Genomic DNA, 54622 nt, shown 5'->3' on the forward strand with positions numbered 1-54622 from the left:
GCTCCCGGCGTCGGTCCGAATATGGAATCCCGCATGTCCCACGCTGGTGACCTGCACTGATTTACCTCCTACGAGCTTTCACTTGCAAAGCTCCATCGTATGCGCCGTTTCCGGCGGCTCTAACCCAGCGCGCAGTTGACGAGGTCACACTCGGGGGTCAGCGTGACCCCGAACTTCTCCTGCACACCGTCTCGGACGTGCGCGGCAAGAGCCATGATGTCCGACGCGGTGGCCCCGCCCCGGTTGGTGATGGCCAGCACGTGTTTCGTCGACAGCGCGGCCGTACCCCGGCCGAAGTCGGTGCCGTACCCGCGGGGAAAGCCCGAGTTCTGGATCAGCCAGGCCGCCGGAATCTTGGTACCTGCGGGGTCGGGGAAGTTCGGCGCGTGGGCAGCCTGCTCGGGCACCTCCGGCAATACCGGGTTGAGGAAGAACGATCCGACGCTCCACGTGTCGTGGTCTGCTGCGTCGAGCACCATGCCGCGTTCGCCGCGCAGAGCCAGCACGGCCGCGCGCACGTCCGGCACCGGTACGACATCTCCGATCTGCACGTCGAGCCGCTCCGACAACGCCGCGTACCGCACCGGCAGCGACTCGGTCGTCTTCTTCAGTGCGAACGTCACATCCAGAATCACGTAGCGCGACGATCGCTTGAACACCGACGTCCGATGCGTTCCGAATCCGCACTGCTCCGGCGTCCACACCGACGTCTCCTGCGTCTGCCGGTCGTAGACGGTGAGGCTGTGCAACAGTTCGGACGTCGACGCACCGTAGGCCCCGACGTTCTGAATCGGCGTCGCGCCGGTCGTTCCAGGAATCCCCGAAAGTGCCTCCATCCCGGACAGACCCGCATCGATCGTCGCCTGCACGACGGCGTCCCACTCGACACCGGCGTCGACGGTCACCCGTTCGCCGTCGATCTCCAACCGCGAGCCGGTCACCCGAACCACCCGGCCGTCGAACCCGTCGTCGCCCACGACCAGGTTCGATCCCCCGCCGACGACCAGCACGTCTGTTCCCGCCTGGTCCGCGTCGCGCACGAGTGACACCAGTTCGTCAGCGTTCGTCGCGACAGTGAATTCACGGGCTGGTCCGCCCACCCGGATGGTGGTGAGTTCGGAAATTGCAGTAGGCACGAACTCTCACGCTACCGGTCGCGCACGAACGTCCTCGGTCACCCGGTAACCTGCGGGGATGCCTCGCCCTATTGAGCACAGTTCGACTGTGCCCGCCTCCGCCGACAAGGTCCACGCAGCGCTGACGTCCGAGCAGTACTGGAAGGACCGCATCGAGCAGATCGGCGGCCCCGGTGCCAGCTTGAAGAGCGTCACCGTCGGCGACGGCACCATCGACGTCGTCATGACCCAGTCGGTCCCCGAAGAGGAGTTGCCGTCCGCGGTGACCGCCTTCAAGAAGGGCGACCTCATCATCGAACGCACCGAGAGCTGGGGACGGTTCGACGGCACCCACGCCGCGGGCACCTTCGGAGCCACCGTCGAAGGAGCACCCGCGCGCATCACCGGCACCACCACCCTCGACGGTAAGGGCGAGACGACCACCGTCGCTCTGGCCGGCACCACCGAGGTCAAGGTCCCCATCTTCGGCGGGAAGATCGAAGCGATGATCAGCGAGCAGGTCCTCGCCCTCATCGACAACGAGCAGGACTTCACCGGTAACTGGATCGCCGCGAACACGAACAGCTAACCGGGTCGCTCCGCAGGCTCCGCTCCTGCGGACCCAACCTGGTCGTTCCGCAGGCTCCACTCCTGGGTAACCTGGCGCACTATGGCTCGCCGAATGAACTACTCTGCCCGGTTCACCCACTCGACGCAGCAGGTCTATGCAGCGCTGTCCAGTCGCGATCACTGGGACGCGCGCATCGAGGAGATGCGTAAGTATTCGGAGAACGAGCTGAAGAGCTTCGAGGTGTCCGACGCCGGAATCGACATCGTGATGCACCACGTCATCCCCCGTACCGAACTGCCCGACATCGCACAGACTGTGATGAAGAAAGACATGGTCATCACCCGCAACGTGCATTTCGACGCGTACGGGGAAACCACTGCGGGGCACTACGACGCGTCGATTCCGGCCGGACCCGGCTCACTGAAGGGCACCACCTCACTGTTCCCCACCAACGGTGGCTCGACGCTGCGCACGTCCTCCGAAGCCAAGGTGTTCCTGCCGTTCATCGGCGGCAAACTCGAACAGCTGATGCTCGTCAACCTCATCGACCTGTGGCGCGGCGAGGGCGAAGTGACCGCCACCTGGCTCGAGAAGAACGCCTAGCCCACTGAAGCCTCCTCACAGGGGTCGTTCCGCAGGCTCCACTCCTCATCTGGGTCGTTCCGCAGCCTCCACTCCTCATCTGGGTCGTTCCGCAGGCTCCACTCCTGCTGAAGGCGTCATCACTCGCGGCACCACCGGCATCAACCGGTTGCGCCGCAGCGACCGGTGGTTGATGCACGATCCCGATGTGCGACGCGTCCTGCTCGGGTCACCGGATCCCCTCGTCGTCGACCTCGGCTACGGGGCCATGCCGAACACGACCCTCGAACTCGCCGGACGCCTCCGCACGATTCGGCCCGATCTCCGCGTCACCGGCCTCGAAATCGATCCCGCGCGGGTGGTCGAAGGAAGCGGCGGCGTCGAATTCGCCCGGGGCGGTTTCGAGTTGGCCGGACTGCGACCGAATCTGGTGCGGGCCTTCAACGTGCTGCGGCAATATCCCGAGGACGCGGTTCCCGGTGCCTGGCATCGCATTCTGTCGGGCCTGGCACCCGGCGGCCTGTTGGTCGACGGCACCTGCGACGAACTCGGTCGGCGCTGCGCATGGGTACTGCTCGACGCCGATGGGCCGCGATCCCTGACTCTGGCCTGGGACCCGTTCGATGTCGAGATGCCGTCGGACATCGCGGAGCGGCTTCCGAAAGTGTTGATACACCGCAACATCGAGGGCGAGTTGATCCACGATGTGCTCCGCCGCGCCGACCGCGCGTGGTCGGTCTCGGCACCACTGGCACCCTTCGGACCCCGACTGCGTTGGCGGGCGGCATTGAAAGTGCTTGCAGAGCAAGGACTCCCGGTAACACTCCCCCGCCGCCGCATGCGAGACAACGTGCTCACGGTGCCCTGGCCGACGGTCGCCCCGAGGTGACCGATCCTGCTGCGAAGGAGATCCGCATGAACACACCTGGCCCTCTCACGGTGAGGCCCTGCGAGCCCGGCGACCTCGAGGTCCTCGAGCAGTGGCGCACTGCGGAACCAGTCGAGTGGGTCGATTCAGCTCGCCTCCACGAGGACATGGCATCGGGCAATTACCGGTTCGAATGGACATGGCTCGCCGAACGCGCCGGCCGTCCGGTCGGGCGCGCGGTGTGGTGGGGCCGTTCCGACGCAACCAGCCCGGTCACGCTCGACTGCTTGTCGGTCGCCCCGGACGAGGAGCGACCGGACGACGTCGGCGCTGCCCTGGTCGGTGCCGCCCGTGCGGCGTTCGATCGCAGTACCGCACTCGAGTTCAATGTCGATGTGCCGGTAGGGAGCTCGAAGGATAGTTCCCTGTCGAGGGCGTTGGCATGGCGCGCGTCGGCTGCGTACGGAGGCGGATTCACCCGCACGACCGAACGCGTCTCGTTCGCCCGGACAGCTGACGCCCCGCGGCCCGAGACGTCGACCCGACTGCACTTCTCGGCGGGCACCGATGCAGAGTTCCTCGAGGTGTTCGAGGCCGTCGCAGACGGGAGCCTCGACTCCCATACTCGAGAGATGGTTGCCGAGCACGGCGTCGCCGCACTCGCCGCCGACGATCTCGCCTTCTACGGTTCGCTACCGGGGCGGCGGGAGTCCTGGCAGATCGCCGGCCGACTCGACGGCACCACGGTCGGCTTCGTCGTCCCGACCAGAAATGCCTACGACGCGGCCATCAGCTATCTCGGGGTGCTCCCCGAGCATCGTGGTCAGGGCTACGTCGACGATCTACTGTCCGAGATGGTCCGGATACACCACGACGACGGGCAACACCGCATAGTCGGAACCACCGATGCAGCGAACGCACCCATGCGGGCAGCCTTCGAGCGCGCAGGCTTCGTCGTCACCCGCACCCGGATCGTGCACGCGGGCTAGCGATCACGTACAGGCGGACAGCGCCAGTTCGACGCGTTCGGCCACTCGATCGGTGCTGCCGCTGGCCTCGGAGTACAGCGCCTGCGGGTCGACGCGACCGATGGCCACGGCGTCGCCCACCACCTCGTCGAGGGTGATCTGCGAGATGCCACCCGCAGCGAGGTCGAGGACGGTGCGCACGGGAGTGGTGATGTTGAACGTGCCGGCCGATTCGACGTCACGCGGTTCGAGCCGCAGTCGGTGCACTGCCAGGCGAGTGTCGGTGAGTCGCAGATCGCCGAACGCGCAGAGGTGCACGAACTGCGGGTGCAGGTGTCCGAAGCCGTGCAATTCGGCGGCGCTCTGGTGCGAGATCACTGCCTCGCCGCCGAACCACGCGCACCACATGGCGAACACTTCGAGTTCGCTGTGCGGCCACTGTCCGAGCCGAAACAGGTTGCGCTCGACGCGAGTCCACGTGGACGTGGCCACGTTGACGCGCACCATCGCCGAATCGAAGCCGAGTTCACCGGCCTGTTCGGCGGTGAAGTAGCCGTCCTGCCGGGTAGCGAGCGAGTGCAGCTCCTGCACACTCGGTCCTATCGTGCTCATGAAGCAAGAGTACGTCAGGATGTGTTACACATCACAAACTTTCGAATCGAATCCCCGGACTCGGCGAGTTTCACAGAGCTTGCTCAGAAACATCGGGAAGACTGCCGGGAATGACATCCTCAGCCAGGCGCAGCACAGTACCGCTGATCGCAGTCTCCGTCGTTGTCGTCCTCCTCGTCGCCGTCATCGGCGGAGAACTGTTCGTTCGGCAGCAGATCAAATCCTGCCTCGCCGGCCAGCTCGAGTCCGAGCTCGGCAGCCAGGTGGAGGTGGGGCTCGGCTTCAAGCCGGTCTTGCTGTCCTTGGTCGACAAGAAGGTCTCGTCGGTGACCGTCGACAGCGACGACGCTCGGTTCGGCCCGGCCGAGGGCATGGTCGTGCACGCCGAGGCGAACGATCTCGACCTGACCCAGAGCGCCGACTCCGGCGGCACCATCGGGAGCTCGAATGCCGACATCTCCTGGTCCACCGACGGCATCACCCGCACCCTGCAGAGCCAAGGCATCGGTGCCATCGTCTCGGGAGTCACGTCCGATGCATCCGCGGGCACCTTGGAGTTCGCCGTCGGCGCGCTCGCGAAGCTGACCGTCAAGCCGCAGGTCACGGGCGGCAAGGTCGACGTCCAGACCGTCGACGCGTCGATTCTGGGCCTGGGAATCCCCACCGATCTGGTCGATTCCGTCGTCGGCGTGCTCACCGACAGCCTGCAGACCTACCCGCTGGACATGGCTCCGACGTCGCTGACCGTCACCGACTCCGGCATCGAGCTCGCCCTCGAAGGCGGCCAGTACACCATCCCGGCCACCCAGCAGAACCAGAATCAGCAGACGCCCGAGGGTTGCTCGCTGGTTGCGTAATCCATGTGAGTGGAACCTCGTAGCCCACTACGAAGTTCCACTCACATGCGACGCAGTCGCTCTACCCCAAACCGTCGAGTACCGCGCGGGTGCCCGATAGCCCCAACCGCGTGGCACCGGCGTCGATCATGGCCAGGGCGGCGTCCGTGGTGCGGATGCCGCCGCTGGCTTTGACACCCAATCGTCCGCCGACGGTCTCGGCCATCAGCCGCACAGCCTCGACGCTGGCACCGCCTGCGGGATGGAATCCGGTCGATGTCTTGACGAAGTGAGCCCCGGCCTTCTCGGCGGCGCGGCACACTTCGACGATCGCCTCGTCGGACAGCGCTGCCGATTCGATGATCACCTTCAGTACGGCGTCGCCGATGCCTTCGCGGACCGTCACGATGTCGGCCAGCACGGCGTTGTAGTCCCCGGCAATGGCCGCGCCGACGTCGATCACCATGTCGACCTCGTCGGCCCCCTGCTGCACGGCCAGACGCGCCTCGGATCCCTTGATCAGCGAATGATGCTTGCCCGACGGGAATCCGGCTACTACTGCGGTGAGCATTCCCTCGGCGCGAATCGGCAGCATCGACGGCGAGACGCACACGGCGAGCACTCCCAGCTCGCGACCTTCCTCGATGAGGGCCTCCACATCGGCGGCCGTGGCCTCCGGCTTGAGCAGGGTGTGATCGACCATTCCGGCGAGGGCGGCGCGGGTGAGTGTCATGAACCCAGTTTTTCACAGCACCGCATGTCGCGGCCCTGTCGGTCCACCATTCTCGGCTGTGGCCGCAGCCTGGTCCGGGGTCTGCCGGGTACGTGGCTGGGCACGCGCGGCATCGATTCGATCGATCTCGGGACACTGGTGGCAACCGGGTTGCGAGCGCCCTGAGAGAATTCCCCCATGAGTTCTTCCGTGTCCGAGGATCGCCGCTACGTTCTGTCCCTCGGTTGCCCAGACAAGACGGGCATCGTCGCCCGTATCTCCACGTTCCTCGCCGAGGTCGGCGGCTGGATCGTCGAGGCCGCCTATCACGCCGATCCCGATACCGGTTGGTTCTTCACGCGTCAGGCCGTGCGGGCCTCGTCGGTGAGCATGAGTGTCGAGGATCTGCGGGCCCGTTTCGCCGAGGTGGCTGCCGAGCTCGGACCGGAAACCGAATGGGCACTGCATGATTCGGGTGCACAGAAGCGAGTCGTACTGCTGGTGAGCAAGGAAGCGCACTGCTTGCACGATCTCCTGGGACGCGCAGCGGGCGGGGAACTACCCGCCCAGATCTCGGCCGTGATCGGCAACCACAGGTCGCTCGAGCCCGTCGCTGCGGCGCACGGAACACCCTTCCATCACGTCGAGTTCGCGAAGGACCCGTCCGAGCGCGGACCGGCCTTCGAGGAAGTTCGGTCGCTCGTCGACTCCTACGACCCGCATGCGGTGGTGTTGGCGCGTTTCATGCAGGTGCTGCCCGAGTCGCTGTGCGAGCACTGGGCCGGTCGCGCCATCAACATCCACCACAGCTTCCTGCCGTCGTTCGTCGGTGCTCGGCCGTACCACCAGGCGTTCGCCCGTGGCGTCAAGCTCATCGGTGCGACGTGCCATTACGTGACGGCCGAGCTCGACGCAGGTCCGATCATCGAGCAGGACGTCATCCGCGTCGACCATTCCGACGAGGTGACCGACATGGTGCGCCAGGGGCGCGACATCGAGAAGCTGGTGCTCTCCCGTGGCCTGCGCTGGCACCTCGAGGATCGAGTGCTGGTGCACGGCCGCAAGACCGTGGTGTTCAGCTAGATCGTTCGGGTCACAGGTTCCGCAGACGAACCACTTCGGCGTTGAATTCGTCGATCGCTTCCACCGAGCTCATGTGGCCGATTCCGGGAATCACGATCAACCGGCTCAGGTGGTCGTGGTCGTCGAGTGCTCGGGCCAGCTTGCGCGCATGCACCGGCGGGGTCAGTCGATCCGCAGACCCGACGAGCACGCTGGTGGGCACGGACATGTTCTCGAGCGCCTCGCGGATGTCGAGGTCGCTCAGCGCAGCGCCCCAGATGCCCCGGGTACGCGGCGCGCACTCGAGCACGATCTTCTCGCAGAACGCCACCTCGGCGGGCGTGGCACCAGGGGCCATCGAGATGTATTTGATGGCTTGGCGGGTCACCGGGGACGGCCGTAGCGGCAGCGCCGAGCTCAGCACAGCGCGTCCCACCGGGGCGGGTACCCGTGGGAAGCGCTGCGGCAACGGGATGACGGTGGTCTCTCGGACCAGGGAATCCGTCGCCGTGCTGGCGAGCAGCACAGCGCTGACCAGACGGTCGACCTGATCGGGGTAGCTTCCGGCCCACGCCATGATCGACATGCCGCCCATGCTGTGCCCCACCAGGACGGTCTTGTTGTCCTCGGTCACGGTGGCCGCGAGCACGGCCGACAGGTCGTCGGCCAGTACGTCGGGGCTCAGCGGACGCGTTCCGACGTCGCTGCGTCCATGTCCACGCTGGTCGTAGACGATGACGCGGTAGCGGCCGGCGAGTGCGTTGATCTGCGGAAACCAGTAGTCGGCCGAGCAGGTCCACCCGTGACTGAAGAGGATCGGTTCCGCATCTGCGTCACCGTAGCTTCGTACGTGCAGATGCGCTCCGTCTTCGGTGACCACCTCGGTGACGTGCGGCTCGATGATGGGGTGCTGCAGTAACTCGTCGGGTCGCACGTCGGTTGTCTTCGTGAACGAATGCAGTCGACGTCGCCGAACGACGAAGGCCCCGATGCTAGCGGCCGCGGCGATGCCTCCGACTCCGAGCAACGAGCGTTCGATTACCTTGCGTGACACCACTGATATTCCCCTCTACCTGTGACCCCCGAGCGGGTGCGGTAGAGGTTACGCCCAGCGCCGATCGAGTGCCGAAGCCCCTCTACCAGCGCGGTCCGCGCTGAATGCCGTCGATCTTGGGACGCACGTCCACCAGGTACACCGCGATCGCGACGACGCCGATGATCCAGAACATGATGACGATCGGGCCGATCAGCGTCAGGAGCAGTCCTACGGCCAGGATGCCCAACCAGGCATTCTTGGTCAGCTTGCCGGTGGCCGGAAAAGCGTCGGCGCGCTGGCGTAGGGCGTGAAAGATTGCGTACGCCGCTCCTGCAATCGAGATGATTTGCAGGATCAAGAAGATCGTCTGGGAGAAGCTGCTCGCAATCACGTCGCCCAGTGTACGAGAAACGACCCCTGCACTGTGCGGTGCAGGGGTCGTTTTCTTTACGAGTGCTTTAGCTGGTGGTCTTCTTGGCCGGAGCCTTCTTGGCAGCCGGTGCCGGTGCGGTCTTCTTGGCGGCCGGTGCCGGTGCCGTCTTCTTGGCCGGTGCCGGGGCAGCCTTCTTGATCGGTGCGTCGGCGGTGCCGCGGGTCTTGGATTCGACCTTGCCTGCCACGCCGCTCACCTTGTCGGACGCCTCGACGGCCTTGTCCTTGGCTTCGTCGCCGGCTTCGTCGATGTTCTCGGCGAGCTCGTCGGCGGCCTCGGAGATCTCGTCGGCACCTTCGCGAACCTTGTCCGACGCGATGCCGGCCAGAGCTGCGGCGCGCTCGCCGACTGCGCGGGTCTGCGAGGCGACGGTTCCCAGCGCCTGCTCGGTGAGGTCGACGACGTCGTTGGCGGCGGAGTTGGCGCGCTCGAGGCCATCTTCGACTGCCGGGGTGCGGCGGATGCGCTCGACGGTCTCTTCGCCGCGCTCGGCGAGCGAGGTGTACAAGTCGGACGCGACCTTGAGGTACGCCTCGGCTACCTTGCGAAGCTCGTCCGGGGTGAAGCGCTCGCGGAGCTCGGCGATCTCGTCGGGCAGCTCTGCGGGCAGGTTCGTCAGGCGCTCGCGGAGCGACTCGACGCCTTCGGTGACCTCTTCGGAGAGGTCTGCGATGCGAGCATTGACCTCGCTGGTGCGGCTCTCGGCGCGCGAACGCACCTGAGCGACGACGTCCGCTACCGCCTGGACGACCGCGTCGCCGGCACCGACGGCTGCGAAGATGGGGGTCTTGACGTTCTCGAAGTTCTTGGAATCAGACATCTGGTGTCTCCTGTTCGTCGGTTTCGGGCTCTTGCGTCGACTCGTTCTCACGACAGAACGAGTCGTAGATCTCGATCAGCACTTGCTTCTGCCGTTCGGTGATGTGCTCATCGCCGAGCAGAGCTTCGCGCACCGGACCGTGGGGACGCGCTTCCAAGATCCCGGCCCGGACGTACAGCACCTCCGAGGAGACACGCAGACCCTTGGCTATCTGCGCGAGCACTTCTGCGGACGGATTGCGTAGTCCGCGTTCGATCTGGCTCAGGTACGGGTTGCTCACTCCGGCCCGGCTCGCAAGTTGCCGCATCGACACTTGTGCGGCTTCTCGCTGGGACCGGATGTAGCTTCCGATGTCCTGGGCTGCAGTCGTGACGACTGCGGCGACAAGGTCTCCGGCCTCGGCGACCACCTGCGTCGCCTCGGTCGCTTTGGCGACCAGATCCCCCTCGTTCTCGGCCATCTCGGCCTCCTGGTTTCGGTGTCCTACTCGACGGTACCGAAGGGTGCTAACTATTGCAAGCACTCTGCTAGCACTAGTGCCCGAAGATCAGATCCGAGACGGTGTAGATCGCCAGTCCGGCGATGGAACCGACGACGGTGCCGTTGATCCGGATGAACTGAAGATCCCGTCCGACCTGCAGTTCGATCTTCCTGCTCGCTTCCTCGGCGTCCCAGCGCGCGACGGTGTCGCCGATGATCGTCGTGATTTCGTCGGCGTAATTGGCAGCGATATAACGGGCCCCACCCAGCAGCCATCCGTCGGCCTTCCCGCGCAATTCGTCGTCGTCGCGCAGACGAATACCGAAATTGACCGTGTTCTCCTTGATCTTGTTCCGCAACGTGCTGGTCGGATCGTCCACCGACTCGGTGATCAGACGCTTGGCCACCTTCCACGTCGACGCGGCGAGCCCGGTGATCTCCTCGCGGCCCATGATCTGCGCCTTGAGCTTCTCGGCCTTCTCGATGGTGGCCGGATCGTTCTGCAGATCGTTGGCGTAGTCGACGAGGAACTTGTTCGCCGCCAGGCGCACCTCGTGTTCGGGATTGGAGCGAATCTTCCACGTGAACTCGACGAGTTCCTTGTAGACCTTCTCCCCCAGCAGCGTGTCGACGAACTTCGGCGACCAGTTGGGCGAGTCCCGGGCGACCACCCGATCGATCATCTCCTGGCTGCCCAGTGCCCACTGATGAGCCCGCTCGGCCAGCATGTCGATCAGCGGCAGCTGACGATTCTCGCGAAGCAGCTCGTCCAGGATGCGGCCGATCGGCGGCCCCCATTGCGGATCGGCCAACCGGCGCACGATGGTGCTGTCGATGACAGCGGTGATGTCCTCGTCGTTGAGCACGTCGACCACGCCGTGCAGCACCGTTGCCGCCTCGGCCGCCACCCGTTCCGCATTGTCGGGTTGGGCGAGCCAGGTGCCGAGCCGCAGCGGCACCTGAGCCGACGCAACTTTCTCCGAGACCACCTCGGGCGCGAGGAAGTTACTACCGACGAACGAGCTCAGGCTGGCACCGAGCTGGTCCTTCTTCTTCTTGATCAGGGCGGTGTGCGGAATCGGAATGCCCAGCGGATGCTTGAACAGGGCCGTCACCGCGAACCAGTCCGCCAGCGCGCCCACCATGCCTGCCTCCGACGCCGCTCGGACGTACCCCACCCACGCCCCGGCCCCGGTGGATTCCTGCCAGCGGCAGAAGAGATAGACGATCGAGGCGAAGACGAGGAATCCCGTCGCGACGGTTTTCATCTTGCGGAGGTCGCGACGCTTGGTCTCGTCGTCGAAATTCATGAGCTGCACACCCGACATTGTGCCCAGAATCGCAACCGATCAACCGGGGACGGCCCCCTCCTGTGTCGTACTCGACGCATAAGGTGGGTGACGTGGTGAAAAATAGTGCGGCGGCAGCCCCGGAGGACGCCCCCGAGGCGGATGCGGACAAGCCCAAAACCGAAAAACCGGACGGCCGCAAGCGTCGATGGCGAGAGCACAAGATTGCCCGACGCGAGGAGCTCGTCGACGGTACGTTGGCCGCGATCCGGCTGCGTGGTCGCGAGATCGGAATGGACGAGATCGCGTCGGAGATCGGTATCTCCAAGACGGTGCTCTACCGGTACTTCACCGACAAGAACGACCTGACCAGCGCGACGATGTCACGGTACGTCGAGACGACTCTCGCGCCGCGCATCTACTCCGCGATCTCCCACGAGCTCGACGAGTACGAGCTGACCCGGGTGGTGGTGACCGCCTACGTCGAGACGGTGGCCACCGATCCCGAGGTGTACCTGTACGTGATGGCCAACAACGCCGGCAACAACCGGGACGTGGTGGCCGAGTCCGAGCGCATGATCGCAGAACTTCTCTCCACCGTGTTGGGTGAGCGGCTGCGCCAACGCGAGATGGATTCGGGCGGATCGGTGCCGTGGGCGTTCGCCATCGTGGGCGCGGTCCAGCTGGCCACGCACTGGTGGATCTCGAACAAGTCCATGTCCGCAGACGACCTGATCGACTACCTCTGCATGATGATGTGGGGCGGCATCCACGGCGTGGCAATGGCCGACGGCTCACCGGCCAAGTTCAAATCGCAGCCGCATCCTCTGGTGGACGACGAGCCGGGTAAGTCCTAGCGCTCGTCGTACTCGTCGTCGAGAGGAACTTCGGTCCGTTGTTCGATGACGTCCGTGGCGTCGGCCTCGACGGGGAGGTCGCCGGCATCGGGCTCGTCGGGTTCGTCGGCGATCGGCAGATTCTGCTCGACGCGATCCTCGGTCGGAGATTCGATGGGTGATTCACTCATGTGTTCATTCGTACCATCGTCGCGCGCACGGTTCTCGTTTGAAAGTCGATCGCGCCGGTAATCCGAACGAGCATGAGCAACGAAACATTGTCCGGACGCCGCATTGCCGTACTCGCCACCGACGGTGTCGAGCAGGTCGAATTGGTTCAGCCCCGTCAAGCCGTCGAAAATGCCGGTGGCACAGTCACATTGGTGTCGCTCGATCACGGCGACATCCAAGCGATGAACAGCGATGTGAACGCAGGCGACACGTTCAGTGTCGACAAGATCGCGGGCGAGGTATCGGTCGACGACTTCGACGCGTTGATCCTGCCCGGCGGCACCACGAACCCCGATCAATTGCGCGTGGATGCGGACGCCGTGGAGTTCGTGCGCGCGTTCGTTCAGGCGCGCAAGCCAGTGGGAGTCATTTGCCACGGCGCGTGGACTCTGGCCGAAGCCGGCGTACTGAAGGGCCGCACGCTGACGTCCTACCCGAGCATTCGGACCGACCTTCGTAACGCCGGTGCCACCGTCGTGGACGAGGAAGTGGTCGTGGACGGCAACCTGGTGTCGAGCCGTAACCCCGACGACCTGCCGGCCTTCTGCGCGAAGATCGTGGAGCACTTCCGCGCTTGATAGGTTAGCGTGCCCTATGCGCATCTCTCGATCTCTGGCCCTGCCCGCGGCAGCCATGGCCCTTGCTCTGACCCTGACCGCGTGCGGATCCGGCAACTCCGGCGACGACTCTGCCGATTCGGCTCCTGCGGGCACCGTCGTCACCGACATGTTCGGGGAGGTCGAGGTGCCGGCCAACCCCCAGCGAGTAGTTGCGCTCGGCTGGTCGGACGCCGAGACCGCACTGGCCCTCGGCGTGCAACCCGTCGGGGCCAGTGACTGGCTCGGCGTCGGAGGCAACGGCCTCGGGCCCTGGGTCACCGAAAAGTACGACACCGACCCCACGATTCTGGCCACCTACGACATCGACGTCGAGTCGGTCGCTGCCCTGGCACCGGATCTGATCCTGTGGACCAGAAGCACCAACGACAAAGCCGTGTACGACCAGCTGTCCGACATCGCCCCCACCGTCGCGGCCCCACCGGGAACCGACGTCGCCTACGGCACCACGTGGGACGGGCAGACCGAAATCGTCGCCGAGGCGCTCGGGAAAGTCGACGAAGGCAAGAAGCTGATCGACGACACCAAGGCCAAATTCGCCGACACAGTAGCTGCCAACCCAGAATTCGCCGGCAAGACCGTCGCCGTCGGCACGCTCTACAGCGGCCAGAGCGGGGCCTACGTACGCGGCGACACCCGAGTCGACTTCCTCGAAGCACTCGGACTGACGAACACCCCGGCCATCCAGGACCTCGCCCAACCCGGGAAATTCAGCGTCGACCTCTCCGAAGAAAACATCGCGAAGCTCGACGCCGACCTGACCGTAATGTTCCCCATCGGCAGCGGACCCGAGGTCATCACCGAGAGCCCACTGATCCAGGGACTGCCGTCGGCCCGCGACGGACGTCTGGTCGTGCTCGGCGACCTCGACCTGTCCAACGCATTCTCGGCCGCCTCGGTCGCAGGCACCCGCTACGCACTCGACAACGCAGTGCCGCTGTTCGCAGCACCACTGAAGGCCTAGCTCACACCCTCCCCGGCGGGCTTGTCACACCCTCCCCGGCGGGCTTGTCACACTCTTCCCGGGGGAAAACCACCCGCGGCGATCGGTCCCCAGGTGTCGATCGTGATGCGGATCAACGACTTTCCCTGCTTCACCATCGCCGCGCGGTACTCGTCCCAGTCCGAGTGCTCGCCGGCGATGCTGCGGAAGTACTCCACGAGCGGTTCGACGGCGTCGGGCAGATCGATGATCTCGGCCGTCCCGTCGATCTGTACGTAGTCGCCGTTCCAGTCATCGCTGTGCACCAACACGGTGACGGCCGGCGTGCGGCGGATGTTGTGCACCTTGGCGCGCTCGGGGTACGTGGCGATGACGATGCGGCCCTGGGAGTCCACGCCTGCGGACACCGGGGACACCTGCAGGCCGTCGTCGCGCTTGCGGGTGATCAGTGTGTGGTGGTGTCGTGGACGCACGAATTCGAGTAGTTGCTCACGCGACACGGTCTCGGCTTTTGCGATGGTAGGGGCCATGATTTCCATGGTAGAGACGTAGTCTGACGCCCATGGCCGACAACCCGAAACTGTGGACTCAGTCCCCCGTCGATGTACTGCGCGCCGGCGCTTCTCCACGGGTGGAGGACATCGATTTCAGCGCTACTCCGGGGTTCGACGGCAAGAAGGCACACGGCAACGACGTCCTCGAGCAGCGCGGTGCGGTGCTGGCGGCGCTCCAGGAAAAGCTCTATGCCCACGGGCGCGCGGGCGGCACCAAGTCGGTTTTGCTGGTGTTGCAGGGCATGGACACCGCAGGCAAGGGCGGCATGGTCAAGCACGTCATCGGGATGGTCGATCCCCAGGGCGTCGACCTCGCGTCGTTCGGAGTGCCGACCCAAGAAGAGAAGCAACACCACTACCTGTGGCGCATCCGAAAAGCCCTTCCGCGAGCAGGCCGAATCGGGGTGTTCGATCGGTCCCACTACGAGGACGTTCTCGTCGTCGCGGTTCACGACCTCGTGCCACGGCAGGTGTGGGAGAAGCGATTCGACGAGATCAACGCCTTCGAGAAGGAATTGGTCGACGAGGACACTGTCGTCGTCAAAGTTGCTCTCTTCGTCTCGGCGGACGAGCAGAAGAAGCGATTGCAGGAGCGGCTCGATCGACCCGAGAAGCACTGGAAGTACAACCCGGGTGATGTCACCGAGCGTGGATTCCTACCGCAGTACCGGACGGCGTATCAGCGGGTGCTCGATCGAACGGATACCGACCACGCACCGTGGTACGTCGTCCCGTCCGACCGCAAGTGGTACAGCAGGTTGGCGGTCACCGAGATCTTGATCGACGCGCTCGAAAAGCTCGATCTCGATTGGCCCGCAGCCGATTTCGACGTCGAACACGAGAAGAAGCGACTGGCCGAAAGCTGACCGAAAGGGCCCGCGACATCGCGTCGCGGGCCCTTTCGTACTGTCAGTCGGAGATCAGAGCGTTGCTGCGTCGATGACGAAGCGGTAGCGCACGTCGGACTTGACGACGCGGTCGTATGCCTCGTTGATCTTCTCGGCCGGAATGACCTCGATCTCGGCACCGATGTGGTGCTCGGCGCAGAAGTCAAGCATTTCCTGGGTCTCGGCGATGCCGCCGACCATGGAACCGGCGAACGAGCGACGGTTGGCCAGCAGATTGAACGCAGGCACCTCGAGGGGCTTCTCGGGAACGCCGAGCTCGACGAGGGTTCCGTTGCGGGCCAGCAGTCCCAGGTACTTGCCCATGGGCAGGTTGGCCGAGACGGTGTTGAGGATCAGGTCGAACTTGCCCTGCAGATCCTTTAGAGCAGTGGTGTCCTTGGTGGCGTAGTACTCGTCGGCACCGTAGGCCTTGCCGTCTGCTTCCTTCGCATCCGTCTGGCTCAGCACGGTGACGTGCGCGCCCATGGCGTGAGCGATCTTGACGCCGATATGTCCGAGGCCGCCCATTCCGATGATGGCGACCTTCTTGTCTGGGCCGGCTCCCCAGTGCTTGAGGGGCGAGTACAACGTGATGCCTGCGCACAGCAGCGGCGCGGCGACGTCGAGCTCGACGCCTTCCGGAATTCCGAGAACGAACTTCTCGGTGACGACGATCTGGGTGGAGTAGCCGCCGTTGGTGAACTCACCTTCGTAGGTGGTCGAGTTGTAGGTCTGTACGACACCCTTGGTGCAGTACTGCTCGTCGCCGTCGAGACATGCCTCGCACTTGCCGCAGGAGTCGACGAAGCAGCCGACGCCGACGCGGTCGCCCACCTTGCGGGTGGTCACCTCGGAGCCGACCTCGGCCACGATGCCGGCGATCTCGTGCCCGGGAACGACGGGATACGTGGTGCCGCCCCACTCGTTTCGGGCGGTGTGGATGTCGGAGTGGCAGATGCCCGCGAACTTGACGTCGATGAGGATGTCGTTCGGTCCGACTGCGCGTCGCTCGATCGTCGCCTTCTCGAGCGGAGCGTCCGGAGCGGTGGCCTGGTAAGCGGTAGCTGAAGTCATATCTACATTGCTACCTACGCATCTGTGTAAACGCAACACAGCTACCGCTACGACCAGGCTATTCCTACTCCGAACGAGTCGTTCGCAACAGTAACGTCAGCTGTTCTTGGCGATATTGACGCCGAGCCACCCAACATACGCTGCCAGACCGACCAGTCCGATCTTGCGGGTCTTGGGGTAGGCGATCGCCACGCCGACCGCCAGTTCGGTGGCCCCGTTACGACTGATCCAGGTTCGAGTGTCCTTGGGGAACGGCAGCTTGGTGATTCCCTCGAAGGCCTCCGGGACCACGAAATGGGCCGCGCCGGTGGCGGCCAACCCGATTCCGAATGCCTTGGGCACCAGACCGTTCGACTTCTTGGACTTGCTCACTGACATGCTCCCTGGGATCGAAGGATTTGCATCGGCAGACCGACAATAGCGCTCGGTGGGCCGCTGCGCGGCGACCCGCCCGAGACGCCCACTACTTTGCTACGCGGCCGTTTTCGTAGCGGTAGAACCCGGCCCCGGTCTTCTTGCCCGTCTGTCCTGCCTCGACCATGCGCAGCAACAGCGGCGGTGCCGCGAACAGCGGCTCGTCGAATTCCGAATACATGGAGTCGGCAATGGACTTGACGGTGTCGAGACCTACGAGATCCGCGAGGGCGAGCGGTCCCATCGGGTGAGCCAGACCCAGAACCGTTGCTTTGTCGACGTCTTCTTTGGTCGCGAATCCCGACTCGACCATGCGGATCGCCGAGAGCAGATACGGAACCAGAAGTGCATTGACGACGAAGCCCGAGCGATCCGCGGACCGCACCACCTGTTTGCCGAGAACATCTCCGGCGAAGGCTTCGGCACGGTCGGCCACCGCATCGGACGTCGCGCTCGTCGTGACCAGCTCGACGAGTGGCAGTACCGGTACCGGATTGAAGAAATGAAGTCCGACGACGCGCTGCGGTGCCGTGGTGGCCGACGCGAGCGTCGTGATCGGAATGGACGAGGTGTTGGAGGCGAGCACGGCATTCGCGTCGGACACCACCGCGTCGAGTTCTGCGAAGATTGCCGACTTGACCTTCTCGTCCTCGACGACTGCTTCGACGACGAGTTGACGGTCTGCGAAGTCCCCGAGATCGCAGGTGAACCGCAACCGCGAGACGGCATGTTCTCGTTCACGCTCGGTGATCTTGCCGCTGCTCACTCCGCGGTCCAGTGATTGCAGGATGCGGCTCCGGCCGGCCGTCGCCTGTTCGCGACTCTGTTCGTAGACCGACACGTCGACGTGCGCGCGGGCGCAGACCTCTGCAATTCCAGCACCCATCTGCCCGGCTCCGACGATCCCCACCCTCTCGACCGTCACAGAAAACTCCTAGCCAATAATGTTGCAGCACAACAGCTTTTAGTGAGATGAGGGTAACTCTGATCGGGTACGCCCAAAACCTTCGTCGTACAGAACAGGCGGCCCGCAACGAAAGTTGCGGACCGCCTGACTAGTGCGCTGAAGATCCGGGGAGGCGGTACCTCTAGTGGAACTGGCCTTCTTCGGTGGAGCCCTTCAGGGCAGCCGTCGAGGTGTTGGGGTCGACGGTGGTGGCGATGCGGTCGAAGTAGCCCGCACCGACCTCACGCTGGTGCTTGATGGCGGTGAAGCCACGCTCTTCGGCAGCCTTGAACTCGCGCTCCTGCAGGTCGACGAACGCGGTCATGCCTTCGCGGGCGTAGCCGTGTGCCAGGTCGAACATGCCGTAGTTGAGCGAGTGGAAGCCCGCGAGGGTGATGAACTGGAACTTGAAGCCCATGGCGCCGAGTTCCTTCTGGAACTTCGCGATGGTGGCGTCGTCCAGGTGCGCCTTCCAGTTGAACGAAGGCGAGCAGTTGTAGGCGAGCAGCTGGTCCGGGAATTCGCTGCGAACCGACTCGGAGAACTTCTTGGCGACCTCGAGGTCCGGGACGCCGGTCTCCATCCAGATGAGGTCTGCGTACGGTGCGTAGGCCTTGGCGCGAGCGATGCAGGGCTCGATGCCGTTCTTGACGCCGAAGAAGCCTTCCGCGGTGCGGGTTCCGTCGAGGAATTCGCGGTCACGCTCGTCGACGTCGGAGGTGATCAGCGTGGCTGCCTCGGCGTCGGTGCGGGCGATGATGACCGAGGGGACGTCGGCGACGTCCGAGGCCAGACGAGCGGAGGTCAGGGTGCGGATGTGCTGCTGGGTGGGGATGAGCACCTTGCCACCGAGGTGGCCGCACTTCTTCTCCGATGCGAGCTGGTCTTCCCAGTGCACGCCTGCAGCACCGGCCACGATCATGGCCTTCTGCAGCTCGTATGCGTTCAGTGCGCCACCGAAGCCGGCTTCGGCGTCGGCCACGATGGGTGCAACCCAGTTCTTGACGGACGTGTCGCCCTCGATCTTGGCGATCTCGTCGGCGCGCAGGAGCGCGTTGTTGATGCGACGGACGACCGACGGCACCGAGTTGGCCGGGTAGAGGCTCTGGTCCGGGTAGGTGTGGCCCGAGAGGTTGGCGTCGCCGGCGACCTGCCAGCCGGAAAGGTAGATCGCCTGGAGGCCGGCGCGGATCTGCTGCACGGCCTGGTTACCGGTGAGGGCACCGAGCGAGTTGATGTAGTCCTCGTTGTTGACGAGATCCCACAGGATCTCGCTGCCGCGGCGAGCGAGTGTGGCTTCTTCGACCACAGTGCCCTGGAGGTCGGAGACCTGCTGCGCGGTGAAGTTACGGGTGACGCCCTTCCAGCGCGGGTTGGTGTCCCAATCCTGCTGAATCTCGGCGGTGGTCTTCGGGGTGCCGGTGGTCGACATCGGAGCTCCAGTCTCTTCTCTGCTTCTCGGCCTGCCGCGAGACGAATCTTCACATCGTTGCCAGGCCCTTCTGGTGTACTCCAAAACAATGGCACACCCAAAAACAGGCGTCTACCAGTTGTTAGTGCCAATCTTGGCTAGCTTTCCAGAGCCCTTTGCTAAGTCTGCGAATTTTCGGGGCTCACATACCTCGCCGATCGGGCAGCGTGGTTACTCGTCGGTAGTGTCAAATCCCCAGTTGGTGAACGGAATGAACAAAATTCTTTACGGGACGCTTGTACGGTTTGAATCAAGCGTCTGAATCGAGTCAGAAAACAGCTTCGCAGTGATGGACGTCACACCGATTCCGTCCCACGATGTGGACGCTGCACGACGTGATCCACTCGCCATCTCTCGTTGGAGAATCCCCCGTGCGAGTGCGTCGAGTGGAGCAGGAATTGCACCATCCACAAGCAACCGGCCATGCACAGGCCATTCCATTTCCCCAGGTCGACCGATCAACGCCGTACAGCGAGACACCGATGCTGCTGCCATGACACACCGCAACCCCGCAGACTCCACCCCCACCCCCGCAGGTCATTCCGCAGGCTCCACTCCCACCCCCGCAGGTCATTCCGCAGGCTCCACTCCCACCCCCGCAGGTCATTCCGCAGGCTCCACTCCCACCCCCGCAGGTCATTCCGCAGGCTCCACCCCCACCACTTGGGGGGACCTCGTCGCCGCAGGGATTCACCCCAGCACCATCTCGCGTCGCTTCACCCGCGTCCTGCCGACGGTCCATATGCGCGGGGAGCCGTCGACGATGGACCGATGTCGGGCGATCACGCTGTGGCGACCCGACGCCGTCCTCAGTCATCGATCGGCCGCATACCTGCGCGGCTGGACCACCGAACCGACAATGCTCGACGCCACCGTCCCTCGATCTGCGCGGCTGCGACCTCCGCCTTGGCTTCGGCTGCACCGTCGCGACATGGACTCCACGCTCGTCGACGAGGTCGCGACGCTGCCCTGCACCATCTCTGCGCAGACGATGCTCGACTGCCTGGCGCTACTCCCCCGCCCCGATGCCGAGTTGCTGATCGACGAGCGCCTGAAGTTCGGAATGGACCCGGCTTCGCTGCTCTGCCTACTCGACCGATTCCCGGGTCGGCGCGGGAACGTCGAGCTGGCTCGTCAGGTGCGGCTCGCGGTATCGAGATTCGCGTCGGAGCCCGAGCGCGCCCTGGGCCGCGCAGTGCATCGGCTCCGCCTGCGCCTGGAGATGAACGCTGCAGTCGGACCGTTCGTGTGTGATTTCGTCGACCGCCGCAGCCGAACGATCATCGAAGTCGACGGTCGCGAATTCCACAGTGCGGCAGCCGTATTCAGCAAGGATCGTCGACGACAGAACGCGCTGGTCCTCGATGGCTGGTTGGTGCTGCGCTATTCGGCGTTCGATGTGCTCACTGCACCCGATCGCGTTGCGGGCGAGATCGCAGCGGTCATTCGACGACGGCGGGCATCGCGGCGATGACTGCACACAATGCTCCACTCGCTGGGCCGTACACGGGATTTACCGGATCTACCGCGAAAAGTGGAGCACCAGTTGCATCAGGCCGGTCGCAGTGGCCGACCCGGCGCTGAATGCACAGAATGCTCCACTCCCGGAGCGAGCACGAGATTCGTCGCGCCTGCCCCGGGCAGCGGAGCATCAGTTGCAGAAATGACTCAGACGCGAACGCCGTTACGGTCGACACTCGTCGCGACCACTCGCGAGGTGACCGGGGCCCTACGCGACGCAACCACTCCCAACGCACCCATGGCGGCGATCACGAGTCCGCCGACGATGGCGAACAGGTCCGCGGCCAGCAGTCCGGAGGGGAAGACCATCAGCGCGGGCGAGACGGCAAGCAACACACCCAGGCCGACGTGAGTCCAGTGGCTCTGCCTGGACGCGGATCCGATTGCCCAGAGCGCCGACGATGCCGCGAGGATGCCGAGCACCAGGATGGCTCCGGTGACTTCTTGGTCGCCCTGGACGGGAAGCCAGACGGTGGAGGCGACCAGAACGGCTCCGGTGACGAAGACGACGACGTCCCTGACGATTTCCGATGTGCGCTGACGATTGGACATGACCGCTCCTCGAGGTGCGTGATGAATAGCTCGTATATCGGTATACGCCTTTACTCCGGCTAATGTTCCCCAAGGTCACCGAATCGTGACCCAGCAGCTAGTTGCGAACGGTGTTAAGGCAATTCTTCGCAGGCGTAGCCTGGCAACCGTGTCCAAGACTTTCGTCGGCGTGCGCCTTCGGCAGCTACGCAGCGAACGCAGCATGAGCCAGGTATCTCTGGCGCAGAAGCTCGGCATCTCGGCCAGCTATCTCAACCAGATCGAGCACGACGTGCGCCCGTTGACGGTTCCGGTTCTGCTGCGCATCTCGGAGGTCTTCGGCGTCGACACCTCGTTCTTCTCCTCCGAGGACGACACCCGGCTGGTTGCCGAGTTGCGCGAGGTCGCGCTCGACCAGGACATGGGCATCGACGCCGATCCGCACGAGATCGCGCAGATGGTCAGCTCGCACCCACAGCTGGCTCGGGCAATGGTCAATATGCATCGCCGATACCGCAATACGACGGCTCAGCTGTTGGCAGCGACCGAGGAACGATATTCGGACGGCAGTGGCAGCGGCTCCATCAGCAAGCCGCACGAAGAGGTGCGCGACTACTTCTATCAACGACAGAACTATCTGCACGAATTGGATACCGCCGCAGAGGCATTGACGTCGAGAATTCGGTTTCATCGCGCCGACGTGGGTGGTGAGATCGCGAAGCGGTTGCGCACGGTGCACGACGTGCAGATTGTCAATCGCATCGACCTCGGTGAGAACGTGCTGCATCGGTTCGACCCGCAGACGCGGGTGTTGGAGATTTCTCCCCACCTCTCCGGCGGGCAGAAGGTCTTCAAGTTCGCCGCCGAGCTCGCGTATCTCGAATGCGGTGACCTGTTGAACAAGATGGCCGACGAGGGAAACTTCACGAGCGAGGCGTCGAAGAAGTTGGCAGTACTCGGGTTCGCCAACTACTTCGCGGCCGCGACGGTGTTGCCGTATCACCAGTTCCATGATGTCGCCGAGGATTTCCGATACGACATCGAGCGGCTCTCGGCCTTCTTCTCGGTCAGTTACGAGACCATCTGCCACCGACTCTCCACGCTGCAGCGCCCCGAGATGCGCGGTGTTCCGTTCTCGTTCGTTCGAGTCGATCGCGCAGGCAACATGTCGAAACGGCAGTCCGCCACCGGCTTCCATTTCTCCTCCAGCGGCGGCACCTGTCCGCTGTGGAACGTGTACGAGACGTTCGCGTATCCCGGCAAGATCATGACGCAGATCGCCGAGATGCCCGATGGCCGCAACTACCTGTGGATCGCGCGAACGGTGGAACGCCGCGCCGCTCGATACGGTCAGCCCGGCAAGACTTTTGCCATCGGCCTCGGTTGCGAACTTCGCCATGCCGGACGGCTCGTGTACGCCGACGGACTGGACGTGCAGGGCTCGGCGGTCGCGACTCCGATCGGAGCGGGTTGCCGGGTCTGCGAACGCTCGAACTGCCCGCAACGTGCGTTCCCACCGCTGGGCAAGGACCTCGACATAGACGAGCACCGAAGCTCGGTGTCCCCGTATCTCGTTCGCTGATCAGAAAGAGAACCCCATGACCCGAATCGGCGTTGTACTCAGGCCCGAGATCGCCCCGGAGAAACTGGTCGACGCGGCTCGCGCAGCCGATGCCGCGGGCGTCGACGAGGTCTGGCTGTGGGAAGACTGCTTCTTCTCCGGCGGGTTGTATACTGCTGCACTGATTCTCGCGAGCACCGATCGCGTGCACGTCGGCATTGGGGTGTTGCCCACTCCGATGCGGAACGTCGCGTCAACTGCCATGGAGATCGCGACCGTCGCTAGGGTCCATCCGGGTCGGCTTCGTGTGGGACTCGGCCACGGCGTCCAGTCGTGGATGGGCCAGATCGGCGCACGAGTGCAGTCTCCGCTGACGTTACTCGACGAGCAGATGACAGCACTCACCGCTCTCCTCGCGGGCGAGAGCGTCACCACGCAGGGACGATACGTCTCGCTCGACAATGTGCAGCTCGACTGGCCTCCGCTGCTGGCACCTCCGCTTCTCGTCGGGGCCACCGGCCCGAAAACCCTTGCTCTGAGCGGCCGCAGGAGTGTCGGCACCATTCTCACGAGCGAGACGGACCCGGATCAGCTGCGGACTGCCGTCGGACACATCGCCGCGGGCCCGGGTCACGAGATCGTCGTCTATGTTGCAGTCGAATCCGATTCCGATGCCGCCATGAGTAATCTGCAGCGCTGGATCGACGCGGGCGCTACCACTGTCGTACTCGAACCGTGTGCAGAACAACCGAATCCGACCCCACTGTTCGCGCTCGCCGCATCCTTGACCAAGGAGTTCGGAGCCCGGTAACCAGCATTCTCACCGGAAGGCCGACACTAGCTCTCCCGCAGATAGCGTCCCGCGTCGGCGAACGCGCGTGCTCGACGCGTCAGCGTGGGCTGCGCAGCGGGTTCTCCTCGCCACAGGCGGTAGAGCGTGCTCATGCTGAGGATGAGTCGCTCGGGCGAATCCCAGTGTGCGTAGTGCCCGAATTCGGGGGATTTGAGCAGGTTGAGGGCGGCCTCGGTGGAGCCGAGGCCCGCGTCGAAGCACGCCCGTCCGGCCTCGGCCACCCAGGTCCAATAGCTGCGCACGGCGCGGATTTCGTCGGTGCCGCACAGGGGGCCGTGGCCGGGAACGTACACGTCGGCGTCGAGTTCGAGGAGATGGTCGAGGGCGTCGATCCAGTTCTGCAGCGGTCCGTGCCAGAGCACCGGGGTGGCGTCGATGAAGAGCAGGTCGCCTGCGAATACGACCCCCACGTCCGGGAGGTGAGCGATGAGATCACCTTCGGTGTGCGCCGGACCGAGATAGCGCAGGTGAACCGATCTTCCTGCGACATCGATGGTCTCGGTGGTTTCGAAGGTGTGATCAGGCAGGCGGGGCAGCGCCGACGGAAACAGCGCGTCGCCGCGAACACGGTCCATGTAGGAGCCCATCGCACCGATCGGTCCCGGCACCCAGCCGACCGCCTTGCCGAAGGACGCGAATGCGGATACACCCTTCGGTGGAGTCTCCGCCTTCATCGCGTGCAGCGACGCCGCGCTGGTGGTGATGCGCGCGGAGGCGGGCACGCTGTCGTTTCCCCACCAGTGATCACCGTCCGAATGCGTGTTGAGGACCTCGGTGATGGGTGCGGCGGAAACCAACTCGGCGGTGTCAGCGACAACCCGCTCGGCCCAGTTCACGTCCCAGACGGTGTCGATCAGCATCGACGCCGAACCCGGTGCGACGACGAGCCCGGTGTTGGTCTGCCCCCAACTCCCCGGTGGACGCATGAAGGCCCAGGTGTCGTCGGCGATCTGCTGGTATCCCACCTCGGTGTTGTGCACTGCCACAGGCTATCCGCTGAGCATCTCCTGCAGAAGACCATTCCACCGACGTTTCGTCCTGATCGATTGCGTCGTCGTGTAAATCTTGTCGGGTGGCAAAGTTTCGCGCGTAGGTGCAGGCTTTGCAGAACCGAAATACTCGACGCTAGGGGTTGTCATGACGGTGCCTGTCCTGCAGAACTACATCGACGGGGTATTCGTGACGCCCTCGGGCACCGAGATGCTCGATGTGATCAGCCCGGTGGACGAGACGGTCGTCGCCCACTCCCCCATCTCCGACGCGGCCGACGTCGACGCCGCAATGTCGGCTGCCGCCAAAGCTTTCGAGACCTGGGGCAAGACGACTCCCAGTGAGCGGCAGAAGGTACTGCTGAAGCTCGCCGACGCCATCGAGGCCCACAGCGACGAGATCGTCGAGGCGCAGAGTCGTAACACCGGTCAGCCGAAGGCCACCATCGCCGCCGAGGAAGTCACCGTCGGAGCAGATCAGATTCGGTTCTTCGCCGGGGCTGCCCGGATGCTCGAAGGCAAGTCGGCCGGCGAGTACATGGACGGGTTCACCTCGTACGTACGCCGCGAGCCGATCGGCGTCGTAGGGCAGGTGACGCCGTGGAACTACCCGTTCATGATGGCGATCTGGAAGATCGGGCCTGCGCTGGCAGCCGGCAACACCGTCGTTCTCAAGCCGAGCGACACCACCCCCGAGAGCACCCTGGTGCTGGCGAAGTTGTCGAAGGGCATCGTCCCCGACGGAGTGCTGAACATCGTTCTGGGCAACGGCGGCACCGGCGCAGCCATCGTCGAGCACAAGACGCCCGGCCTGGTCTCGATCACCGGTTCGGTGCGGGCAGGCATCGCTGTCGCCGTCGCCGCCGCCAAGCAGCTCAAGCGCGCGCATCTCGAGCTGGGCGGCAAGGCACCGGCCATCGTGTTCGACGACGTCGACCTCACCAAGGCCGCCGACGGCATCGCCGAGGCCGCGTTCTTCAACGCCGGCCAGGACTGCACGGCGGTCACTCGCGTGTTGGTGCACGAGTCGGTACACGACTCGCTCGTCGACGCCCTCGTCGCCAAGGCGAAGACACTGAAGGTCGGATTGCCCGACGACCCCGACACTTTCCTCGGCCCGCTCAACAACGTCAACCACTTCGGTCAGGTGAGCTCCAAGGTCGACGGTGTCGGTGCACACGCAACCGTCGTCACCGGCGGAAAACGTATCGGCGACAAGGGATTCTTCTACGAGCCCACGATCATCACGGGCGTGCAGCAGTCCGATCCCATCGTGCAGGAGGAGACGTTCGGCCCGGTGCTGACGGTGCAGAAGTTCTCCGACGAGGCGGAGGCGATCGAGCTCGCCAACGACGTCGACTTCGGTCTCGCGTCGAGCGTCTGGACCTCCGATCACGCCCGCACCCTTCGCATTTCGGCAGCTCTCGACTTCGGTGCAGTCTGGGTCAATTGCCACATCCCACTGGTGGCCGAGATGCCGCACGGCGGCTTCAAGTACTCCGGTTACGGCAAGGATCTCTCGGCGTACGGCGTGGACGACTACACCCGCATCAAGCACGTGATGAGCTCGACGGAGACCATCGCATGACATTCCATCCCCTGGACCCACTCTCGAGCGACGAATTCTCCACAGTCGCCGAGGTTCTGGGCCGGGAACACGGCGTCGGCGACGGGTGGCGATTCGCCTCGATCGAGATGATCGAACCGGCCAAGTCCGAGGTGGCCGCATTCGATGCGGACGGTACTGTCCCTGCTCGTCGCGCAGTGTCGGTGGTGCTGAACCGGGCCGAGAACACCACGTTCAAAGCCGTGGTGTCACTGGACAACACGACCACCGAATCCTGGACCCACATCCCGGACGTGCAGCCCAACTTCACCGTCGACGAGTGGGAAGAGGCCGACGCGGCCCTGCGCGCGCACCCCGATGTGATTGCCGCACTTGCCGATCGCGGGATCACCGATCTCGATCTGGTGTTCATGGACACCTGGACCTACGGCGAGGCGGTGACGCCCGAGAAGTACAAGGGTCGACGCCTGGGTTGGTCCGACACGTGGGTCAAAGCCGCCGCGGGTGCCAATCCGTACGCGGGGCCGGTGGGCGGCTTCCACTGCGTCATCGACGTCAACACGATGGAACTGCTCGAAATCGAGGACACGTACCGCGTCGAGCGGCCCGAGATCATGGGCGAGTACGTGCCCCGCCACATCCCGGAGCGCATCCGCAACGCGAGCAGCCGGCCGCCGCTGAAGCCGCTCGAGATCACCCAGCCGGACGGCCCGTCGTTCGAGCTGGACGGCAACAAGCTCACGTGGCAGAACTGGTCGCTGCGGGTGGGATTCAACTACCGCGAGGGCATGACGCTGCACGCCGTCACCTACGACGACAACGGGAACGTGCGATCCGTCGCGAACCGAATGTCGTTCGCGGAGATGATCGTTCCGTATCGTGACCACACCGAGGATCACTATCGGCGCACCGCGTTCGACATCGGCGAGTGGGGCCTGGGTTTCATGACGACCTCGCTCGAACTCGGCTGCGACTGTCTCGGCGAGATACGGTACCTCGACGCCGTGCTGCACAACAGCAAAGGCGAGCCGTACACGATCACCAACGCGATCTGTATCCACGAGGAAGACAACGCGGTGCTGTGGAAGCACGTCGACCACGACGCCGGGGCAGAGGTGCGTCGAATGCGCCGTCTCACCGTCAGCTTCCACGCCACCGTCGCGAACTACGAGTACCTGGTCTACTGGCGGTTCTATCAGGACGGCAACATCGAGTGCGAGGTCCGCGCGACGGGCATCATGGTCGTCACGCACTTCGACGAGGGCACCGCTCATCCGTCGGGCACGCTGATCGACAATCGCACGTATGCGCCGTACCACCAGCACTTCCTGGTCGCCCGGCTCGATCTGGACATCGACGGCACCGAGAACACCGTCTATTCGAGCCGAACCCAGATGGTGCCGATGGGTCCCGACAATCCGTACGGCCTGGCCCTGACGCAAGTGAACACCCCGCTCACCACCGAGTCCGAGGGCAAGCAGGATTACGACTGGAACACGCAGAAGGCGTGGAAGGTGGTCAACGACAACGTCACCAACGGTCTCGGCACCCGGCCCGCGTACAAGTTGGTGCCCGGCTCGGCGATTCCGGCGATGTTCGATCCGGCCTCGCCCATCTTCCAGCGTTCCCAGGTGATCGGTCACACCGTGTGGGTCACACCCAATTCACCCGACGAGCGTTGGCCGAGCGGCGAGTTCGTCAATCAGAGTGGCGTCGACCACGGCCTGCCCGAGTGGACCGAGAAGAACCGATCGATCGAGAACACCGATGTGGTGGTCTGGTACACCTTCGGCATCCATCACATCACCAGGCCCGAGGACTGGCCGGTGATGCCCGCGGACACGGTCTCGTTCTGGCTCAAGCCTTTCGGCTTCTTCGATCGCAACCCCTCACTCGACGTCGCCGCATCGGAGCCGAAGCATTGCCACACCGATCCCGGCAGCACCTGTCACTAGTTCGTTCGACCTCACGAAAGGCTCGCCCATGCGTTTGATCGTGGGGTACCAGGCGACACCGAGCGGGGCGGATGGGATCGCTCTGGGCGTGACGCTCGCACGCTCGTTGCAGGCTTCGTTGGACATCTGTCTCGTGCTCCCCCAGGAGCGTCCTGTTCCGTCCAGGGCTCCGGTGGAGGCCTCCTACGACGACATCCTGATCGACCAGGCCACCGACTGGCTGGTCGAAGCACGTGCGCTGGTACCGGACGACGTCGAGGCACGAACGCACCTGTTGTTCGACGAGTCGTTCGCGCAAGGTCTGCTCGACATGGCCGGCGACACCGAGTTCCGTAGCGCCGGAACCGACACCGACGCGTCCATGATCGTCGTCGGCGCTGCCGGTGACGGCCTGCTAGGACGCCACTCCATCGGCACCGTCACCAGCGATCTGCTCCACGTGGCACACGTGCCCGTGGCCCTGGCACCCCGTGGATATCGCCACTCTCCCCCGCCCCGCGTCCGCGAGATCACCTGCGCCGTCGGAAATCGTCCGGGCGCAGCCGAACTCGTCGCGGCGGCAACCGAACTGTCCACCAGAGGTCAGCTTCCCCTACGCCTGCTGGCCCTCGTGGCCTCGAGTACGGAATCCGCCCGACGCCCCCAGTCCACCGATGTCTCCAAGGCGCAGCAGATCTTGCAGACGGTGCAGGCCGGAGTTCCTGCAGGCGTGGAGGTCACGTCTCTGATCGCCGAGGGCTCGGGCATCGAGAAGGCCGCTGCGTCGCTGGACTGGCACGACGGTGACGTGCTCATGGTCGGGTCGTCCAGGCTCGCGCGTCCGCACCGACTCTTCCTGGGATCGGTTGCCGCCAAAATGCTTCGGGTGGTTCCCGTTCCGATGATCGTCGTTCCGAAAGAGGCCGGCAATGAGTGAGAAGTCGATCGTGGACGTCGAGTCCAAAGGCCTCTCGGCCGGTCAGCTGGGTTTGCTCGCCAGCGTCGTGTTGGGTATCTCGACCATCGCACCCGCCTATGCGTTGACCGCCTCGCTCGGACCGACGGTCACCGAGGTGGGCGTGCACCTGCCGGCAATCTTCATCGTCGGATTCATCCCGATGTTGTTGGTGGCGTTGGGTTATCGTGAACTCAATGCCGCCGAACCGGACAGCGGCACGTCGTTCACGTGGGCGTCGAAAGCGTTCGGTCCGTACGTCGGGTGGATGGGCGGGTGGGGCCTCATCGCGGCGACCATCATCGTGCTCTCCAACCTGGCCGGAGTGGCCGTCGACTTCTTCTATCTGTTTCTCGCTCAACTCACCGGTAACGACTCGTTGGCCGACCTCACCGGCAACAAGCTCGTCAACATCGTCACGTGTCTGATCTTCATGGCTTTGGCTGCCTGGCTCTGCTATCGCGGCATGCAGGAAACCAAGCGCGTCCAGTACACGATGCTCGGGTTTCAGTTGCTGGTGATGGCATGGTTCATCGTCGCTGCGTTCGTCAAGGTCGGCTCAGGCGAGGGTGCCCAGGACATCTCGTTCAGCCTCGACTGGTTCGACCCGTTCGGGATTCCCAGCTTCTCGGCCTTCACCGCGGGGCTGTCGCTGTCGATCTTCATGTACTGGGGTTGGGACGTCTGCCTGACGGTCAACGAAGAAACTGCAGGCAGCGCCAAAATACCCGGCCGAGCAGCGCTGGTGACGGTGTTCTTCATCATCGTGCTGTATTTGCTCACCGCCGTGGCCACCCTGCTCTTCGCCGGCACCGGCGATACCGGCAACGGCCTGCAGAACCCGGACACCACCGACAACGTGTTCGCCGCGCTCGCGACGCCGGTCATGGGTCCATTCGCGATTCTGCTGTCTCTCGCCGTGTTGGGTAGCTCCGCGAGTTCCCTGCAGGCCACGTTCATCTCGCCGGCGCGCACATTACTGGCGATGGGCCACTACCAGGCCCTGCCGAAGCGATTTGCCTCCATCACACCCCGATTCAGCACTCCCGGGTTCGCCACACTGGTGGCCGCCGGAACATCCGCTGGTTTCTACGCCGTCATGCGGGTGGTCAGCGACAACGTCCTCACCGACACCATCGCCGCACTCGGACTGATGATCTGCTTCTACTACGGGATAACCGCCTTCGCCTGCGTCTGGTACTTCCGAGACGAGCTGTTCACCAGTGCCCGCAACGTCTTCTTCAAATTCCTCGCACCGCTCCTCGGCGGAGTCGGCATGGTGGTGGTGTTCGTCCAAACCTCCGTGGACGCCTGGGACCCCGAATTCGGCAGCGGCTCATCCCTGTTCGGCATCGGGATGGTGTTCCTGATCGGAGTGGGAATCATCGTCCTCGGCATCGCCATCATGGCCGTAGTGGCGCTCCGGCAACCCGAGTTCTTCAAGGGTGCGATTCTGCACCGAGACACCCCGTCGCTCATCGTCGAGGACTGAACGCAAAGCGGCCCGTAGCTCGGTGAGCTACGGGCCGCATCGATGTCCTGCGAGCGAATTTCTACGAGCTGCGTCGAACTTCGAACTGCTCGCCGACGACAGCAGTCTGCGATTCGGTGACGCAATCCAGGCGTCCGTCCAGACGCAGTGAGACGTTGTACTCACCCGGCTTGAGCGCGAACGTGGTGATGGTGATGCTCGTCGCGTTGTCTTCCACGACGACGCGCGGGCTCAGCGACAGCATGCCGTTGTGCAGGACCTCGCATACCTGACCCGGAAAAACGTTGTCCACATCGACGGTGATGCTTCTGGGGCCGCCCAGAACCTCGATCGTGGGAGTGCTCGACCCAACGAGTCTGAGGTAGCTCTTTTCTCTGCGCACGGTCTCGACTTCCCTGTTTGCATGCTCCACCGGAAGGTGGACGCCCGACACGGTCTCGTTGGTACTTCGTGGCGCGACGGAGGACGGATTGGTATTACACGTCGTCATCGGCGTCCACCCGAGCCTCCCTTTACATCGAACGTGCATCCGTCCGCGTTACCGAAACCGCTGCCGAACAGCACCCCTACAGCCGCAACACCGGGAAATCGCGATGTCATCGGTCAGAACATACCCTCCGGCCTGCAAATCTGCGAAACGGAGACGGTCCAACCGAAGCCTTTACGCATCCTTGCACCCTGTAACAGATCGTGCGACATATTCGAGACCCAATTCATTCATCCGTATCGAAGGCCCGCTGCTCGGCCAGCTCCGCAGCATGCTCGGCCCGGCGCTGTCGGGACCGATGCATCTTCACACCCACCACTGCGACAGCCAGACCCACGGGCGCGCCGATTGCGGCTCCGACCGCGAGAGACCCCAAATCGCCGTCGCCGTAATGAGCAAGCAGACGGATCATTGCCCCGCCGCCGGTAAGGATCAGCAGCACGCCCGCACATGCGATTCGAGCGCGCCGGAGTTCCTGCGAGGTGTACATGTCGATCCCCCGAGCTCGGGCATACGCCAACATCACGCTCGCGACGGCAGTCAGAGCCACGAAGATGCCCAACGACACCCAGGCCCCGGTGACTCCCGCCGCGAAGGGAAGTACCGCGCCCGCGATCATCGCTATCCACATCAGTGATTGGTATCCGACGGCCGAGGCCTCGTTCCAGATGTCACGTTGTAGTTCGTCGGCGTAGAAGTCGTCGTCCAGGTCTCCCACGAAGCGGGCAGCTTTGGTGAATGCGCTCATGATCGTTTCCCTTCGTCGTCGCCGAACAGTGTTTCGACTGTCGTGTCGAGTGCGCGGGCCAATCGCAGTGCCAGGTACACGCTCGGTGCGTAGTCGCCGCCCTCGACGGAGACGATGCTCTGTCGGCTGACTCCGCAGATGGTGCCGAGTTCGGCCTGCGTGATGCGTGCCTGTTTGCGATGCGCGCGAACGTTGTTGGATCCGGGCATGACCAAAAGTCAACTCTGCTTGTCATACAATGTCAAGCAGTCTTGTCATTAGCTCGCCTTTACCTACTCGTAACGCGAGAAACAGACTCGTCACCGCAGAAAATACCAACGCAATAAGTTGCCTTTACTGTTCGCAATCGCGAATACATCTCCGTATACACACCTTCCGAAAGGGCCGTAGATGCCTGCTGTCTCGAAGCGCATGTCCGTCAAGCGCGTCATGGTCGTTCCCGCAGCACTGGCTGCGTTGAGCCTGGTTGCCACTGCCTGCGGTAGCAAGGCGAGCGACACCACCACCGCCGAGGGCGGCGGAGGCTCGTCCACCTCGTGTGTGGATACCTCCGGTGACACCATCAAGGTCGGCTCGCTCAACTCCCTGTCCGGCACGATGGCGATCAGCGAAGTGACAGTGCGTGATTCGATCGCACTGGCCGTCGAGCAGATCAATGCGGCGGGTGGCGTCAACGGAAAGCAGATCGAGGTCGTCGCGGAGGACGGCGCATCCGAGCCGACCGTGTTCGCCGAGAAGGCCGAGAAGCTGATCAGCAGCGACTGTGTCGCAGCAGTTTTCGGTGGCTGGACGTCGTCGTCGCGCAAGGCGATGCTGCCGGTGTTCGAGGACAACGACGCGCTCCTCTACTACCCCGTGCAGTACGAGGGCCTCGAGGCGTCGAAGAACATCTTCTACACCGGAGCCACCACCAACCAGCAGATCATCCCGGCCCTGGACTACCTGAAGGAGAAGGGCGTCAAGTCCCTCTACCTGGTGGGTAGCGACTACGTGTTCCCGCAGACCGCCAATCGCGAGATCAAGGCCTACGCGGCCGCCAACGGAATCGAGATCAAGGGCGAGGACTACACCCCGCTGGGCTCGACGGACTTCTCCACCATCGTCAACAAGGTGCGCTCCGCCGACGCCGACGCGGTGTTCAACACCCTCAACGGTGATTCCAACGTCGCATTCTTCCGCGAGTACACCAATGCCGGCCTCAAAGCTGCTGACATGCCGGTCATCTCGGTGTCCATCGCCGAGGAAGAGGTGGCGGGCATCGGAGCCGCGAACATCGCGGGCCAGCTGACTGCCTGGAACTACTACCAGACCGTCGACAGCCCGGAGAACACCAAGTTCGTCGCCGACTACAAGGCGAAGTACGGCGCCGACAAGCCCACCTCGGACCCCATGGAAGCCGCGTACACCTCGGTCTACCTGTGGAAGAACACGGTCGAGAAGGCAAATTCGTTCGCGGTGGCCGACATTCAGGCCGCAGCCGACGGTGTCAGCTTCGCCGCTCCCGAGGGCGAGGTCGTCATCGACGGCGACAACCACCACATCTCCAAGACCGCGCGCATCGGTGAGATCCGGCCCGACGGCTTGATCTACACGGTGTGGGAGTCCCCCGAGGCCATCGCTCCCGACCCGTTCCTCGAGACCTACGACTGGGCCTCCGACCTCAACTGACCACCACCCATGTGAGTGGAACTTCGTAGCCTGCTACGAAGTTCCACTCACATGCTCCGAAGGAGCTCCCCCATGGACGTCGTGATCGGACAGTTGTTCACCGGCCTGTCGATCGGATCCATTCTCTTGCTCGCCGCCCTCGGGCTCTCACTGACGTTCGGTCAGATGGGCGTCATCAACATGGCGCACGGCGAGTTCATCATGGCCGGGTCGTACACGGCCTACGTTGTGCAGCAGATCGTCTCGACCGGCGGCGCATCGCTGTTCATCTCGCTGATCGTCGGCTTCCTCGTCGGCGGCGCGATGGGTGTACTGCTCGAGGTGACGCTGATTCAGCGCATGTACCACCGCCCACTGGACACCCTGCTCGTCACGTTCGGAGTCGGGCTCATCCTGCAGCAGCTCGCTCGCGACATCTTCGGCGCTCCGGCGGTCAACGTCGTCTCCCCGGAATGGCTGAGCGGCGGCATCGACATCCTCGGTGCCGTGGTGCCCAAGACTCGAATCTTCATTCTCGTCCTCGCGGTCGTCGCCGTTGTCGCACTGTCGATCGCACTGAAGAAAACCGCTATGGGCCGACGCATCCGCGCGGTGGTGCAGAACCGCGATCTCGCGGAGACCTCGGGCATCTCGAGCCGCAGAACCGATATCTCGACGTTCTTTCTCGGCTCGGGCTTGGCCGGCGTCGCGGGCGTGGCACTGACCTTGATCGGCTCGACCAGTTCGACTGTGGGACAAAGCTATCTGATCGACGCCTTCCTGGTGGTCGTCGTGGGTGGACTCGGCCAGATCAAGGGCGCGGTGATCGCCGCCTTCGCCCTCGGGATTCTCAACTCGTTCATCGAATACAGCACCACGGCCTCGATCGCGAAGGTCATCGTGTTCGTCCTCATCGTGATCTTCCTGCAGGCCCGCCCGCAGGGCTTGTTCGCTGTCAAGACAAGGAGCCTGGTATGAGCGAGTTCATCGCCAAGCGCGGCGCTCTGCTGGGTTTCGCGCTCGCCGCAATCCTGTTGTTCGCTGTGGCTCCCGCCGTCCTCAGCGACTTCCGGTTGAATCTGCTGGGCAAGTTCATCTGCTACGCAATTGTGGCGGTCGGTATCGGATTGGCCTGGGGCCGAGGCGGAATGCTCACCCTCGGCCAGGGCGTCTTCTTCGGCATCGGTGCCTACATCATGGCCATGCACCTGAAGATCTCGGACGCAGATCTTCGCGGCGACGCGGTACCGGACTTCATGTCGATCGCCGGTATCCGTGAATTACCCTCGTACTGGCTGCCGTTCACCTCACCCATTACGACGATCCTGGGCATCCTGTTCGTGCCGGCACTGGTGGCCTTGGTACTCGGCCTCGGCGTGTTCAAGCGTCGAGTCAAGGGCGCGTACTTCGCGATCCTCAGTCAGGCCCTGGCCGCTGCCTTCGCGATCCTGCTCATCGGGCAGCAGACCACCGGTGGATCCAACGGGCTCAACAGGTTCCGCACGTTCTTCGGGTTCAACCTCAACGACCCCGCCAACAAGCAGATGTTGTTCTTCATCGCTGCGGGCGTACTGCTCGTGGTCGTCGCCATCACCCGCCAGCTGATGTACTCGCGTTACGGCGAACTGCTGGTGGCCGTCCGCGATCAGGAAGAGCGAGTGCGCTTCCTCGGCTACGACCCGGCGAACGTCAAGATCGTCGCGTACGTCGCCGCAGCGTTCTTCGCCGGTCTCGCCGGTGCACTGTTCGTACCGATCGTCGGCATCATCTCCCCCAACGACGTCGGCATCGTCCCGTCCATCGCGTTTCTCATCGGCGTCGCCATCGGCGGCCGCACCACCCTGCTCGGCCCGGTTCTCGGCGCGCTCGGAGTCGCGTGGGCGCAGACCACGCTGTCCGAGCAGTTCCCGTCCGGTTGGACGTATGCGCAGGGTCTGCTGTTCGTCGTGGTCGTCGGATTCTTCCCCGCCGGCATCGCCGGACTCTTCGCACTGCGCAAGCGAAAGAAAGAGCCCGAATCGGTCCCGGAGGCCAGCGCGGAACCAGAGAAAGAGCTCGCACGATGATCCATGTCGAAGGCCCGCAACCCACGTTCGGCGGCAACGCCGGCATGTCCAGTCAGTACCTCGAAGTCCGCGATCTGACGGTCAGTTTCGACGGCTTCAAGGCCAACACCAACGTCGATCTGACGCTGATGCAGGGCGATCTTCGCTTCCTCATCGGCCCGAACGGAGCCGGCAAGACCACGCTGATCGACGCCATCACCGGTCTCGTTCCGGCCACCGGCTCGGTCACCAAGTCCGGAGTGGAACTGCTGGGCAAGAAGGTGCATCAGATCGCCCGGCTCGGTATCGGTCGAACCTTTCAGACAGCCAGCATCTTCGAGAATCTGACGGTGCTGCAGAACCTGGACATCGCCGCTGGGTCCGGACGATCCGTGCTGACGATGTTGCGCCGTCGAGCATCGGTCCTGCCGCAGATCGAGGAGGCCCTCGAGACGATCGGTCTGACGGCCCAGAGAGACAAGGCCGCAGGAATTCTGGCGCACGGCCAGAAGCAGTGGCTCGAGATCGGCATGTTGTTGGTGCAGAACGCCGATGTACTCCTTCTCGACGAGCCGGTCGCCGGCATGAGCCACGAGGAACGTGAGGAGACGGGCCGGCTGCTGCAACGCATCGGCGGTGAACGGACCGTGGTGGTGGTGGAGCACGACATGGACTTCATGCGCATGTTCGCCACCTCGGTGACGGTGCTGGCTGCCGGACGCGTTCTGGCCGAGGGCACCGTGGCCGAGGTGCAGGCCGATCCCAAGGTTCAGCAGGTCTATCTCGGCACCGCCGCGGCGGGCGAGGAACTCGAGCACATCGCAGAAGAAGGAGCCGATCATGCTTGAACTGGTCGACGTCAGAACAGGTTACGGCCGCAGCGAGGTCGTTCACGGTGCGTCGCTGACGGTTCAGGCAGACGGTGTCGCGGCGGTGATGGGCCACAACGGCGCGGGCAAGACGACGCTGCTGCGCGCGGCGGTCGGGCTGTTGAAAGTGAACTCGGGCAAGGTCTTGTTCGACGGTGAGGACGTCAGTGCGTTGCGTCCCAGTGCCCGCGTCGCCCGTGGTCTGGCCTACGTGCCGCAGGGCCAGCAGTCGTTCGGCCAGTTGACGACAGCGGAGAATTTGCAGGTGGTGGCCGACGGGCGCAAGCGCGGCAAGGCACTGATCGACGAGGCACTCGACCTCTTTCCGGCGCTGAAGGAATTGCTGAATCGCAGAGCCGGCCTACTGTCCGGCGGCCAGCGCCAACAGCTCGCCATCGCGAGAGCCTTGATCACCGAACCACGAATGTTGATTCTCGACGAGCCGACCGAGGGTATTCAGCCGTCGGTGGTCGCCGAGATCGAACGCACCATTCTCGAGCTCACCCGCCGCGGCGGTCTCGGAGTGTTGTTGGTGGAGCAGCACATCGGCTTCGCATTGGAATCGGCGCAGAACTACTACATCCTCGAAGCCGGCCGCATCACGTCGACCGGCGTCGGCGGTGCCGAGTCCGAGGCCGACGTGCGCGCAGCCATGACGATCTGACGGGGCGCATCGTGCCGCGCAAGGACCTTCGCGAGAAGGTCTATTCGTCACTGCGCCGGGATCTGATCTCCGGTGCCATCGGCTCCATGGAACGCCTCGGCGAGGAGCGTCTCGCCGAGATGTACGGTGTCTCGCGCACTCCGGTGCGGGAGGCACTGGCGCGTTTGCAGGCCGACGGTCTGGTCGTGCGCGACGAGGCCGGTCTGCATCCCTATCGTCCCCGGCTCGGTGACCTACCGGATCTGTACGAGCTGCGGTCGACTCTCGAGTCCCGCGGTATCGCTCGCGCGACGCGGCAGTCGTTCGATCGGGTTGCGTTGTCGGCGTTGGCGACCACGTGGGCCGGGCTGCGCGCGCACCCGCCGGAGACCACCGACGACATGGTAGCCATGGACGAGCAGTTCCATGTCGCGTTGTCGGCCGCGTCGGGCAATGCGGCTCTGACCGAGGCCCTGTGCGCCGTCAACGCCAAGGTGCGCCCCGTGCGCATTCTCGGTGGTCTCGACGCCTCGGCCGTGGTCTCGGCAATCGATCAGCATCTCGCGATCGTCGAGCACCTGCTGGCCGGTCGACTGGACAAGGCGCTGGCAGCGCTTGTCGCACATATCGATTCGTCCCGAGATCGGGTAGTCGAACGCGCCCGTCAGGCCGCGGCGCTGGCGGGTGCCGTCCGACTCTGACGCGTCAGTCGGCATCCGACAGGAGTGGAGCCTGCGGAACGACCCGACTAGCCCGACAGGAGTGGAGCCTGCGGAACGACCCGACTAGCCAGCCGACAGGATTCGGTCGATGTCGTCGAGCACGGTCTGCCCGCCCTTCGGGCCCACTCCGGTGATCCAGTAGGACAGGTCCACCGCATGCGGATTGGGCAGTGTCGCAGCGTTGTCGGTGATCGACGACGGGATCGCGGCGGGGTCCGACGGGTTATCGGCGGTGACGACGATCAAGTCCGCGGCCGCCTGAGCCGCCAGCTCGGGCGAGAGGTCGACCGAGATCTCGTCGGCCCATTCCGGCCGCGGCGGCGTGGTGAATCCCGCGCATTCGAGCGTGCTTCCGGCGAACGACGACGGCCCGTACAGGGTCAGCTCACCACTGCGCGGCCTGATCAATTGCGCTGTTTTCCCGGCGGTGTCGTGCTTTTCGGCGATCTCGGCGCACCGGTCGTCGTATGCGGTGAGCAGTTCCTCGGCCTTCGCTTCCTTGCCGAGAACGCGCCCGACGAATCGGACACTGTCGCGCCACGGATCGGACTGGGAGGCGATGAACACCGTCGGCGCGATGGCGGAGAGTTGGTCGTAGTACTGCGCGTGCCGAGTCTCCGTCCCGAGAATCAGGTCGGGTTGCGCGGCCGCGATGTCCTCGATGGTCGGTTCGGCCACCGTGCCCACGGTCGCGATGTCGGCCGCTTCCGTACCGAGATAGGCCGGTACGCCAGCGGTTTCGCTGAGCACCGCCGTGCCGACGGGCACGATGCCGAGCGCGACCGTGGTGTCGAGTTCCACCGGTTCCAGGGTGACGACCCGCAGAGGATTATCGGGAACGTCGATCGAGCCTCGAACGGTCTCGACCGTTCGAGTCGCTTCGCCGGCGGAACCGTCGGCGGTATCGGCCGACGAGCATGCCGTCGCTCCTGCCGCCACCGCGAGCGCGGTGATGGCCAACGCTGTCAGACCGAGCTTGAACTGCACCACTTCGAGGGACCTCCGGGTAGAACAATGCGAGACACAAAAAAGGTTAGCCTACCCTCTAGATCGTCACCCCGCCGCGCCCCCGGACGGCGGAGCTACCAGTCGGTAGGATGTGATCGTGACCACTCCACGCATTCCGTCCGGTACCGCCCGCACTCTCGGCCCCGTCAACTGGGTCATCTGCAAGGTCATCGCCAAGGGCGCGGGCGTACCCAACCCCCACCTGTTCACCACTCTCGGTCGAACCGGCGGCCTGTACCGGGCGTGGCTGTTCTACAGCGGCCACCTGATGCCGGGCGGAAAGATCTCCCGCAAAGAATCGGAGATGGTGATTCTCCGGGTGGCGCACCTGCGCGAATCGGCATACGAGATGGACCACCACATCCGCCTGGGCCGTAGAGCCGGCATCGACCGAGACCTGCTGGGGCTGATCATGACCGGCCCGCACGCACCCGGGCTGTCGACTCGCTACCGCACCATCCTCGCTGCAGTCGACGAGCTGATCGAGACCAAGACGCTCACCGACGCCACGTGGTCCGAACTGTCGACCCAGTTCGACGAACGTCGCCTCATCGAATTCGTCTTGCTGGTCACCCAATACGACGGTTTGGCAACCACATTGGGCACCCTCCGCGTCGAACGCGACTACGGCGACCGGCCGCCACGACGATGAGTGAGACACCCGCGACTGCACTGAGCCGCGCTCTGGCGATGATCGAACCGGCGTCTGTGCGTGCGAGCGCCCGGATCGACGGCGGCTACGTCGAACTCATGGGCGACGCCAAAGCCCCCAATCCGACGATGGCCAGCCGAGCGATGAACAACCGCGGCGTCGCGGCGATCTACGAGAACATTTGGCGCCCGTTCGGAGTGTCGATGATGGGAATCGGCGGGCTACCCATGTCCGCCGAACGCGCCAAGGCCGTCGCCGACCTGCGATTGCGCGGGCCACAGCGAGTCCTGGACGTGGCCTGCGGCCCCGGTAACTTCACCAGGTTCCTGTCCGAGCAGCTGACCGAAGACGGTATTGCCGTCGGCTTCGACATCTCCGAGGCCATGATCGCTCGCGCAGTCCGCGACAATCGGGGGCCGCGCGCGGCATACGTACGCGGCGATGCCGCCGATCTCCCGTATGCCGACGCAACCTTCGACGCCGTATGCTGTTATGCCGCACTGTATCTCGTACCGCAACCGATGCGCATCGTCGACGAACTCGTTCGAGTGCTGCGGCCGGGTGGACGCATCGCCATCATGACCAGCTGCGAACTGGGCCCGGCACCGCTGCGTACCGTCGTCGGTCTGGGTTCTGCCGCTGTGGGGGTGCGCATGTTCCCGAAGGATCAGTTCACCGACATCTTCGCGCGAGCGGGCATGACCGACATCGAGCAGGACATCCGCGGTCTCGCCCAGTTCGTCAGCGCCACCAAGAATTAGCACTACCGACCCTGCTACTCCCCCGGCGATGCGAGACCTCACCGTGGCCGAGAAAGAAGCGATGGGGCTTTTTACTGATACTTTAGGAAACAGACCGATCAGACTGGGAGCCACAGAGTGACAGACGCACCGGACCGTACTCGTATCGAGTTTCCCGATATCTCTTCTCGCACTTGGGAACACCCATCGGATCGAGCAGCATTGGTCACTCTCCGTACCCTCAAGGGCTTCGACACGGTACTGCGAACGCTGTCCGGACTGCTGCGCGAGAGACAGCATCGCCTGATGTACTTGGCCACCGCGGTGCGCGTCGACGAACGCCAGTTCAAGGATCTGAACGATCTTCGAGCCGATTGTGTGCAGATTCTCGGCGCAGAGGAAACTCCGGAGCTGTTCGTGGTTCAGTCGCCGATGGTCAACGCGTTCACCATCGGAATGGATCGACCGTTCATCGTCCTGACCACCGGCATGCTCGACATCATGACCTACGAGGAACAGCGGTTCGTCGTCGGTCACGAACTGGGCCACGCGCTGTCCGGCCACGCGGTGTACCGCACCGTTCTCATGCATCTGATGCGCCTCGCCGGCACGGTCGGCTGGGTTCCGGTGGGCGGCTGGGCCTTGCGCGCGGTCATTGCGGGGCTGATGGAATGGCAGCGCAAATCCGAATTATCCGGCGACAGAGCAGGTTTGCTGTGCGGACAGGATGTGCACACCGCGATCAGCGTGCAGCTCAAGTTGGCGGGCGGCGCACGCATCAGCGAAATCGACGTCGACGCCTTCCTCGCTCAGGCCGCCGAGTACGAGGCCAGCGGAGATCTGCGCGACGGCGTGCTCAAGCTGCTCAATCTCGAACTTCTCTCGCACCCGTTCTCGGTGCTGCGTGCTGCGGAGCTGAAGAAGTGGGTCGACAGCGGCGAGTACGCGGCGGTCCTTCGCGGCGACTACCCGCGCAGGTCCACCGACCACGAGGCCAAGGTGTCGGAGGAGTTCCGTAACGCGGCCCGCACGTACAAGAACAACTTCGACACGTCGGAGGACCCGCTGATCAAGACGGTCCGCGACATCGGCAGCGGCTTCACCGGTGCCGTCGACGCCGTCGGCAACGGAATCGGTGACGTGGCGTCGGACATCAAGGGCAGATTCGACCACTGGCGAAAGTCCTAGCCCCTAGAACGAAGCGAACGGCGGCGACCACCGAAGTGGTCGCCGCCGTTCGTCGTTCCAGAGCAGAGATCAGAAGTTGATCATGTGGCCTGCGAGCCCGTGGATCGCTTCCTGCAGTGCCTCCGACAGCGTCGGGTGCGTGTGGACGTTGCGGGCCAGCTCGTTGACCGTCAGGTCCCACTTCTGGGCCAGGGTCAGCTCGGGCAGCAGCTCCGAGACGTCCGGTCCGATGAGGTGGCCACCGAGCAGCTCGCCGTGCTCGGTGTCGGCGATGAGCTTGACGAAGCCCGTCGCGTCGCCCAGGCCGTGTGCCTTGCCGTTGGCGGCGAACGGGAAGTTCGCGACCTTGATGTCGGATCCACGAGCCTGCGCTTCTTCGCGAGCCTGGTCCTCGGTGAGACCGAAGCTGGCGACCTGCGGCTGGCAGAACGTGGCGCGCGGCATCATGCGGTAGTCGTCGATCGGCAATGTCTCTGCGCCACCGATGGTTTCGGCAGCCACCACGGCCTGCGCCTCCGCCACGTGGGCGAGCTGGAGCTTGGCGGTGACGTCGCCGATGGCGTAGATGTGCGGGACGTTGGTCTGCATCGTGTTCGTGATGCCGATGGCACCGCGATCGGTGAGCTCGACACCGGTCTTCTCGAGACCGAAGCCCTCGACGCGAGGAGCGAAACCGACGGACTGCATCACCTTGTCGACGGTGAAGGTCTCGCTCTCACCGGACTTGTTGTGCTTGATCTCGACGGTGACCTTCGAGCCGTCGTCGTCGATGCTCTGCACACCTGCGCCGGTGATGACCTTGACGCCGAGCTTCTTGTACTGCTTCTCGATCTCCTTCGAGACGTCCTTGTCCTCGTTGGGGAGCGCGCGATCGAGGAACTCGACGATGGTGACGTCGACTCCGTAGTTCTTCAGGACGTACCCGAACTCCATACCGATGGCGCCTGCGCCGACGATGAGGATCGATCCCGGCAGATCCTTGGTCATGATCTGCTCTTCGTACGTGACGACGTTCTTGCTGAGTTCGGTTCCCGGGAGCAGCTTGGTGGTGCTGCCGGTCGCGATGATCGCGTTGTCGAACGTGATCGTCTCGGTGCCGCCCTTGGACAGTTCGACCTCGATGGTGTTGGCATCGGTGAACGTGCCCTGGCCGTCGTACTCGGGGATCTTGTTCTTCTTCATCAAGAAGTGGATGCCCTTGACGCGCCCGTCGGCAACCTTGCGGCTGCGGTCGAATGCTGCGCCGAAGTCGAAGGATGCTTCACCCGAGATACCGAACAGCTTGGCCTCTTTGGTGAAGAGGTGCGCCAGCTCGGCGTTACGGAGAAGCGCCTTCGAGGGGATGCAGCCCACGTTGAGGCACACACCGCCCCAGTACTTCTTCTCGATGATGGCAGTGCTGAGTCCGAGTTGTGCCGCGCGGATAGCAGCGACGTACCCACCGGGACCGGCTCCGAGGACAACGACGTCATAGTGTGAGGTCACGAGTCCCCAGCGTAGTCGTGCCCTCCGACACTGTCTCGACCTGGTCTTCGTTACCAGCCGGTAGCCTCGCACGCGTCCTGCACCCGACCGCACGTGTGCTGCTAGAACTGTGCCATGGCTTTCTCGGACGACCCGTACCTCTGGCTCGAAGACGTCACCGGCGACGACGCACTCGCGTGGGTACGCGAGAAGAACGAGGTGACGATCGAGGCGCTGGCAGGCGAGCGTTTCGACGCCACCGTGGCGGGTGTACGCGAGATTCTCGACACCGATGCGCGGATCCCGTACGCACGCAGGCGCGGGCAGTTCCTCTACAACTTCTGGCGCGACGCCGAGCACATCCGCGGAGTCTGGCGACGCACCACGATGGACGAGTACCGCAAGGACGAACCCGAGTGGGACGTCCTGCTCGATCTCGATGCCCTGGCCGCCGACGAGGACGAGAACTGGGTGTGGGGCGGCGCTCAGGTACTGCGCCCCGACCAGCTGCGCGCGCTGGTGACGCTGTCCCGCGGCGGTGCCGACGCGACGGTGGTACGCGAATTCGATCTCGACTCCCGCACGTTCCGCGCTGCGGAGGACGGCGGTTTCACGCTGCCCGAGGCCAAGACCGACATCGGCTGGATCGACGCCGACACCGTCTTCGTCGGCACCGATTTCGGACCGGGGTCCCTGACCGAATCCGGCTATCCGCGGATCACCAAGAGATGGCACCGAGGCACCCCGCTCGCCGACGCGGAGACCGTCTACGAGGGCGAATCCCAGGACATCTCGGTCTCCGCGTGGCACGACCGCACGCCCGGATTCGAGCGCGACTTCGTGCAGCGGTCCACCGACTTCTACAACTCCGAGACCTACGTGCTCGGCGGTACGGCGGTGACCCGCATTCCGACGCCGACGGACGCATCGACCTCGGTCCACGAGAACTGGCTGCTGGTTCGGACGATGACCGAGTGGACCTACGACGGTGTCACCCATCCGGCGGGCGCCCTACTCGCTGCCGACTTCGACGAATTCATGAGCGGCACAGCATCTCTCGCGGTTCTGTTCACTCCGGACGAGCACACGTCCCTGCATCAGTACGCGTGGACCGAGAATCATCTGCTGCTGGTGACGCTGCAGGATGTCCGTACTCGTCTGCATGTGCTCACACCCGGTGCGCACGGTTGGGACACGACCACCGTCGACGGGCTGTCGGAGCTGGCGTCGACCGAGATCATCGGTACGGACGCCGAGGAGAACGGGGACGAGTTCTTCCTCACCTCCTCGGGTTACCTCACCCCGGCGACGCTGCTGGTCGGTACGGTCGGCGGCGCGCTCGAGGTACTGAAGCAGGCTCCCGCATTCTTCGATGCGGACGGTATGGCAGTGCAGCAGTTCTTCGCGCAGTCGGACGACGGCACCGCGATCCCCTACTTCGTGGTGCGACGCGGCGACGCGGGCCCCGGCCCGACACTGCTGTACGGCTACGGCGGCTTCGAGATCTCGATGACGCCCGGCTACAGCGGAGCCATGGGGCGAACCTGGCTCGAGCGCGGCGGCACCTACGTCGTCGCCAACATCCGCGGCGGCGGCGAGTACGGACCGTCCTGGCACACCCAGGTGTTGCGGGCGGGCCGGCATCTCGTCCACGAGGACTTCGCCGCGGTCGCCCGCGATCTGGTGGCCCGAGGGATCACTACCGCCGATCGGTTGGCCGCCCAGGGCGGCAGCAACGGTGGCCTGTTGATGGGCATCATGGAAACGAAGTACCCGGAACTGTTCGGGGCGTTGGTATGTCAGGTCCCGCTACTGGACATGAAGAGGTACCACCTGTTGCTCGCGGGAGCATCCTGGGTGGCCGAGTACGGCAACCCGGACGACCCGGACGAGTGGGAGTTCATCTCGCAGTACTCCCCGTATCAAAACGTCGTGGCCGCGTCCGAGCGAAAGTACCCACCGATACTCATCGCCACGTCCACCCGAGACGATCGAGTCCATCCCGGACACGCGCGCAAGATGGCTGCGCGCCTGGCCGAGCTCGGCCAGGACGTGAGCTACTACGAGAACATCGAGGGCGGCCACGGCGGCGCGTCGGACAATGCGCAGCTGGCCTTCAAGACCGCGTTGACGTACGAGTTCCTGTGGCGGCACCTCGAGAGCCGGTGACGTCAGTCGGCCAGAGCCTGCTCGAACATCGGCCACGAATTGTGGAGATCGTCCTGCCAGTATCCCCACGAGTGCGTCCCACGCTCCCGTAGCTCGAAATGGGCTGGAATATCGAGCTTTTCGAGGGCGCTCTTCAGGCGATGGGTGCAGTCGCCGGTGGCGACCTCGATGGCACCGCCCACCACCATCTGATTCAGCAGCACGAAACCGGGGCCGTTGGGATTGGTTCCGTCGAACGTGTCCGATGCCCCCGCCAGGCCACTGCCGTTGGAGATGTACAGCGCCGTGCCACGCAGCTTGTCGGCGTTGACGACGGCGTCGTTGCGCACCCAGTCGGGGTCGTCGTCCGCGCCCCACATGTTCTTCACGTCGGCTCCGAGCGCCATCGATACGACGGTCTTGACGTACGCCCGGCCCAACGGATCGGTGGTCGAGGCGCATCCGCTGTACGAGCCGACCGCCCGGAAGAGACCGGGATTGTGCGCCGCCAGATTGAGCACCGACGTCGCAGCCATCGAGATGCCGGCAATGGCGTTGCGGCCGTTGGTTTTCAGCAGCTGGTCGACGAGCGGAGGCAGTTCGCGGGTCAGGAAGGTCTCCCACTTGTTGCGGCCGAGCACGCGATCGCCGTGCTACCAGTCCGTGTAGTAGGAGTAGGCGCCGCCGACGGGAGTGACCACATTGACGTTCTTGTCCGCGAAGAACGACACGACATCGGTCTGGGTGTACCAGTCCATACCGTCCACCCCTCCACCCGCGCCGTTCAGCAGGTACACGGTGGGGCTCGGCGTCACCCGGTCCGGAGAACGAAGAATCTTCAGCGGGATGGTTCGATCCATCGCGGCCGAATGCACGAACGCCGTCATCGCGACGGCGTCGGTTTCCTCCGTACGCACCACGTACGACGCGTCGTCCGCGACGGGCGCAGCGAGGGCTGTGCCCTGCGAGACCGACGCGGTGATACACGCGGCCACGAGCACACCCGTGCCGATCCGACGAGCTGTAGCCCCCAGGCCGTTCATACACGTGCTCGCTATCCTCGGCCGAACAAAAGTTGAGACAATAGCGTTCTACACCAGAACGGGCTTCGAGTTGGAACTTATCGCATGAATTAATCCAAACGACCGTATCGGTCGGCACGGGGTTGTGTCAGCGGTGCATCCACCGCGCGACGAGGTCGGCCACCGCCGTGGGATTGCGGATCCACCCGTTGTGGCCCAACGGCTCGTCGATGTGTTCGGTGGTGATGTCGGCGTTGGCGAGCTTGGCCGTCAGATTCTCCATCGAACCCTTGGGTGCCAGATCGTCGCCCTCGATGGTCACCGCCAAGACCGGAAGGGTCAGACGGCCCATCCGTTCCTCGTAGTCGATGTCGGCACCGGACGGCTCGATCGAGCCCGTTCGGGCGAACCGCGACCAGTCGTCGATCAACACCCTCGACTGACGGCCGAATCCTCCGACCCCGATGCGGTCTCCCGGCCAGAATCCGGCAATATTGCTGGTGATCGCCATCGCTGCAGCGCCGACGTAGAGCGGCACTCCACGAGTTCTGCCGAAACCGCGGTGATACGGCGACCCGGATGCCACCAGGATCAAGCCGCCGAGCCTGCCGCGAATACGGGCGGCATACATCGAGCCCAGTTGTCCGCCCATACTGTGGCCCAGCAGATACGGGGTTGCGGCGGGGAACTGCTCGCGTACCACCTCGAAGATCGCCGGAAAGTCGACCGAAACCAGTTCCTGATATCCGTACCTGCTCGACGAACTCGGCTTCGGCTTACTGTCCCCTTGGCCCCGAAGATCGCCGATCGCAGCATGGAATCCGCGGGCGACGAGCGCTTCGGCGAACAGCCGGTAGTAGCCGCCGGGGATGCCGAGACCCGGGAGAACGACGATGACGGGCGCGTCGTCTCGGCCCTCACCCGGAAACAGCGTCACCGGCACCGTCGAACCGTCGGGCATCTGAATCGGAACCGTCTGCATCGGCCCACCCTATGACGGGTGCGGCAGCACCTTCCCCAGGGCTCTGGCTCACAGGATGATCGGGTAAAAGCTGCCGGTCGACAAGCCGATCCAGAAAAGCTTGCTGTTGATGAACCCGACTATGGCTTCGAGCATGGTGCCCCCTCTTCTACCGTCGATACCGAGCGCATCGACGATGAGGTTCAGGTCTACCCGGTCGGCAGCGAATCATCGACCGTTGGAAGATATTTCGGTCGAACGAATGACACTTCGAAACCAAGAAAGCCGGGCCCGACGGTATGTCGGGCCCGGCTTCGGGGTCGCGCTTCAGCTGGGAAGCGTGCCGGGGATGTTGACGACCGAACCTGTTCCTTCGGAGCTGCCGACAGCGAGCAACTGCAGCAACAGCGAGAGAAATTCCATCAAAACTCCTTCGAGAGAGGGGGATTCGCCGCCGACGCGGCGTCGCGAGCCTTACTGTTCATCGATCCGGCTCCGGTCGGCCGTCCAGGCCGAGGCCTACGGCGCGGAGCCAGGGATGTCAGTCGGAGGAAGAACTGATACCCGAGAAGAGCTGGATGAAGATTGCCAAGAGGTCACCGAGTTCAGCGGACATGCGACAGGCTCCTTGTTGTTCGAGGGATGTGCAGATCGAACGTGACGGTCGTCACTCGATTACCTCTGCATGAAGATTTCTACCCGAACGGATAACGTTTCGCACACGCATTGACGTCGAAAAGTCAGAAATATTGGTGAGCTGTCACAAAACGGTCACGGAACCGAAAAGTCGCGGCCGCCCCCGACAGCGACCGCGACTCGTATACCGACGAATCAGGCGGCACTACCCGACGTCAGCACGCCGACGATCTGCTCGACGATCGCGTCGACGATGCCGTCGTAGACTCCGGTGGCAATGTCGGTGATGAACTGTGCAGCTGAACCCATGAGAACTCCTGATGCTCGTCTCTTCGTACAGCCGTAGGTGATACGGCCTACCACTTTCCTACCGCAACCACCGGCGCGGTGCACAACGCGGCACGAACTCTCGGCTCGGATACTGCAGGGACGCAAGAGCTTCGCCGAGCAGATCCCGGTTCATGGCCGGGAACTATTCTCCGAGGACGTCTTTCGCGCGACCCACGAGCAGCGGGTCTGTTTCACCCACGATTTCGGCGTCCTTGTTGGCGTAGTCGAACTTGTTGAGCACGAACCGCATCGCGTTGATCCGCGCGCGCTTCTTGTCGTTGCTCTTGACCACGGTCCACGGTGCCACGTCGGTATCGGTGGCGCGAAAGTTCTCCTCCTTCGCAGCGGTGTACGCATCCCACTTGTCCAGTGATGCAAGATCCATCGGCGAGAGTTTCCACTGCCGTACCGGGTCCACCTGGCGGATCGCAAAGCGCGTGCGCTGCTCGTGCTGCGACACCGAGAACCAGAACTTGGTCAAGCTGATGCCCTCGTCCACCAGCATCTGCTCGAACAGCGGTGCCTGCCGGACGAATTGAGCATGCTGCTCCTCGGTGCAGAATCCCATGACCCGTTCGACACCGGCACGGTTGTACCAGGACCTGTCGAACATCACGATCTCCCCGGCCGCAGGCAGATGGCCGATGTACCGCTGGAAATACCACTCCGTCGATTCCCGCACCGACGGTTTCTCCAACGCGACGACGCGTGCGCCGCGGGGGTTGAGGTGCTCCATGAACCGCTTGATCGTGCCGCCCTTACCGGCGGCGTCGCGTCCCTCGAAGATGATGACGTGGCGTCGTCCGGTGTCCTTGGACCACATCTGCAGCTTGAGCAGTTCGATTTGCAGTAAACGCTTCTCGAGTTCGTACTCGGCGCGGGTCATGCGCTCGTCGTAGGGGTAGTTCTCGCGCCAGGTGTCGACGACGTGACCACCCGGAACCGTCAGCAGCACCGGGTCGTCGTCATCGGAGTCGTCGACGACGAACCTCGAAGTATCGGCAAGATCCACGGCGGTCGTGATGTCCTGCACGTCGCTGAGATTCTTTCGTGGAGTCACGCCGTTGCGGAGATCGAAGTCGGTCATGCGCCGAAAGTTAGTGCTCATCGGTGACCGGCCCATGGCGATTCGGTGAACACCCGGCGCATCCGGACGCATCGGACACGCTTCCGGTCCGCAAGGGGGACGGACCGGAAGCGCCCGACACATCCGACCGTAATCCTCGCGCCGACAACAGGTCGAGCGACTGCGTCGTAACAGTCACCGAACTTGTTCGATGCCCCGTTCCTCGAACGTTCGATTCTCCGGGTCGATATGGGTGAAAGCCCCGATGTGCGCACAGGCATCGACGACGCAGACTTCTCACCATGACATTCGAGAGCAGTTCACCCAGAGAATTCACCCTGTCCAACTCGCAGAAGATGATCGGAGGCGTCTGCGGCGGTATTGCCGACTACTTCGGCTGGGACGTCAACCTCGTTCGCGTCGCCACCGTCGCCGGTGCAGTTCTGAGCGGTGGCACGGTCGTGCTGATCTATCTGGCGGCACTGATGCTGATGCCGCGCCGCCCGTGAACACCCACGACCGCAGAAAGGCCCCGCATCCTCGGGGTAGAGGAGCGGGGCCTTGTCGTCGGAAGTGTCGACTCGAGGTCTAGCTGGAGCCGAAGCTACCGGTGCTTCCGCCGAGCAGTCCGTCCAGAAGTTCACCGAGACCATCGGTGAGGCCACCGGTGATGGGTCCGGTGATGCCGCCGTCTTCGCCGCCGCCGAGGATGGGCAGGAGTCCGGTCAGGAGATCGAGGAGCATGGTTGAGCCTTTCGAAAGACACGTCGTGGCCCGAGTCGGAGTGTGACCAGGCCACAGGAACATAACGTTCCAGACGCGATCCATTCCACCGTTTCGGACATAAAGGACCCACCGGCTGTTTCGGGGCGGGAAAATAGCGACTCAGTCGTCTGTTTTCCCGGTGATCAGCCAACCGCAGGGCGCAGCCAGATCGTCGGCTTCTGTCGGCCCCATCGAACCCGGCGCATAATTCTTCACCGCGGGCGGATCGTTCAACAGCGGTGCCGCCACCTCCCACACGTGGGCCAGGCCGTCGGGTCTGGTGAACAGCGACCGGTCGCCGTTCAACACGTCGAGGATCAGGCGGGAGTACGGGCTCAGTGGCTCCGCGTCGGGCACCGATTTCAGCGGCAACGACAGGTGACCGACGGACAGGTCGAAATCCGGTCCCGGTTCCTTGACCGTCATGCCGATGTCGATGCTGCCGTCTCCGGACAGGTCGAACGTGAGCACGGCCCCGTCGTGCGGCAGGTCGGTGAGCGGGCTGTCGGCCGGCTGCCGGAAGACGAGCGAGACGCGCTGATTGCTCACCCCCAACATCTTTCCGGTGCGGAGCAGGAACGGAACTCCGCGCCAGCGGTCGGTGTCCACCCACAACTTGGCCGCGACGAACGTGTCGACCGTCGAATCCTCGGCAACTCCGTCGACGTCGCGGTAGCCGTCGTACTGCCCCAGAACCACCTCGTCGGTGTCGAGTGGACGGAACTTTCCGATCACCGTCTCGCGCGCCGATTGCAGATCCTCGGCCTTCAACGAGTTCGGTGGTTCCATCGCTACTTCGGCCGCGACCTGGAACAGGTGCGTCACCAACATGTCCAGCACGGCTCCGGTGGCGTCGTAGAACTCGGCGCGGTCGTCGATGTCGAGCGTCTCCGGCACATCGATCTGCACCTGGGAGACGTGCTCGGCGTTCCAGATGCCGGCGATCATGCCGTTGGCGAACCGCAGCACGTGAAGATTCTGCGTCGCTTCCTTGCCGAGGAAGTGGTCGATGCGATAGACCTGGCTCTCGTCGACGACCTTGTGCACGGCTTCGTCGAGTTCCTCGAAGTTCTTCTGCGAGGTGCCGAACGGCTTCTCGTACACCACTCTTGCACCGTCGGCGAGATCGTGCGCCCCCAACGCCTCGGTGTAATCGACGAACGTGCTCGGCGGCAGCGCGATGTAGTGCACCAGCTGGGCGTCGTCACCGATCTCCTTCCTGGCGTCGGCGACGACGTCGGGGAGCTTGCCGGGATCGTCGACAGTGAAGCCGTTGCCCGCGAACCGGATTCGCTTCGAGAACGCCGACCAATCGTCGTCGGCCACGTTCTCGGCGAACTCGTCGAGCACATCTTTCACGTGGTCGCGGAACTCGTCGTCGGACGAGTCCTTGCGACCGTTACCGATCAGGATCCATTTCTCGGGCAGCAGACCTTCGACGTGGAGTTGGTAGAACGACGGCAGAACCATTCGCTTCGCGAGGTCTCCGGTCGCGCCGAACAGGACGAATACAGTGGGTTGCGAGGACGCCATGACCTCCACTATGCACCGCATAGCGCTACCTAGGTGAGAGTGCACGAAGATGACCAGATCACGGTTTCACGGAGAGATCTACGGGGTAGGTACGGCCTCAGGAGTGCGTATCGTCGTCGGCCACTGGACGCGCTCGCCCCTCGGCGAATTCACCGATGTGATGGTCCAATTCGCGGACGGTCGACGCCTACTCGTGGCCCCGAGCGAGGCGGTCCGTGAATTCGTCACGGCCACATACTCGTTCGATTCCACCGAGCTGGTACCGGTCACCTTCTCCGAACAGCCCGACGGGTGGCGGTCCGTCGTCGCCGGGGATCTGTCGGTACGCATTCGAGTGGCCGGACCGACGGTTCTCGGCCGGGCGTTGAGCCTCGTCCCGGACGCCGTGTCCACCGCACCGTGGTTCTGCACGATCAGCGACCCCATCGCCCGAGTGATACTGCGCGGAGTACGAACTCGTGGCAGCGCCGGCGGAGGCCGGCGCGAATACTACGGGGCCAGGAACCAACACCGCGTCGTCGACGTCGTCGCATCCTGGCAGGGCGAGGACCTCGGCTCGCTGACGCCCGTCAGTCCCCCGGTGACGTTCGGCTTCGGCAGCACCCCCGCGGCACCGTCGGTCACGTCCATCACCACCACGATCGACTCCTAGACCACCTCTGTTTCACACCACGGCCGCGCCGGCTCCGCGAAGTTCGTCGAGAGCAGCTGCGGAGGTCTCGGGAGCGACCCCGGCCACCAGATCGGTGAGAACGCGAACGTTCAGGTGCTGTGCCACTGCATCTTTCGCCGACGCCAGGACGCAGTAATCGGTGGCGAGACCGACGACGTCCACGGCCGTCACCTCATTGGCGGTCAGGATCTCGGACAGCGATGTTCCGTTGTTTGTGACGCCTTCGAACGCCGAGTACGACGGCCTGCCCTGCCCCTTGTAGACATGCACATCCACACTGCCGGTTCGGTAGTCCGGGTGATATTCCGCGCCGACCGTGCCCGCCACGCAGTGCACGGGCCACGTGGTGACGAAGTCCGGGGCGGCGTCGGTCGCGAAATGTCCACCGTTGTCGCTGTCGCCGTCGTGCCAGTCGCGTGAGGACACCACCAGGTCGTAGTCGTCGCCGCTCCGGGCGAGGTACGCGCTGATTCTGCGCGCCACCTCCCCACCGCCGACCACGGCCAAGGCACCGCCCTCGGTGAAATCGTTCTGAACATCGACTATCAACAGAGCACGAGTCATGTGTCCCAGTATCCTCGACGGGTGCGCGTGTCGTCTCTGGTGACCTATCCCGTCAAAGGATGTGCCGGTACGGCCCTGAACTCGACCCGGGTGAGCACAGCCGGTCTCGAACACGACCGAGCGTTCATGATCGTCGACTCCGACGGCTCGTTCCGCAGCCAACGCACCGATCCCGTACTGGCCGTCGTTCGTTGCTCGGTGGAAAACGGCTCACTGACACTGCGCCACGAGACGGCAGGGAGCGTCACCGCCGTCGTCGATCGTGATTCCGCGGGCCGCGAGGTCACAATGTTCGGTAAGCCGCTGCGGGGCATCGACCAGGGCGACGACATCGCCGCCTGGCTCACCGACGTCATCGGCGAGCCCTCTCGCCTCGTCGCTGCGCCCCGCGATCACGGCCGCGTCACCGACGGAATGCGTCCCGGCTCGGCCCACTTCGCCGACAGCGCCGCCGTGCACATCCTCTCGACCGCCACGCTGGCCGGTCTGAACTCCCGCCTCGATGCCCCGCTGCCGATCGACCGATTTCGGCCCAACATCGTCGTCGACGGCGGAGATGACGCTCATGTCGAGGACGAATTTCGCGACATCTCGATCGGCGACGCACGATTGGCGTACACGAAGCTGGCGATCCGCTGCGCCGTCACCACGGTGGAGCAGAGCACCGGTGTTCGCACCGGACCCGAACCCCTGCGCACTCTCGGCACCTACCGCCGGGCCCGGCAGAAGGGCGTCGCCTTCGGCTCAAAGTTCTCGGTGATCGTGGAAGGAACCATCTCGGTCGGGGACGAACTACGCGTCGAGACCTGGGGCGAGTCGGAGCTGTAACTCGAACGGCATGTGATTCGCCCACCCGTTGCGAGCTCGCAGCCGAAGGTGCTGTTCTGCACCGAGTTCGACGTGTCGCCGCCCGGTGCCGAGCGCGGACGTCATGCCGCGGTAGCGGATGAATGCGGTGAGCTCGTGGCCACCCGATGCCAGCTCGTAGGTGGACGGCTCGGCCCACGACTGACGATGCTCGACGCCGTCGATCGTCACGAACGGCCGCGCCAACGTGCGCACCAACGACGCGTTCACCCAGTGCGGAGCGAACTCGATCTCGATCGTGCCCATGTCACGCCTCCGTAGTGCGCTGAGTGTCCACTATTTTGCTCCGCAGGCGGGATCCCGCCTATGCAAACGAATCGTGGACAACCACATCACGTGCTCCGGTGGCAACCAGCGCCGCCAACTGGATGCGCGCCTGTCCGGCCCGGAGTTCGCGGGAGAAGACCGCACCGGCGTCGAGCAGATCGTGGCCGCCGCCTCCGCCGCCGTACGTCGGTGAGGTCTCGCCGAACGGCACCCGCGTCGTGACGACAACGTGCAGCCCAGCGGCGACGGCCTCTTTCACCGCGTGCACCACCAGAGCGTTGGTGTTACCCGAGCCCAACGCCTCGAGCACGATGCCCGACGCCCCGGCTTCGCGACAGGCATCGATCTGTACTCCGTCCGCGCCCGGGTACAGGGCCACGACGTCCACGCGCACTCCCGCGACGGGCTGCCACCGCAGCGGGTCCGGCCTCGGCACTGCTGCCGACCGGAAGGCGTCGAGTTCGGAAGTGTGCTTCTTGATCGCCCCACGGGCCGGCAGTACTCGTCCGCCGAACGCGATCAGCACCCCCTGCTCGGACCGCGCCGCCGCCACCGCCGCGGCGATGTTGCCGGGGCCGTCGGGGTCCGGATGATCGGCGGTCCGTTGGGCCCCGGTGAACACCACCGCACGCGCATCGTCGTGGAACAGGTCGACGTACAACGCCGATTCCTCCATGGTGTCGGTACCGTGCAACACCACCACTCCGGCGCAGCCGTCCTCGGCCAACGCGTCGACCACGGCAGTGCGAATGGTGTCGAGATCGGCGAAGTCCAGGGCGGAACTGTCCTTCGACATCACCTCGCGCACCACCACGCC

At 64.2% G+C, this 54622-nt stretch carries 61 protein-coding genes (2 of these 61 only partly in view); 30 read left to right on the plus strand and 31 right to left on the minus strand.

Translation table 11 applies throughout. From position 1 onward, the window contains the following. Together E4P29_RS01690 and E4P29_RS01695 are read right to left on the minus strand one after the other, a co-directional pair. A protein-coding gene (locus E4P29_RS01690) for an MBL fold metallo-hydrolase (protein ID WP_135041355.1) crosses the window boundary here: on the minus strand, positions 1-57 show its beginning. It extends 1494 nt beyond the left edge of the window; the window shows 57 of its 1551 coding nt (coding positions 1-57); its start codon is at positions 55-57; its stop codon lies off the left edge, out of view. A 62-nt stretch (positions 58-119) separates the two neighbouring features. After that, positions 120-1136: a UDP-N-acetylmuramate dehydrogenase gene (locus E4P29_RS01695; protein WP_135041357.1), complete on the minus strand. Its 1017-nt coding sequence runs from the start codon at positions 1134-1136 to the stop codon at positions 120-122. A 58-nt stretch (positions 1137-1194) separates the two neighbouring features. Between E4P29_RS01695 and E4P29_RS01700 the strand changes: the two genes are divergently transcribed. The 4 genes from E4P29_RS01700 to E4P29_RS01715 all read left to right on the plus strand — a co-directional run bounded on the left by E4P29_RS01700 (position 1195) and on the right by E4P29_RS01715 (position 4125). Beyond that, positions 1195-1704: a DUF2505 domain-containing protein gene (locus E4P29_RS01700; protein WP_135041359.1), complete on the plus strand. Its 510-nt coding sequence runs from the start codon at positions 1195-1197 to the stop codon at positions 1702-1704. Positions 1705-1785: 81 nt separating this feature from the next. Next, positions 1786-2289 (plus strand): DUF2505 domain-containing protein, encoded by a 504-nt coding sequence (locus E4P29_RS01705; RefSeq protein ID WP_032372341.1) that lies wholly within the window; start codon positions 1786-1788, stop codon positions 2287-2289. Between the two features lie 172 nt (positions 2290-2461). Further along, positions 2462-3157, plus strand: coding sequence for a class I SAM-dependent methyltransferase (locus E4P29_RS01710; protein ID WP_135041361.1), 696 nt, complete (start codon positions 2462-2464; stop codon positions 3155-3157). A 26-nt stretch (positions 3158-3183) separates the two neighbouring features. Further along, positions 3184-4125, plus strand: a complete 942-nt coding sequence (locus E4P29_RS01715; RefSeq protein ID WP_135041363.1) for a GNAT family N-acetyltransferase — start codon at positions 3184-3186, stop codon at positions 4123-4125. A 3-nt stretch (positions 4126-4128) separates the two neighbouring features. On the opposite strand, the gene E4P29_RS01720 is transcribed toward E4P29_RS01715, so the two are convergent. Further along, positions 4129-4716, minus strand: coding sequence for a type IV toxin-antitoxin system AbiEi family antitoxin (locus E4P29_RS01720; protein WP_135041365.1), 588 nt, complete (start codon positions 4714-4716; stop codon positions 4129-4131). Positions 4717-4826: 110 nt separating this feature from the next. Between E4P29_RS01720 and E4P29_RS01725 the strand changes: the two genes are divergently transcribed. After that, complete coding sequence (locus E4P29_RS01725) at positions 4827-5573, plus strand: DUF2993 domain-containing protein (RefSeq protein WP_209205265.1); 747 nt, start codon at positions 4827-4829, stop codon at positions 5571-5573. A 61-nt stretch (positions 5574-5634) separates the two neighbouring features. Here the strand turns inward: E4P29_RS01725 and deoC are convergent, their stop codons facing one another. Next, positions 5635-6285: a deoxyribose-phosphate aldolase gene (deoC, locus tag E4P29_RS01730; RefSeq protein WP_135041367.1), complete on the minus strand. Its 651-nt coding sequence runs from the start codon at positions 6283-6285 to the stop codon at positions 5635-5637. 177 nt (positions 6286-6462) lie between these two features. Between deoC and purU the strand changes: the two genes are divergently transcribed. Next, the gene (gene purU, locus E4P29_RS01735) at positions 6463-7347 is read left to right on the plus strand and encodes a formyltetrahydrofolate deformylase (RefSeq protein WP_135041369.1); all 885 of its coding nucleotides are present in this window, start codon (positions 6463-6465) and stop codon (positions 7345-7347) included. Positions 7348-7357: 10 nt separating this feature from the next. On the opposite strand, the gene E4P29_RS01740 is transcribed toward purU, so the two are convergent. From E4P29_RS01740 to E4P29_RS01760, 5 genes are all read right to left on the minus strand, one after another. Next, positions 7358-8389: an alpha/beta hydrolase gene (locus tag E4P29_RS01740; RefSeq protein WP_209205287.1), complete on the minus strand. Its 1032-nt coding sequence runs from the start codon at positions 8387-8389 to the stop codon at positions 7358-7360. Positions 8390-8462: 73 nt separating this feature from the next. Beyond that, positions 8463-8753, minus strand: coding sequence for a DUF2516 family protein (locus tag E4P29_RS01745; RefSeq protein ID WP_027498392.1), 291 nt, complete (start codon positions 8751-8753; stop codon positions 8463-8465). Between the two features lie 67 nt (positions 8754-8820). Beyond that, positions 8821-9615, minus strand: a complete 795-nt coding sequence (locus E4P29_RS01750) for a heparin-binding hemagglutinin (RefSeq protein WP_135041374.1) — start codon at positions 9613-9615, stop codon at positions 8821-8823. Continuing rightward, a complete protein-coding gene (locus E4P29_RS01755) occupies positions 9608-10075 on the minus strand; it encodes a helix-turn-helix transcriptional regulator (RefSeq protein WP_027498394.1) in 468 nt (155 codons plus the stop codon). The genes E4P29_RS01750 and E4P29_RS01755 overlap by 8 nt, the downstream gene beginning before the upstream one ends. Positions 10076-10148: 73 nt before the next feature. Then, the gene (locus E4P29_RS01760; RefSeq protein ID WP_209205266.1) at positions 10149-11423 is read right to left on the minus strand and encodes a DUF445 family protein; all 1275 of its coding nucleotides are present in this window, start codon (positions 11421-11423) and stop codon (positions 10149-10151) included. Positions 11424-11500: 77 nt separating this feature from the next. Between E4P29_RS01760 and E4P29_RS01765 the strand changes: the two genes are divergently transcribed. Then, positions 11501-12241 (plus strand): TetR/AcrR family transcriptional regulator, encoded by a 741-nt coding sequence (locus tag E4P29_RS01765; RefSeq protein WP_245154130.1) that lies wholly within the window; start codon positions 11501-11503, stop codon positions 12239-12241. Here the strand turns inward: E4P29_RS01765 and E4P29_RS25820 are convergent. Next, the gene (locus tag E4P29_RS25820; RefSeq protein ID WP_167326064.1) at positions 12238-12411 is read right to left on the minus strand and encodes a hypothetical protein; all 174 of its coding nucleotides are present in this window, start codon (positions 12409-12411) and stop codon (positions 12238-12240) included. The two genes, E4P29_RS01765 and E4P29_RS25820, sit on opposite strands and share 4 nt — an antisense overlap. Positions 12412-12483: 72 nt before the next feature. Between E4P29_RS25820 and E4P29_RS01770 the strand changes: the two genes are divergently transcribed. Together E4P29_RS01770 and E4P29_RS01775 are read left to right on the plus strand one after the other, a co-directional pair. Further along, positions 12484-13029: a type 1 glutamine amidotransferase domain-containing protein gene (locus tag E4P29_RS01770; RefSeq protein ID WP_209205267.1), complete on the plus strand. Its 546-nt coding sequence runs from the start codon at positions 12484-12486 to the stop codon at positions 13027-13029. A 16-nt stretch (positions 13030-13045) separates the two neighbouring features. Next, on the plus strand, positions 13046-14032 hold the full coding sequence (locus tag E4P29_RS01775; protein ID WP_135041379.1) for an iron-siderophore ABC transporter substrate-binding protein: 987 nt from the start codon (positions 13046-13048) through the stop codon (positions 14030-14032). A 47-nt stretch (positions 14033-14079) separates the two neighbouring features. On the opposite strand, the gene E4P29_RS01780 is transcribed toward E4P29_RS01775, so the two are convergent. Then, the gene (locus E4P29_RS01780; RefSeq protein ID WP_135041381.1) at positions 14080-14541 is read right to left on the minus strand and encodes a PPOX class F420-dependent oxidoreductase; all 462 of its coding nucleotides are present in this window, start codon (positions 14539-14541) and stop codon (positions 14080-14082) included. A gap of 32 nt (positions 14542-14573) precedes the next feature. Between E4P29_RS01780 and E4P29_RS01785 the strand changes: the two genes are divergently transcribed. Then, positions 14574-15431, plus strand: a complete 858-nt coding sequence (locus tag E4P29_RS01785; protein WP_135041383.1) for a PPK2 family polyphosphate kinase — start codon at positions 14574-14576, stop codon at positions 15429-15431. Positions 15432-15485: 54 nt separating this feature from the next. Here E4P29_RS01785 and E4P29_RS01790 read toward each other — a convergent pair whose 3' ends face one another. The 4 genes from E4P29_RS01790 to aceA form a co-directional block, all read right to left on the minus strand. After that, positions 15486-16526, minus strand: coding sequence for an NAD(P)-dependent alcohol dehydrogenase (locus E4P29_RS01790; protein WP_135041385.1), 1041 nt, complete (start codon positions 16524-16526; stop codon positions 15486-15488). A 96-nt stretch (positions 16527-16622) separates the two neighbouring features. Beyond that, positions 16623-16898 carry a hypothetical protein gene (locus E4P29_RS01795; RefSeq protein WP_027498402.1) on the minus strand — a complete coding sequence of 92 codons (276 nt, stop codon included), beginning with the start codon at positions 16896-16898 and terminating at the stop codon, positions 16623-16625. A gap of 91 nt (positions 16899-16989) precedes the next feature. Continuing rightward, positions 16990-17865 (minus strand): 3-hydroxybutyryl-CoA dehydrogenase, encoded by an 876-nt coding sequence (locus E4P29_RS01800; RefSeq protein WP_135041387.1) that lies wholly within the window; start codon positions 17863-17865, stop codon positions 16990-16992. Between the two features lie 163 nt (positions 17866-18028). Next, on the minus strand, positions 18029-19318 hold the full coding sequence (gene aceA, locus E4P29_RS01805) for an isocitrate lyase (protein WP_027498404.1): 1290 nt from the start codon (positions 19316-19318) through the stop codon (positions 18029-18031). A 532-nt stretch (positions 19319-19850) separates the two neighbouring features. Between aceA and E4P29_RS01810 the strand changes: the two genes are divergently transcribed. Then, a complete protein-coding gene (locus tag E4P29_RS01810; RefSeq protein WP_135041389.1) occupies positions 19851-20831 on the plus strand; it encodes a DUF559 domain-containing protein in 981 nt (326 codons plus the stop codon). A 194-nt stretch (positions 20832-21025) separates the two neighbouring features. Here the strand turns inward: E4P29_RS01810 and E4P29_RS01815 are convergent, their stop codons facing one another. Then, a complete protein-coding gene (locus E4P29_RS01815) occupies positions 21026-21430 on the minus strand; it encodes a hypothetical protein (protein ID WP_135041391.1) in 405 nt (134 codons plus the stop codon). Between the two features lie 148 nt (positions 21431-21578). Here E4P29_RS01815 and ramB point away from each other — a divergent pair, with 148 nt between their 5' ends. Then, entirely contained in the window at positions 21579-22991 is a 1413-nt protein-coding gene (gene ramB, locus E4P29_RS01820; protein WP_135041393.1) for an acetate metabolism transcriptional regulator RamB, read from the plus strand. A 16-nt stretch (positions 22992-23007) separates the two neighbouring features. Then, positions 23008-23781, plus strand: a complete 774-nt coding sequence (locus tag E4P29_RS01825) for an LLM class flavin-dependent oxidoreductase (protein WP_135041395.1) — start codon at positions 23008-23010, stop codon at positions 23779-23781. Positions 23782-23807: 26 nt separating this feature from the next. On the opposite strand, the gene E4P29_RS01830 is transcribed toward E4P29_RS01825, so the two are convergent. Beyond that, on the minus strand, positions 23808-24803 hold the full coding sequence (locus tag E4P29_RS01830; protein WP_245154107.1) for an MBL fold metallo-hydrolase: 996 nt from the start codon (positions 24801-24803) through the stop codon (positions 23808-23810). A 157-nt stretch (positions 24804-24960) separates the two neighbouring features. Here E4P29_RS01830 and E4P29_RS01835 point away from each other — a divergent pair, with 157 nt between their 5' ends. From E4P29_RS01835 to E4P29_RS01850, 4 genes are read left to right on the plus strand one after another with little or no spacing between them, the layout of a single operon-like run. Beyond that, positions 24961-26400 carry a gamma-aminobutyraldehyde dehydrogenase gene (locus E4P29_RS01835; RefSeq protein WP_135041397.1) on the plus strand — a complete coding sequence of 480 codons (1440 nt, stop codon included), beginning with the start codon at positions 24961-24963 and terminating at the stop codon, positions 26398-26400. Continuing rightward, the gene (locus E4P29_RS01840) at positions 26397-28334 is read left to right on the plus strand and encodes a primary-amine oxidase (RefSeq protein WP_135041399.1); all 1938 of its coding nucleotides are present in this window, start codon (positions 26397-26399) and stop codon (positions 28332-28334) included. The genes E4P29_RS01835 and E4P29_RS01840 overlap by 4 nt, the downstream gene beginning before the upstream one ends. A gap of 28 nt (positions 28335-28362) precedes the next feature. Further along, complete coding sequence (locus E4P29_RS01845; protein ID WP_135041401.1) at positions 28363-29250, plus strand: universal stress protein; 888 nt, start codon at positions 28363-28365, stop codon at positions 29248-29250. After that, positions 29243-30760, plus strand: coding sequence for an APC family permease (locus E4P29_RS01850; protein WP_135041402.1), 1518 nt, complete (start codon positions 29243-29245; stop codon positions 30758-30760). The genes E4P29_RS01845 and E4P29_RS01850 overlap by 8 nt, the downstream gene beginning before the upstream one ends. Before the next feature lie 61 nt (positions 30761-30821). On the opposite strand, the gene E4P29_RS01855 is transcribed toward E4P29_RS01850, so the two are convergent. The 3 genes from E4P29_RS01855 to E4P29_RS01865 form a co-directional block, all read right to left on the minus strand. Then, positions 30822-31250, minus strand: a complete 429-nt coding sequence (locus E4P29_RS01855) for a hypothetical protein (RefSeq protein ID WP_135041404.1) — start codon at positions 31248-31250, stop codon at positions 30822-30824. A 223-nt stretch (positions 31251-31473) separates the two neighbouring features. Continuing rightward, entirely contained in the window at positions 31474-31995 is a 522-nt protein-coding gene (locus tag E4P29_RS01860) for a hypothetical protein (protein ID WP_135041406.1), read from the minus strand. Continuing rightward, the gene (locus tag E4P29_RS01865; RefSeq protein WP_135041408.1) at positions 31992-32204 is read right to left on the minus strand and encodes a helix-turn-helix transcriptional regulator; all 213 of its coding nucleotides are present in this window, start codon (positions 32202-32204) and stop codon (positions 31992-31994) included. The genes E4P29_RS01860 and E4P29_RS01865 overlap by 4 nt, the downstream gene beginning before the upstream one ends. Before the next feature lie 181 nt (positions 32205-32385). Between E4P29_RS01865 and urtA the strand changes: the two genes are divergently transcribed. The 6 genes from urtA to E4P29_RS01895 all read left to right on the plus strand — a co-directional run bounded on the left by urtA (position 32386) and on the right by E4P29_RS01895 (position 37900). Further along, on the plus strand, positions 32386-33663 hold the full coding sequence (gene urtA / locus E4P29_RS01870; RefSeq protein WP_032369802.1) for an urea ABC transporter substrate-binding protein: 1278 nt from the start codon (positions 32386-32388) through the stop codon (positions 33661-33663). Between the two features lie 72 nt (positions 33664-33735). Continuing rightward, positions 33736-34620 (plus strand): urea ABC transporter permease subunit UrtB, encoded by an 885-nt coding sequence (gene urtB, locus E4P29_RS01875; RefSeq protein ID WP_135041410.1) that lies wholly within the window; start codon positions 33736-33738, stop codon positions 34618-34620. Further along, on the plus strand, positions 34617-35708 hold the full coding sequence (gene urtC, locus E4P29_RS01880; RefSeq protein ID WP_027498415.1) for an urea ABC transporter permease subunit UrtC: 1092 nt from the start codon (positions 34617-34619) through the stop codon (positions 35706-35708). Before urtB ends, urtC begins: the two co-directional genes overlap by 4 nt. Continuing rightward, positions 35705-36535, plus strand: coding sequence for an urea ABC transporter ATP-binding protein UrtD (gene urtD, locus E4P29_RS01885; protein WP_135041412.1), 831 nt, complete (start codon positions 35705-35707; stop codon positions 36533-36535). Before urtC ends, urtD begins: the two co-directional genes overlap by 4 nt. After that, positions 36528-37220 carry an urea ABC transporter ATP-binding subunit UrtE gene (gene urtE / locus E4P29_RS01890; protein WP_135041414.1) on the plus strand — a complete coding sequence of 231 codons (693 nt, stop codon included), beginning with the start codon at positions 36528-36530 and terminating at the stop codon, positions 37218-37220. The genes urtD and urtE overlap by 8 nt, the downstream gene beginning before the upstream one ends. 11 nt (positions 37221-37231) lie before the next feature. Continuing rightward, the gene (locus tag E4P29_RS01895) at positions 37232-37900 is read left to right on the plus strand and encodes a GntR family transcriptional regulator (protein ID WP_135041416.1); all 669 of its coding nucleotides are present in this window, start codon (positions 37232-37234) and stop codon (positions 37898-37900) included. An 84-nt stretch (positions 37901-37984) separates the two neighbouring features. Here the strand turns inward: E4P29_RS01895 and E4P29_RS01900 are convergent, their stop codons facing one another. Continuing rightward, complete coding sequence (locus E4P29_RS01900) at positions 37985-38875, minus strand: iron-siderophore ABC transporter substrate-binding protein (protein ID WP_209205289.1); 891 nt, start codon at positions 38873-38875, stop codon at positions 37985-37987. 145 nt (positions 38876-39020) lie between these two features. Between E4P29_RS01900 and E4P29_RS01905 the strand changes: the two genes are divergently transcribed. From E4P29_RS01905 to E4P29_RS01915, 3 genes are all read left to right on the plus strand, one after another. Next, complete coding sequence (locus E4P29_RS01905) at positions 39021-39581, plus strand: carboxymuconolactone decarboxylase family protein (protein WP_135041419.1); 561 nt, start codon at positions 39021-39023, stop codon at positions 39579-39581. After that, entirely contained in the window at positions 39578-40342 is a 765-nt protein-coding gene (locus E4P29_RS01910) for a methyltransferase domain-containing protein (RefSeq protein WP_135041421.1), read from the plus strand. Before E4P29_RS01905 ends, E4P29_RS01910 begins: the two co-directional genes overlap by 4 nt. A 117-nt stretch (positions 40343-40459) precedes the next feature. Beyond that, positions 40460-41509, plus strand: coding sequence for a M48 family metallopeptidase (locus E4P29_RS01915; protein WP_135041422.1), 1050 nt, complete (start codon positions 40460-40462; stop codon positions 41507-41509). Positions 41510-41578: 69 nt separating this feature from the next. On the opposite strand, the gene lpdA is transcribed toward E4P29_RS01915, so the two are convergent. Beyond that, a complete protein-coding gene (lpdA, locus tag E4P29_RS01920; protein WP_032365160.1) occupies positions 41579-42994 on the minus strand; it encodes a dihydrolipoyl dehydrogenase in 1416 nt (471 codons plus the stop codon). Positions 42995-43108: 114 nt separating this feature from the next. Between lpdA and E4P29_RS01925 the strand changes: the two genes are divergently transcribed. Then, the gene (locus E4P29_RS01925) at positions 43109-45142 is read left to right on the plus strand and encodes a prolyl oligopeptidase family serine peptidase (protein ID WP_135041424.1); all 2034 of its coding nucleotides are present in this window, start codon (positions 43109-43111) and stop codon (positions 45140-45142) included. Between the two features lie 2 nt (positions 45143-45144). Here E4P29_RS01925 and E4P29_RS26220 read toward each other — a convergent pair whose 3' ends face one another. The 4 genes from E4P29_RS26220 to ppk2 all read right to left on the minus strand — a co-directional run bounded on the left by E4P29_RS26220 (position 45145) and on the right by ppk2 (position 49157). Beyond that, positions 45145-45762, minus strand: coding sequence for an alpha/beta hydrolase family protein (locus E4P29_RS26220; RefSeq protein ID WP_245154108.1), 618 nt, complete (start codon positions 45760-45762; stop codon positions 45145-45147). Between the two features lie 12 nt (positions 45763-45774). Further along, positions 45775-46164 (minus strand): esterase family protein, encoded by a 390-nt coding sequence (locus E4P29_RS26225; protein ID WP_245154109.1) that lies wholly within the window; start codon positions 46162-46164, stop codon positions 45775-45777. A 127-nt stretch (positions 46165-46291) separates the two neighbouring features. Further along, positions 46292-47125: an alpha/beta fold hydrolase gene (locus E4P29_RS01935; protein ID WP_135041426.1), complete on the minus strand. Its 834-nt coding sequence runs from the start codon at positions 47123-47125 to the stop codon at positions 46292-46294. A gap of 1087 nt (positions 47126-48212) precedes the next feature. Further along, positions 48213-49157 (minus strand): polyphosphate kinase 2, encoded by a 945-nt coding sequence (gene ppk2, locus E4P29_RS01940; protein ID WP_135041428.1) that lies wholly within the window; start codon positions 49155-49157, stop codon positions 48213-48215. 281 nt (positions 49158-49438) lie between these two features. On the opposite strand from ppk2, the gene E4P29_RS01945 reads away from it, so the two are divergent. After that, positions 49439-49645: a PspC domain-containing protein gene (locus E4P29_RS01945; RefSeq protein WP_135041432.1), complete on the plus strand. Its 207-nt coding sequence runs from the start codon at positions 49439-49441 to the stop codon at positions 49643-49645. Positions 49646-49724: 79 nt separating this feature from the next. Here E4P29_RS01945 and E4P29_RS25825 read toward each other — a convergent pair whose 3' ends face one another. After that, positions 49725-49880, minus strand: a complete 156-nt coding sequence (locus E4P29_RS25825; RefSeq protein ID WP_155288427.1) for a hypothetical protein — start codon at positions 49878-49880, stop codon at positions 49725-49727. 141 nt (positions 49881-50021) lie between these two features. Further along, a complete protein-coding gene (locus tag E4P29_RS01950) occupies positions 50022-51434 on the minus strand; it encodes a glucose-6-phosphate dehydrogenase (NADP(+)) (RefSeq protein ID WP_135041434.1) in 1413 nt (470 codons plus the stop codon). 49 nt (positions 51435-51483) lie between these two features. Here E4P29_RS01950 and E4P29_RS01955 point away from each other — a divergent pair, with 49 nt between their 5' ends. Next, on the plus strand, positions 51484-52086 hold the full coding sequence (locus E4P29_RS01955) for a hypothetical protein (RefSeq protein WP_135041436.1): 603 nt from the start codon (positions 51484-51486) through the stop codon (positions 52084-52086). Between the two features lie 12 nt (positions 52087-52098). Here the strand turns inward: E4P29_RS01955 and E4P29_RS01960 are convergent, their stop codons facing one another. Next, a complete protein-coding gene (locus E4P29_RS01960; protein WP_135041438.1) occupies positions 52099-52671 on the minus strand; it encodes an isochorismatase family protein in 573 nt (190 codons plus the stop codon). Positions 52672-52692: 21 nt separating this feature from the next. On the opposite strand from E4P29_RS01960, the gene E4P29_RS01965 reads away from it, so the two are divergent. Continuing rightward, on the plus strand, positions 52693-53499 hold the full coding sequence (locus E4P29_RS01965; RefSeq protein ID WP_135041440.1) for an MOSC N-terminal beta barrel domain-containing protein: 807 nt from the start codon (positions 52693-52695) through the stop codon (positions 53497-53499). Here the strand turns inward: E4P29_RS01965 and E4P29_RS01970 are convergent. Continuing rightward, positions 53464-53784 (minus strand): hypothetical protein, encoded by a 321-nt coding sequence (locus E4P29_RS01970; protein ID WP_135041442.1) that lies wholly within the window; start codon positions 53782-53784, stop codon positions 53464-53466. The genes E4P29_RS01965 and E4P29_RS01970 overlap by 36 nt on opposite strands. A gap of 58 nt (positions 53785-53842) precedes the next feature. Then, a protein-coding gene (locus E4P29_RS01975; protein ID WP_135041444.1) for an asparaginase crosses the window boundary here: on the minus strand, positions 53843-54622 show its 3' portion. The gene runs 141 nt beyond the window's last position; the window shows 780 of its 921 coding nt (coding positions 142-921); its start codon lies off the right edge, out of view; its stop codon occupies positions 53843-53845.

It is taken from the genome of Rhodococcus sp. 1R11 (genome assembly GCF_004563845.1).
GTDB lineage: Bacteria > Actinomycetota > Actinomycetes > Mycobacteriales > Mycobacteriaceae > Rhodococcoides.

Bases quoted from the DNA above. Each gene is read 5' to 3' on its own strand.
- E4P29_RS01700 (WP_135041359.1), top strand. From the start codon at position 1,195: ATGCCTCGCCCTATTGAGCACAGTTCGACTGTGCCCGCCTCCGCCGAC.
- E4P29_RS01705 (WP_032372341.1), top strand. From the start codon at position 1,786: ATGGCTCGCCGAATGAACTACTCTGCCCGGTTCACCCACTCGACGCAG.
- E4P29_RS01710 (WP_135041361.1), top strand. From the start codon at position 2,462: ATGCACGATCCCGATGTGCGACGCGTCCTGCTCGGGTCACCGGATCCC.
- E4P29_RS01715 (WP_135041363.1), top strand. From the start codon at position 3,184: ATGAACACACCTGGCCCTCTCACGGTGAGGCCCTGCGAGCCCGGCGAC.
- E4P29_RS01720 (WP_135041365.1), bottom strand. From the start codon at position 4,716: ATGAGCACGATAGGACCGAGTGTGCAGGAGCTGCACTCGCTCGCTACC.
- E4P29_RS01725 (WP_209205265.1), top strand. From the start codon at position 4,827: ATGACATCCTCAGCCAGGCGCAGCACAGTACCGCTGATCGCAGTCTCC.
- deoC (WP_135041367.1), bottom strand. From the start codon at position 6,285: ATGACACTCACCCGCGCCGCCCTCGCCGGAATGGTCGATCACACCCTG.
- purU (WP_135041369.1), top strand. From the start codon at position 6,463: ATGAGTTCTTCCGTGTCCGAGGATCGCCGCTACGTTCTGTCCCTCGGT.
- E4P29_RS01750 (WP_135041374.1), bottom strand. From the start codon at position 9,615: ATGTCTGATTCCAAGAACTTCGAGAACGTCAAGACCCCCATCTTCGCA.
- E4P29_RS01755 (WP_027498394.1), bottom strand. From the start codon at position 10,075: ATGGCCGAGAACGAGGGGGATCTGGTCGCCAAAGCGACCGAGGCGACG.
- E4P29_RS01760 (WP_209205266.1), bottom strand. From the start codon at position 11,423: ATGTCGGGTGTGCAGCTCATGAATTTCGACGACGAGACCAAGCGTCGC.
- E4P29_RS25820 (WP_167326064.1), bottom strand. From the start codon at position 12,411: ATGAGTGAATCACCCATCGAATCTCCGACCGAGGATCGCGTCGAGCAG.
- E4P29_RS01770 (WP_209205267.1), top strand. From the start codon at position 12,484: ATGAGCAACGAAACATTGTCCGGACGCCGCATTGCCGTACTCGCCACC.
- E4P29_RS01775 (WP_135041379.1), top strand. From the start codon at position 13,046: ATGCGCATCTCTCGATCTCTGGCCCTGCCCGCGGCAGCCATGGCCCTT.
- E4P29_RS01780 (WP_135041381.1), bottom strand. From the start codon at position 14,541: ATGGCCCCTACCATCGCAAAAGCCGAGACCGTGTCGCGTGAGCAACTA.
- E4P29_RS01785 (WP_135041383.1), top strand. From the start codon at position 14,574: ATGGCCGACAACCCGAAACTGTGGACTCAGTCCCCCGTCGATGTACTG.
- E4P29_RS01790 (WP_135041385.1), bottom strand. From the start codon at position 16,526: ATGACTTCAGCTACCGCTTACCAGGCCACCGCTCCGGACGCTCCGCTC.
- aceA (WP_027498404.1), bottom strand. From the start codon at position 19,318: ATGTCGACCACCGGCACCCCGAAGACCACCGCCGAGATTCAGCAGGAT.
- E4P29_RS01810 (WP_135041389.1), top strand. From the start codon at position 19,851: ATGACACACCGCAACCCCGCAGACTCCACCCCCACCCCCGCAGGTCAT.
- E4P29_RS01815 (WP_135041391.1), bottom strand. From the start codon at position 21,430: ATGTCCAATCGTCAGCGCACATCGGAAATCGTCAGGGACGTCGTCGTC.
- E4P29_RS01825 (WP_135041395.1), top strand. From the start codon at position 23,008: ATGACCCGAATCGGCGTTGTACTCAGGCCCGAGATCGCCCCGGAGAAA.
- E4P29_RS01835 (WP_135041397.1), top strand. From the start codon at position 24,961: ATGACGGTGCCTGTCCTGCAGAACTACATCGACGGGGTATTCGTGACG.
- E4P29_RS01840 (WP_135041399.1), top strand. From the start codon at position 26,397: ATGACATTCCATCCCCTGGACCCACTCTCGAGCGACGAATTCTCCACA.
- E4P29_RS01845 (WP_135041401.1), top strand. From the start codon at position 28,363: ATGCGTTTGATCGTGGGGTACCAGGCGACACCGAGCGGGGCGGATGGG.
- E4P29_RS01850 (WP_135041402.1), top strand. From the start codon at position 29,243: ATGAGTGAGAAGTCGATCGTGGACGTCGAGTCCAAAGGCCTCTCGGCC.
- E4P29_RS01855 (WP_135041404.1), bottom strand. From the start codon at position 31,250: ATGACGACGTGTAATACCAATCCGTCCTCCGTCGCGCCACGAAGTACC.
- E4P29_RS01860 (WP_135041406.1), bottom strand. From the start codon at position 31,995: ATGAGCGCATTCACCAAAGCTGCCCGCTTCGTGGGAGACCTGGACGAC.
- E4P29_RS01865 (WP_135041408.1), bottom strand. From the start codon at position 32,204: ATGCCCGGATCCAACAACGTTCGCGCGCATCGCAAACAGGCACGCATC.
- urtA (WP_032369802.1), top strand. From the start codon at position 32,386: ATGCCTGCTGTCTCGAAGCGCATGTCCGTCAAGCGCGTCATGGTCGTT.
- urtB (WP_135041410.1), top strand. From the start codon at position 33,736: ATGGACGTCGTGATCGGACAGTTGTTCACCGGCCTGTCGATCGGATCC.
- urtC (WP_027498415.1), top strand. From the start codon at position 34,617: ATGAGCGAGTTCATCGCCAAGCGCGGCGCTCTGCTGGGTTTCGCGCTC.
- urtD (WP_135041412.1), top strand. From the start codon at position 35,705: ATGATCCATGTCGAAGGCCCGCAACCCACGTTCGGCGGCAACGCCGGC.
- urtE (WP_135041414.1), top strand. From the start codon at position 36,528: ATGCTTGAACTGGTCGACGTCAGAACAGGTTACGGCCGCAGCGAGGTC.
- E4P29_RS01910 (WP_135041421.1), top strand. From the start codon at position 39,578: ATGAGTGAGACACCCGCGACTGCACTGAGCCGCGCTCTGGCGATGATC.
- E4P29_RS01925 (WP_135041424.1), top strand. From the start codon at position 43,109: ATGGCTTTCTCGGACGACCCGTACCTCTGGCTCGAAGACGTCACCGGC.
- E4P29_RS26225 (WP_245154109.1), bottom strand. From the start codon at position 46,164: ATGAACGGCCTGGGGGCTACAGCTCGTCGGATCGGCACGGGTGTGCTC.
- E4P29_RS01935 (WP_135041426.1), bottom strand. From the start codon at position 47,125: ATGCAGACGGTTCCGATTCAGATGCCCGACGGTTCGACGGTGCCGGTG.
- ppk2 (WP_135041428.1), bottom strand. From the start codon at position 49,157: ATGACCGACTTCGATCTCCGCAACGGCGTGACTCCACGAAAGAATCTC.
- E4P29_RS01945 (WP_135041432.1), top strand. From the start codon at position 49,439: ATGACATTCGAGAGCAGTTCACCCAGAGAATTCACCCTGTCCAACTCG.
- E4P29_RS25825 (WP_155288427.1), bottom strand. From the start codon at position 49,880: ATGCTCCTCGATCTCCTGACCGGACTCCTGCCCATCCTCGGCGGCGGC.
- E4P29_RS01950 (WP_135041434.1), bottom strand. From the start codon at position 51,434: ATGGCGTCCTCGCAACCCACTGTATTCGTCCTGTTCGGCGCGACCGGA.
- E4P29_RS01955 (WP_135041436.1), top strand. From the start codon at position 51,484: ATGACCAGATCACGGTTTCACGGAGAGATCTACGGGGTAGGTACGGCC.
- E4P29_RS01960 (WP_135041438.1), bottom strand. From the start codon at position 52,671: ATGACTCGTGCTCTGTTGATAGTCGATGTTCAGAACGATTTCACCGAG.
- E4P29_RS01970 (WP_135041442.1), bottom strand. From the start codon at position 53,784: ATGGGCACGATCGAGATCGAGTTCGCTCCGCACTGGGTGAACGCGTCG.